The sequence below is a fragment of the Pantoea hericii genome (assembly GCF_014155795.1).
Lineage (GTDB): Bacteria > Pseudomonadota > Gammaproteobacteria > Enterobacterales > Enterobacteriaceae > Pantoea > Pantoea eucalypti.
Window position 1 is genome coordinate 227,759 of sequence record NZ_SCKV01000002.1, and the last position, 57,671, is coordinate 285,429.

Sequence of the window (57,671 nt, forward strand, 5' to 3'; positions counted from 1 at the left end):
AGTTTCATGACCATGTACTCCTTGTTGCAGTGGGATCACAGCATAGTAAAGACTCAGGATGGAATTACCAGTGATAAGGATCAGGGATCTGTTAAGGGGGAGTGTGAGGCATAAAAAAGCCGGGCAGAGCCCGGCTGATTTGTCACGTGGCAGCGATTACGCTTTCACATCGTTTGATCTGGCGTCGCTATCCTGCGCCTGTGTCATGCGGTTCAGCAACGGCGCCGTAATCAGCATCAGCAGAGCAATCACCGCCGTCACGATACCAATCTGCTGGAATACGCGACTGTAGGTTGCCAGCGAAATCAGCGGATCGGTTACGTTTTCAGGCACGGCCATCAGGTTTGCTACTTTACCTGCAATCACAGCTGCACCTGCCGTGGTCAGGAACCAGGAACCCATAATGAAGCCCATCAGGCGCTGTGGCACGAGCTGCGCGACCATCGCCAGGCCGAGGCCGGAGATCATCAGCTCACCAATACTCTGCAGCGCATAGCTCAGGATCAGCCAGTTTACAGAAACGATGCCTGCATCACTGGCGAACTTTGCACCCACCGGCAGCACCAGGAACGCAGCGGAGCAGAGCACCATACCAAAGGCAAACTTGTGCGGCATGGGCAGTTTATCGCCCAGCTTGTTATAGAGCGCCGCCAGCAGCGGACTGGCCAGCATGATCCAGAACGGGTTCAGTGCCTGGAACTGCTCTGGCGCAAACGTAATACCAAGAATGGTGTGTTCAACGTTACGGATAGCGAAGAAGTTGAGCGATGTTGGCATCTGCATATAGAGGACGAAGAACAGAATCGCTTCGACCATCAGCAGGAAGGCCACAATCATCTTACGACGCGCCGCGCCGTGCAGCGCAAAGGCTTCTTTGGCAAACACCAGCAAAATACCCAGCGCAATCACCGCCAGCACCAGTCGTGCAATAACCTGATGATGCAGCATCCAGTTGGCCAGCGCGATCAGCACAACGACGCCCATAAGAGTCATCAGCAGTTTACCGACCTGCAACGGCGCAAAGTCTGGCTTAGAGCCGTAATCCTTGACCATATGTTTACAGAACAGGAAGTTAAACAGGGTAATAACCAGGCCAATGACGCACAGTGAGAAGGCGACGCTGTAGCCATATTTCGCGGCTAACCACGGTGTCAGCATCATCGAAAACAGGGAACCGATGTTGATCGACATATAGAACATGGTGAACGCACCGTCGAGACGCGGATCATCTTTGTCGTAACAGGTCGAGAGCAGCGAAGAGGGGTTTGCCTTGAACAGGCCGCTACCGACCGCGATGGTCGCCATGCCAATATAGACAATGCTGACGTTATGACCGGAGAACGCGACCAGCGCATAACCCAATGCCAGCACCAGCACGCCCAACACGATGACGCGTTTGGTGCCCAGCACTTTATCACCGAGCCAGCCGCCAATCGCGACCAGCCCATAAACCAGCGCACTGAATGAAGAGAACAGGGTAATGGAGTCTGATTCAGACAATCCCAGTTGCTTCACCAGGTAAACCGCCATAATGGCCTGCAGGCCATAGAATCCAAAACGTTCCCATAATTCGATCGAGAAAATTAAATAGAACGCCTTCGGCTGTTTAAACGCATTGAGACTGACAGCCTCATCAGTGTGTTTGTTTGCAGTTGACACATGTACCTCAGTTTTTTCATACCCTGTTTCGGGACAGGAATTAAGTCCGCGTCATGTGAGTTTTCCATGCGCAAGATTGTTATTAGAAGGGAAAAGCGGCGACTAATTTGGCTGATTACGGGCGTCAGGGCAAGAATTTTCTGGCAACCCGTTGAATCCAGGGATGTTGGGTTAAAAAACTTATAACAAATCGTTAATTGGTTTTAAATGTTGAAGCAGCAAAAAATATTAGTACAGATACTCTGAATGAGCACCTTGCACTAGCGAGTAATGATATTAACTGCTAAATCGAAGCTAACCAGATAAATCGGTTGTTGAATAATAATCAGACAGTGCTAATGACAGGTTACTGGCTGAATCACAGTCAATCTGACGAATTATCAGACATTACCTGCCCGGCACTGGCGAAAAAAGAGTCAAAAGGCGATCCGGCGCACAATCAGATGATTTATTTCAGAAAGCAAAAAAAGAAACCGATTGCGTCGTGAGATCGGGAGGGGAAGTGGAGGTCATGGGGCGGCCAGCAGGAAGTTAAAATGACCTCAGACCGCCGGTGAAAAACCGCGCAGTCATATTAAAATCTTATCAATACGCGGATGCACAATGTCACCCTCGACAGAAAATTAACATTACTGTAACCTCTCAATTTCTCCAGGAAGGATCAGTTCATGTCGTCTCCACTGCATTTATCTCTCGTCGGTGACTACCGCGCCGATGCGGTTGCCCATCAGGCTATCCCCCTTGCTATTGAACGTGCTTCACGTCGGCTAAATCTTATCGTTGAAACGAACTGGATCGCTACTGACCACCTCGAACAGACAGACCTGACGCGCAGTGATGCGGTCTGGGTTGTTCCTGGCAGTCCTTACCGCAACGATAATGGCGTATTTGAAACCCTACGCTGGGCGCGGGAGAGCGGTAAACCTTTCCTGGGTTCCTGTGGGGGATTCCAGTATGCGGTGATCGAGTATGCGCGCAACGTCCTGGGCTGGCACGATGCCCGTCATGCTGAAACGGATACCGGCGGACGGATGGTCATTGCCCCGCTGAGTTGCTCTTTGGTGGAGCAGCGTGGCAAGGTGAGGTTTGAAGCGGGTTCCCGTATTGCTCTGGCTTACGGGACGCTGGAGAGCGACGAGGGCTACCACTGTAACTTTGGCGTTAACCCGGAATTCAGTGACGCGCTGGGCGATAATACGCTGCGCATTACCGCCTGGGATGATGCCGGTGACGTTCGCGGCGTGGAGTTACCGGATCATCCTTTCTATGTGGCTACGCTGTTCCAGTCTGAGCGCGCGGCACTGCAGGAAAAAGACTCTCCGCTGGTGATTGCATGGATGCAGGCGGCACTGGCGCAACGCTAAACAAAGCCATCCTGTGACACTGTCACAGGATGGCGGTCATCAGCGCAACAGGGCCGGTCGTTTCGCGTTGAACGTCCAGTTATCAATCAGAAACTGCATGCCCAACGCGTCGTTTCGGTTTTTATCAGGTAGCGAGTGGTAGAGTTCATGGGCAGCTTCGACCCGCGCCATGTCCAGGGTAATACCCAATCCTGGCCCCTCAGGCAGTTCCAGAAAGCCATCCCGAATCTGCGGCGCATGCTGCGTCAGCTGCTGACCATCCTGCCAGATCCAGTGGGTATCAAACGCAGTCAGTCTGTCGCCCGGTGCCGCGGCTCCCAGATGCGCCACCATTGCCAGTGATACATCAAAATGGTTGTTTGAGTGGCAGCCGGTTGTCAGGCCCCATTCATGGCACAACTGCGCCACGGTATGTGCATTACGCATCGTCCAGAAATGCGGGTCGGCCAGGGGGATGTCGATGGCATTAAGCTGTAAGGCATGCTGCAACTGTCGCCAGTCATTGGCGATCATATTGGTGGCGACCGGAATACCCGTGGCTCGCTTAAACTCCGCCAGCGTTTCCCTGCCGGAATAGCCCTGCTCCGCGCCGCAGGGATCTTCCAGATAGGGAATCCGGCCCGCCAGCTGTTTACCATAATAAATGGCCTCATCCAGCGACCAGCTGGCATTGGGATCAACCGTTACCCGTGCCTGAGGAAAACGTGTCAGCAGGGCGTTAACCGTCTCCACTTCCACTTCGGCATGATGAACGCCGCCCTTCAGTTTAAAATCCCGGAAGCCATAGCGATCGGCTGCCGCCTCCGCCAGCCGCACCACGCTATCCGCATCCATCGCTTTCTCATGACGCAGTTGCAGCCAGGCATCACCACCAGCGTGGCCCGCCTGATAGTCCATGCTGGTCAGGTTACGGTCGGCGATATAGAACAGATAGCCAAGTACCGGCACGCGATCGCGCTGCTTGCCGCTGGCAAGTAACTCGGCAACCGGCAGATTCAGGTGCTGGCCCAGCAGGTCAAGTAGCGCAGCTTCAATGGCTGCGGTGGCGTTGTAAAACTTCTCGGGATTCATCTGCGGAATATGAATGTCGTCGGTGTGCGCGGTCTGCTGGTGTCGTGCGTCGCTGGCAAACAGCGTCGCGACGGTGGCATTCAGCCGCAGCAGATCGCTGCCCTCAATCTGCGGACGAAAGCGCGCCAGCAGCGCCAGTGTTGAGGCGTGGCAGGGACTTTCGCCGACGCCGGTACGGCCAGCGGAATCGGTCAGGATCACCAGAATGCGGGTAAAATAGCAGTTGTGCGCGCCGCCAATGTTCAGCAGCATGCTGTCATATCCGGCGACAGGCACCACCCGCATTGTTTTAATGACTGGACTGTCTGACATTGTGATTCTCCATAGGATCAAGGGAAGGCGGGGAGGGCTTGCGGCGCAGCAGCAGCCACAGCCCGGTCAGCAGCGAGACGCTGGTCAGGGCATAGAGACCGCCGGTGGTGGAGCCTGTCTTCATCTCCAGATAGCCAAACACCGTCGGTGCGAAGAAGCCGCCAAGGTTGCCAACAGAGTTCACCAGCGCAATCCCAGGCGCAACAATTGAGGCAGGCAGTTCTCCCTGCGGCATCGGCCAGAAAAAGGTGGCGCTGACTTTCGAGCCGATACAGGCCACGATCATCGCCAGGAAGCCAAACCATGGAGAACCCAGCGTAGCCATAAAGGTGCCGCAGGCCGCGACCAGCATGGCGACGCCCAGCGCTTTATCGAGTTTGTCGCGGTGGCGGTCTGAAAAGCGACTCAGCAGGTTGATGGCAATAATGGCGCAAAGCCAGGGTACGGCGGTGAGAATGCCGATGCCAAAACTGCTGAAGCCCTGAATACGCTGAATAATCTGCGGTAGCCAGAACACCAGGGTATAGCCTGTCATGGTCATGGTGAAGAAGATCGCGCAGAAGAACAGCAGGCTGCGATTACGTAACAGCGACATTTTACCGGGCGCGCGGTTAAGCTCGTCACGCTGTGCCTCTTCACTATTCAGCTGCTGTATCAGGGCCTGTTTCTCCGCATCGCTCAGCCAGCGTGCGTCGCCGGGGCGTGACACCAGTACCCATGCGGCGAGAATACCGACCAGCACGGAAGCACCGCCTTCAAGAAACATCACCCATTTCCAGCCGGCAATGCCTGAAAAATCGTGCATCATCAGAATGGCGCCAGTGATTGGCCCGGAGAAGAGGAAGGCGCCCGCAGTTGCACTCAGCACCATCGCAGTGGCCCGGCCGCGCCAGGCATTCGGGACCCACTGACGGAAATAGAACAGTACGCCGGGAAAGAAACCTGCTTCAGCCACGCCGAGTAAAAAACGCAGCAGGTAAAACTGGATGGGTGAGGTGACGAAACCCGTCATGACCACCACCAGTCCCCAGGTAATCATAATGCGTGTCAGCCAGACGCGGGCGCCAAAGCGCTTCATCATCAGATTACTGGGAACTTCAAACAGCGCATAGCCGATAAAAAACAGGCCCGCACCCAGACCAAAAGCCGCCGCGCTGATCCCGGCATCGGTACGCAGTTCCGCCTTGATAAAGCCAATATTGGCGCGATCGATCTGGTTAATGATCAGCATCACCACCAGCATGGGGATGATATGGGTGAAGAATTTTTTGATGGCGGAGGCGATCAGCTCATCTTGCTGGGGGGACAAGGCGCTATCCATCGGTCTTCCTCGTAAGAAACGTAAAGAAGAGCAAAGTGTAGGGCGCGCAAAAGGGCAGCTCTATGGGCATTCGCCCAGGACCCGATGGGCGTCCGGCCTGGGTGGCTGTGTTATCAATATGTTATTGGATATGGCTGGCGCAGCGGCTAAGCAAAAGTGTGGCAGCGATCAATGTCGGCATCCCCGCCTCCGCAAGGAGAAAAGCGGAGGACCGACAGCCACAACAGGCAGGTTTCAGCCGTTAACCTGACGGCGTCCGGCAATCTCTTCGGCTCGCAGCAGCAATTCCTGCAGATCGTCTTCATCAATATCCAGCAGTTCACCGCCCTGTAAAGCCTGATGCAGATCGGCGCGCGTCAGCGAGACCGGCATCGCGATCGGCTCCGGTTTAACTTCCTGTGGCGCCAGCGGGTGGGGATAGCGGCGACCGGCCAGATTATTAAACAGCAATGCAAGCAGCGCCAGTGTCAGTGAGTTAAGCATGATCGGCGTCAGGACAAACTGATAACCCAGTTGCTCCACGGAAGGTCCGCCCAGAATAGCTGTTAGCGCGACTGCGCCGCCGGGTGGATGCAGACAGCGCAGTTGAAACATCAACAGGATCGCCACGCAGGCCGCGACGCCGCAGGCAATCGCCGGATCGGGGATGAGCTGGCTGACGGTGACGCCCGCCAGCGCGGACAGGGTGTTGCCGCCGACGATGGCCCACGGCTGCGCCAGCGGACTGGCGGGCAGACCAAAGAGTAAAACGGCCGAAGCACCCACCGGGGCAACAAACCACAGATTCAGCTCCCCCAGCATCCAGTGACTCAGCAGACTGGTGAGTACCAGGCCAATGCCCGCACCCAGTCCGGCAATCACCACATGCTTTTTACTTACTGTCAGCGGATGTGGCCAGAATCGTGCCAGAAACAGGCGCAGCGGATGTCTCTCCGCAGAAGAACCTTTGATCATTACTTTACTCACCGTGTCATAACATTTTCTTATCGTCAGGGGCGGCGATTTTCCATCATCAACCTCAATGTAACAACCCGACAAACAGTGGGGGTATTCAGACGAGCCAGAGCGTGCGGCGAAAAGGGGAACCGGACTGGAAAGAAGGTTACAGAGGGTTCAACCAGACAATAAAAAACCCGCCGCAGCGGGTTAGTCAGGCGAATCACTCGACTTTGTCGGGATACTCGCAGAGGTCTTCAATCAGGCATGAGCCGCAACGGGGCTTGCGCGCCACGCAGGTGTAACGGCCATGCAGAATCAGCCAGTGGTGGCAGTCAACTTTATAGGCAGCCGGAACCACCTTCAGCAGCTTCTGCTCCACCTCTTCCACATTCTTACCCGGCGCAAATTTTGTCCGGTTGCTGACGCGGAAGATGTGAGTATCAACGGCAATTGTCGGCCAGCCAAAGGCGGTATTCAGCACCACATTGGCCGTTTTACGGCCAACACCAGGCAGGGCTTCCAGCGCCGCACGATCTTCCGGCACTTCTCCGTTGTGCTGCTCAAGCAGAATGCGGCAGGTCTTAATCACATTTTCCGCTTTGCTGTTAAACAGGCCGATAGTCTTGATGTATTCCTTTACGCCATCCACACCCAGCGCCAGCATCGCGGCAGGCGTATTCGCCACCGGATAGAGCTTTGCGGTGGCTTTGTTGACGCTGACATCGGTCGCCTGCGCCGACAGCAGTACCGCAATCAGCAGCTCAAACGGCGAGCTGAAGTTCAGCTCGGTGGTGGGATGCGGATTGTTCTGCTGCAGGCGATGAAGAATCTCGGTGCGTTTAGTCTGGTTCACACCGGCTTCCCGACGGCGTTCTGAGGTGCCGCGTTTTCAGCTGCCTGAGCACGCAGAGCTGCCCGCTGTTTCATCTTCTGATCAATCAGGTATTTACCCGCCAGCATCATGCCGAGGCCGATAAAGGCGCCTGGCGGCAGCATTGCCAGCAGCATCGGTGAATCGAAATGGACCACTTCGATACGCAGCGATTTCGCCCATGGGCCGAGCAGCTGATCGGCGCCGTTAAACAGTGTGCCACTGCCGATAATTTCACGCAGCGAACCCAGCACTACCATGGCGCAGGTCGCGCCCATGCCGATGGCAAAACCATCCAGCGCGGCAAGCGGGATGCTGCTTTTAGAGGCGACCGCTTCAGCGCGACCAACCACAATGCAGTTGGTGACAATGAGCGGGATAAAAATCCCCAGCGACTGATAGAGACCATAGGCGTAGGCGTTGATCAGCATCTGCACGCAGCTCACCACGGAGGCGATGATCATCACATAAATCGGGATACGAATTTCAGACGGCACCCAACGGCGCGAGGCCGAAATAAAACTGTTGGTCAGGGTCAGCACCAGCGTGGTGGCCAGCCCTAAACCCAGCGCATTCGTTGCCGTCGCCGTAACCGCCAGCAGTGGGCACAGGCCCAGTAACTGCACCAGTGCCGAGTTGTTTTTCCACAGTCCACCCACCAGCAGACTTTTAGCTTCACTCATTTGCGTCTCCACATGCCGGTAACGAAGAGAGTTTCTCCGGAAGCGTTTTCATCAACAGCGCGGTGCGTTTGGTCGCATTGACCACCGCGCGTGGGGTAATGGTGGCGCCGGTGAACTGATCGAAGTCGCCGCCATCTTTCTTAACCGCAAACGCTTTATCCGCCGGACCATGAACCACTTTGCCATTAAAGCTGTTGATCCAGTCAGAAATGCGTAATTCAATCTTATCGCCCAGACCAGGCGTCTCATGGTGTTCGATCACCCGCACGCCCAGTACTTTACCCTGGAAATCAGCACCGACCAGCATCTGTATCGCACCAGAGTAGCCGTCAGGCGCAGTTGTCTCCAGTGCGGCAGCGACCGGCTGGCCGCCTTTACGCGCCAGGAAGAGGTGGTGCGGGGCGCTATTCCCCAGTGCAGCATCTGTGACAACGTAACAATCCTGCTGAATATTGTTGTCATAAAGGTCTTCAGGCACCACCTGATCCAGCAAATTTTTCTGCTGCAGCAGGGTCTGATGCTCCACTGTCGGTTTAGTGACCGTATTGACTACTGCAGTAGCAGCCGTGGTAATTGCGGCGAAAATCGCCAGCGTCACACCATTTTTGCGAATCGTCTCCAGCATCGCTTAATCCTTCTGATGGCCGTAAACGCGCGGCTGGGTGTAGTAATCGATGAGCGGCACGCAGATGTTTGCCAGCAGCACAGCAAATGCCACGCCATCAGGATAGCCGCCAAAGCTGCGAATCAGCCAGACCAGCAATCCAATCAGCGCACCATAGATCAGGCGACCCCGATTGGTGGTGGAGGCGGTCACCGGATCGGTGGCAATAAAGAACGCCCCCAGCATGGTGGCACCGGAGAACAGGTGAATCAGCGGACTGTTGAGTGATTCCGGTGAGAAGAACCAGCCCAGCGTGGCGCAGAACGCCAGTGACAGCAGCATGGCTGCAGGGATATGCCAGCGAATCGCACTTTTCCACAGCAGGAACAGGCCGCCCACCAGATATCCGACATTGACCCACTGCCAGCCCAGGCCCGCCAGCACGCCGCTGTAAATCGGCTGGGCCAGCAAATGCTCTGCGCTGTGACCGGCGCGTAAACCGGTTTTAAAGGTATCAAGCGGCGTCGCCTGGCTGATGCCATCCACACCCATCTGCAACTGCTGCATGGTTTCGCCCGCCAGCGTATGGCCACTGAACACCATGCTAAGACTGTCCATCAGCCCCGGTTTGATCGCCTGAAGGGTGTCAGGCGGCAGCCAGCTGGTCATTTGCACCGGGAAGGAGATCAGCAGCACTACATAGCCGACCATCGCTGGATTAAACGGGTTCTGTCCCAGACCGCCATAAAGCTGTTTAGCAATGACCACAGCAAACAGCGTACCGATCACCACCAGCCACCAGGGCGCCAGCGGCGGCAGGCTGATACCAATCAGCACAGCGGTCAGTAACGCGGAGTTATCCGCCAGGGTGCTGCCAACGGGCGCTTTACGCAGCCGCAGAATGGCCGCCTCGGTCAGCCATGCGGTGAGCGTCGCAAGCAGGACCTGCAAAAAGGTGCCGTAACCAAAGAAATAACACTGTGCAGCAAAACCCGGCACTGCAGCCAGCACCACCAGCAGCATGATGTTGCCTGTGCTGCGGCGGTTATGGGTGTAAGGAGAACTTGCGATACGAAAAGCCATTTAATCCTCAAGCGTCTTAGACGACTGCGCTTTACGCGCTTTGGCACGGGCGATGGCGGCAGCAATAGCGGCTTTGCGCGCATCATCGGGTTGATTCAGTTCAGGTGCCTGTTCAGGTTCAGCATTCGCATTGTTTGCCTGCTCCTGCGCCTCCTCCGCTTTCTCCACCGCAAAATGCGCGGCAGTGGCGACTGCTGCGGCATCGCGTGAAGCTGTCTCCGCGTCATTTTCAGCCTGCGCGGCTTTCTTCGCTTTGGCACGGGCAATCGCCGCCTGAATGGCAGCTTTGCGCGGGTCAGTTTCGGCAGCGGCGTCTGGCGCGGCTTCCGAAACGCTCGGGGTGTCAGCCGGAGTCGCCGCATCCGTATCTTCAGCCTGCGCGGCTTTCTTCGCTTTGACACGGGCAATGGCGGCCTGCACCGCAGCTTTACGCGGATCGGTTTCAGCAGCGGCGTCTGGCGCGGCTTCAGTAACGCTCGCCGCGTCAGCCGGAGTCGTCGCATCCACGCCTTCAGCCTGTGCGGCTTTCTTCGCTTTGGCGCGGGCAATGGCGGCCTGCACCGCAGCTTTGCGCGGGTCAGTTTCGGCAGCGGCGTCTGGCGCGGCTTCAGACACGCTCACGGTGTCAGCCGGAGCCGCCGCATCCGCGCCTTCAGCCTGTGCGGCTTTCTTCGCTTTGGCGCGGGCAATCGCGGCCTGTACCGCAGCTTTACGCGGGTCGGTTTCGGCAGCGGCGTCTGGCGCGGCTTCAGAAACGCTCGCCGTGTCAGCCGGAGCCGAGGCTTCAGCCTGCGCGGCTTTCTTCGCTTTGGCGCGGGCAATCGCGGCCTGCACCGCAGCTTTGCGCGGGTCAGTTTCTGCAGGGGCGTCTGGCGCGGCTTCAGAAAAGCTCGCCGTGTCATCCGGAGCCGCGGCTTCAGCCTGCGCCGCTTTCTTCGCTTTGGCGCGGGCAATCGCGGCCTGCACCGCAGCTTTGCGCGGGTCGGTTTCAGCAGCGGCGTCTGGCGCGGCGTCAGAAACGTTCGCCGTGTCAGCCGGAGCCGCGGCTTCAGCCTGTGCAGCTTTCTTCGCCTTAGCGCGGGCTACCGCCGCTTCGACAGCGGCTTTGCGCGGATCGACGCTGGCTTCAGCCACGGTCTCCACCGCATCAACCGGTGACACTTTCTTCGCCTTAGCTCGGGCAATGGCCGCTTCAACCGCGGCTTTGCGCGGATCGACAGTCTGACGCGTTACCGGTTGGGTTTCCGCCTGAGCCTCGGCCTGACGCAGACGCGCCTGCGCATGACGGGCTTCACGTTGCGCTTCAAGCGTCGCTTCATCCGGTTCAGCGGCCTGGCGGGCTTTCACCCGCGCTTTCGCAGCCGCCAGCTCACTGGTATCGGTACGGGCTACACGCTGTTTTGCCTCCTCATGACGCGCTTCACGGGCCTGTTTCTCGCGCTCCAGCCTTGCCTGACGGGCTTCGAAGCGAGCTTTGGCTTCCAGCGTGCGTTTCGCTTCCAGATCGATGGCGCGCAGCTCCGCTTTTTCCTGGCGATAATATTGCACCAGCGGAATATTGCTCGGGCAGACATAGGCGCAGGCGCCACATTCAATACAGTCATCAATGTGGTGTGAGCGCGCTTTATCGTGATCGCCGCCCTGGCTGAACCAGTAAAGCTGCTGAGGCAGCAGCTTAGCCGGACAGGCATCGGCACAGGCGGAACAGCGAATGCAGGACTGCTCTTCATCGTTGTTACCCATCTCACTGGGAGAGGGGGCGAGAATACAGTTGGTGATCTTCACCACCGGCACATCCAGCGACGGCAGGGTAAAGCCCATCAGCGGGCCGCCCATGATCACCATCTGACGCGGTGCTGGTGTAAAACCGACATGGTGCAAGAGATGGCTGATTGGGGTGCCGAGACGACTCCAGACGTTACGCGGCTGGGCAATTGACTCGCCAGTCAGCGTCACGACACGTTCGGTAATCGGCTCACCATTAATTATGGCGCGTTTAACCGCCCAGGCGGTGCCAACGTTTTGCATCAGCACACCGATATCGGTGGAACGTCCGCCGTGTGGCACTTCCATGCCGGTCAGAATACGGGTCAGCTGCTTTGCGCCGCCAGAAGGGTATTTAGTCGGGATGACGCGAATGTGCAGATCGCGTTCGTTACCCAATGCCTGTTTCAGCGCGGCAATCGCCTTTGGTTTATTATCTTCAATACCAATCAAAACCCGCTCAGCCTGCAACACCCATGCGAGAATGCGACTGCCTTCCAGCACTTCAGCGGCGTAATCCTGCATCAGACGATCGTCCGCGGTGATGTAGGGCTCGCACTCGGCCGCATTAATAATCAGGGTTTTCACCCCGCGCAGGCCGCCTTTGAGTTTGGTGGCGGTAGGGAAGCCCGCGCCACCCAGGCCCGCAACGCCGGCGTCGTGAATACGTTGCACAATGTCGGCGCGCGGATGCTGACGGTAGTCAGGCAGAGGATCAAGCGGTATCCAGCGGTCGTCGCCGTCGGGCGTCAGAAAAATACACAGTTCTGACAAACCCGAAGGATGCGCGGTCATATGCTGACCAATATCATCAATGACACCAGAAGTGGGTGCATGGACCGGCAGCATACGGCCCGTGCCAAACGTCAGGGGCTGACCGCGCAACACCTTGTCGCCAGGCGCAACGCAGATCTCACCTTCATGTCCGATATGCTGTTTCAGCGGGATAATAAAACGGTGTGGCAACGGCAGTTCGCTGAGCGGCGTACCGTTAGACTGGGTTTTCATTTCCGGCGGATGAATACCGCCCTGAAAATCCCAGACCTTCTCTTTTTTCAGGAAGTTAAACAGATTAAGCATGAGTATCTACCGGAATCACCCGTACAGGAATGGTATTCAAATCCCACTTCCAGTTAGCTGGTGTGGTGGCAACCGGACGCATTTCAATACAGTCTGTCGGGCAGGGTGCGACGCAGAGATCGCAGCCGGTACAGACATCGCTCAGCACGGTGTGCATGGCGCGGGTTGCCCCGACAATCGCATCCACCGGACAGGCCTGAATACATTTGGTGCAGCCAATACAGTTGGCTTCGTCAATGAACGCCACCGTGCGCACCGGCTCTTTCGCCGATTCATCGCCATCAATCGGCTGCGGATCAACGTTAAGCAGCGCAGCCAGTTTGAGCATGGTCTGCTCGCCGCCTGGCGCGCATTTATTGATCGCTTCGCCGTTGTTGCCGACCGCATCCGCATAGGGACGGCAGCCTGGATAGCCACACTGACCACACTGGCTCTGCGGCAGAATGGCATCAATCTGCTCAACGATAGGATCTTCTTCGACTTCAAAGCGGCGCGAGGCGTAACCCAGCAGCGCGCCGAACACCAGGCTCAGCGCACTTAATACGGCAACAGCAATCCAGATCGCGGTCATCAGAATTTCACCAGACCGCTGAAGCCCATAAATGCCAGCGCCATCAGGCCCGCAGTGATCAGGGCGATGGAGTTGCCTTTGAACGGGGCCGGAACATTCGCCAGCACCAGGCGCTCACGCATACCGGCGAACAGGACCATTACCAGCGAAAAACCGATGGAAGCACTGAAACCATACAGCGCAGCCTGCATAAAGGTGTGGTTGAGGTTAACACTCAGCAGCGGCACGCCCAGCACCGCACAGTTGGTGGTAATTAGCGGCAGAAAAATACCCAGCAGGCGATAGAGCGACGGGCTGGTCTTACGTACTACCATCTCGGTGAACTGCACGACAACCGCGATCACCAGGATATACGCCATGGTGCGCAGATAGACCAGATCCAGCGGCAGCAGGATCAGATGATTGACCAGCCAGGCGCAGATCGACGCCAGCGTGATGACGAATGTCGTGGCGAGGCCCATGCCAATTGCCGTTTCCAGTTTTTTGGAAACGCCCATAAAAGGACAAAGGCCGAGAAACTTCACTAATACGAAGTTATTCACCAGCACAGTGCCAACAAAGAGAAGCAGATAATCGGTCATTTTTTCGCCTGGGAGCCAGAAAGCGGCTTATTATCATTCATAGCGCGACGTATCTCAACACCCGCGCCACCCGCAAGGCGGCAGACCGCACTCAGAATTAAATTCCTGACACAACTCACCGCGTTACGGCGCGATAAAGGTCTTTTTTACCCGTTCTGAGCGTTTGAAATAGGGCACAAACACCGCCGCGGCCAGCAGCGACAGCAGTAATGTCTGAAGGGCTCGGCTATCAGCGACGGGTGTGAAAGCAAAGGTTTTCAGCGCCAGTAGCACGGTAATCAGCAGCCAGAGCAGATAATGGCGCGGCAGGCGTCGGGAGCGCTTCAGGAACAGCCAGCTGATCCAAAGACTATAGGCCCAGACCGCCACGGCGGTAAGCAGGGAAATGGCCCAGTATGAGAAGAGGGTGCTGCCGTGAGAAAACAGCGCCACACGCCACGCCGGATTAAACAGGGGAGTCAGATACATCGCCAGCACCAGAACGGTGGTTAACAGGGTCATTATCAGCCAGGCCAGAGGCAGCAAAAGCCAGCCACCAATGCGCGGCGCAGCAACCTGTTCATTCATCGTAGTTATTCCTGTCTCGGAGAGTCAAAGCGCAGCAGAATAACATGTCCAGAGAGGCACGCCCATCCGGACAACGTCAGCAGTAAACGAAGCGATAAATCAGTGAGAAATCAGACCACGTAGCGCCACACCGTTTTTGGTACGCAGCCCAGATCATATAACCGTCCGCCAGAGACCAGTTCAGCGCGTCGATGGTCGGCAGCCCGGTACATATTGATAATTTCCAGATCATTGGTCAGGGAGTAATTAAGATGATCGAAAAGCTTTTCCAGACTGTCTGAATTATTTACTTTGCGGAATTTAAGCAGGTAATCGTGCGCAGTCATCATTGCCATAATAGATAGAAGTAACAAAGGAGTGCTCAGTATAGGGGGCGGGCTTGGTCTGTCCAGATCATGCAGGTGAAAAAAGCCGAAAATCAGACAAAATCACCTTATTAGTCACTAAAAGTCCATATTCCTCGTTCTGATTATGCACGATGTTGGTAACTCAGCGCCTTAGTTTACTACGTCAGCCTGACTGGTTTGGGTTACTGCGGCAATTAAACGTTAAAAATAAGCAGCACAATATTATTTTTTATTCCATTTGACCCTGACAGCACATGAATACCTTATTTATTACACTTTAACCGCAGGAAATTTAACCGTTAAATAACGAATGCCATAGAAACGTTTCGCGCCTGATTCGTCTTCACCATCGATTGTGCGGACAATCACAAATCCCATTTTTTGTTCACCGCAAACCGGATAACCCATTTTGTACGCCTGCCTGTAATCGTTTCCAGTGGCATTAAACATAAGCGATTCTGTTTATTACATTTATTTAACCGGCATTGTAATTTTACTCAGCGATTTTATCCATAACACCCCTGTTGGAAAACTGCTCGCTCTGCACGTAACTCCTTTAAATTGCTCTGTTTTGTGAAGTGTGTCGCCATTATGCACGCTTTTTTAGTCCAGTCTAAGCAGGCTCTCTACCCTAAACAGCAAACGCCTTTCAGAGGATTAAAAACTATGTGGAAACGTTTACTTCTGACCACGCTGGTCAGCGCCGCGTTAACCGGCCCGGTACTCGCTGCTGATATGACGGTCGGCTTCTCGCAGGTCGGTTCAGAATCTGGCTGGCGCTCAGCGGAAACTAACGTAGCGAAAAGCGAAGCCAAAAAACGCGGAATCACCCTGAAAATCGCCGACGGACAGCAGAAACAAGAGAATCAGATCAAAGCCGTGCGTTCGTTCATTGCTCAGGGCGTTGATGCCATCTTTATCGCGCCTGTGGTACAGACCGGCTGGGAGCCGGTACTGGAAGAAGCCAAAGATGCCAAAATACCGGTTTACCTGCTGGATCGCGCCATCGTGGTCAAAGACAAATCGCTCTATCAGGCGGTGGTGACAGCTGACAACGTGCTGGAAGGCAAGCTGATTGGCGACTGGCTGGTAAAAACCGTAGGCGACAAAAAATGTAACGTGGTCGAACTGCAGGGCACGGTCGGTGCCAGCGTGGCAATCGACCGCAAGAAAGGCTTTGCCGAGGCAATCAGCAACCACCCTAACATTAAAGTGATCCGTTCTCAGTCGGGTGACTTTACCCGCAGTAAAGGTAAAGAGGTGATGGAGAGCTTTATCAAGGCGGAAAACAACGGCAAAAACATCTGCATGGTTTACGCGCATAACGATGACATGGCGATCGGTGCCATTCAGGCCATTAAGGAAGCCGGTCTGAAACCGGGCAAAGATATTCTGACTGGCTCAATTGATGGCGTACCGGATATCTACAAAGCGATGCTGGCGGGTGAGGCTAACGCCAACGTGGAACTGACGCCAAATATGGCGGGTCCGGCGTTTGATGCGCTGGAAAAATTCAAAAAAGATGGCACGCTGCCGCCAAAAGTGATCAAGACCGAATCGAAGCTGTTCCTGCCTGCTGATGCACAGGCGGAGCTGGATAAGAAAAACGGTATGGGTTACTGATTCACCGACCCGTCAAAGACCAGCCGCAGACCGCCCTCCGGGGCGGTTTTTCATGACGTAAGGCGGAGTGAGCAGAATGACCACGCAAAATGAAACACCGCTGCTATCCATCAGCGGCATTAGCAAAGGTTTTCCCGGCGTCAAAGCGCTGAATAATGTTTCCTTTGATATACGCAAAGGGGAGATCATGGCGCTGCTGGGCGAGAACGGTGCCGGTAAATCCACGCTGATTAAAGTGCTGACCGGTGTTTACAGCCGCGACGCCGGCACCATTACCCTGAACGGCGAGCCGATTACACCGCACAATACGGCGCAGGCGCAGGAGATGGGTATCGGCACCGTTTATCAGGAAGTGAATATGCTGCCGAACATGTCGGTGGCAGATAACCTCTATATAGGGCGTGAGCCGCGTCGTTTTGGCATGATTGACCGTCGGAAGATGGTGCGTGATGCCGATGCGCTGATGCGAAATTACGGTTTTTCCCTTGATGTCACGCGTCCGCTGGGCCACTACTCGGTGGCAATGCAGCAGATTATTGCTATCTGTCGCGCGGTCGACCTTTCTGCTCAGGTGCTGATCCTCGACGAGCCAACAGCCAGTCTGGATGCCAGTGAAGTCGAGATGCTGTTTACCCTGATGGCGCAGTTAAAAGCCAAAGGGATGAGCCTGATTTTTGTGACCCATTTTCTTGACCAGGTGTACCGAATTACTGACCGGATTACCGTGCTGCGTAACGGGCAATTTATCGCGACTCGTGAGACCGCCACGCTGCCACAGATTGAACTGATTAAGCTGATGTTAGGACGTGAACTGCTTCAGACGGCGTTACAGCGTCAGGGCAGCACGCTGCGCAGCAATCAGCCGGTGGTGTCATTTGAAGATTACGGCAGAAAGGGCACCATTGAGCCTTTTAACCTGGCCGTGCGTCCCGGTGAGGTGGTGGGACTGGCGGGTCTGCTGGGCTCTGGCCGCACCGAAACCGCAGAAGTGTTGTTTGGTATTCGTCGCGCCGATCGTGGAACCGCGACGATCAAAGGTAAAGTGCAGCGTATTACCAACCCGGCGAAAGCCTCACAGCTTGGCATGGGGTTTTGCCCGGAAGATCGTAAGACAGACGGGATTATTGGCGCGGCCTCCGTGCGCGAAAATATTATTCTGGCATTGCAGGCGCAGCGCGGCTGGTTACGGCCCATTAAAAAACGCGAGCAGCAGGCGATTGCCGATCGTTTCATCAAAAGTCTGGGCATTCGCACGCCGCACGCTGAGCAGCCGGTAGAGCTGTTATCGGGTGGCAATCAGCAGAAGGTGTTGCTGTCGCGCTGGCTGGTGACCAAACCGCAGTTTTTGATCCTCGACGAGCCGACGCGCGGTATTGATGTGGGTGCGCACGCCGAGATTATCCGTTTAATCGAATCCCTTTGCGCCGATGGTCTGGCGCTGCTGGTGATCTCCTCTGAACTCGAAGAGCTGGTCGGTTATGCCGATCGGGTGCTGATCATGCGCGATCTGAAGCAGGTGGCAGAAATTCCGCTGGAGCAGCTTTCGGTGGCGTCGATCGTGAATGCTATCGCGGACGGAGGGGCAAAACATGCTTGAGTCACCTATGACATCTGAAAAAACGCCACGTCGTAAGCTGAAACTCCCGCCGGGGATGCCGCAAATCGCCGCGCTGCTGTTGGTGCTGTTAATCGACAGTCTGGTGGCCAATAACTTTTTTGCAGTGCATCTGCAGGATGGCCGTCTGTTCGGCAGTCCGATCGATATTCTTAACCGTGCGGCACCGGTTGCCCTGCTGGCGATAGGGATGACGCTGGTGATCGCGACTGGCGGCATCGATCTTTCCGTAGGGGCGGTGATGGCGATAGCGGGCGCAACGGCCGCCACACTGACCGTCGCCGGGCACGGTGTGCCGTTTATTATTCTCTGCACGCTGGCAACCGGTTTAGCCTGTGGTTTGTGGAACGGGGTGCTGGTGGCGCTGCTGCGTATTCAGCCATTTGTTGCGACGCTGATTCTGATGGTTGCCGGGCGCGGTATTGCTCAGCTGATTACCCAGGGTCAGATTGTGACGTTCGACAGTGACAGTCTTGGCTGGTTTGGTAACGGCTCGCTGTGGATGTTGCCGGTGCCGGTCTGGATCACGCTGGTGGTCGCGCTGGCCGTCTGGCTGCTGACGCGCAAAACCGCGCTGGGTCTGTTTATCGAAGCGGTGGGGATTAACCTGCGCGCTGCCCGCAATGCGGGTGTGACGGGCTGGCTGGTGGTGATGTCCACCTACGCGATCAGTGGCGTCTGTGCGGCAGTGGCCGGGCTCATCGTCGCGGCGGATATTCGCGGTGCAGATGCCAATAACGCCGGTTTGTGGCTGGAGCTGGACGCGATTCTCGCCGTGGTGATAGGCGGTGCATCCCTGATGGGTGGCCGTTTTAATCTGGTGCTGTCGCTGATTGGTGCGCTGATTATTCAGTCGATGAATACCGGGATTCTGCTCTCCGGCTTCCCGCCTGAGCTGAATCAGGTGGTGAAAGCGGTGGTGGTGATGTGCGTGTTGTTACTGCAGTCACCGCGATTTATTGCGATGTTAAAACGGAGGCGTCCGACATGATTAAACGTCATCTTCCGCTGATGATTACCTTGCTGGTGTTTGTGGCGGGTTATCTGTTTTGTCTGAGTCAGTTTCCGGGTTTTGCTTCTACCCGGGTAATTTGCAATATCCTGACCGATAACGCGTTCCTTGGCATTATCGCCGTCGGCATGACTTTTGTGATTTTATCTGGCGGTATCGATCTGTCGGTCGGCGCAGTGATTGCTTTTACCGGTGTGTTTCTGGCGCGGGCAATTGGTGATTTCCATGTCGATCCGCTGCTGGCCTTTGCGTTGATTCTGTCAATGGGCGCGCTGTTTGGTGCCATGATGGGCTGGCTGATCGATGCGCTTAAGATCCCGGCGTTTATTATTACGCTGGCAGGAATGTTTTTCCTGCGTGGCTGTTCTTATCTGGTGTCTGAGAACTCGATTCCTATTGATCATCCGCTTTATACCATGCTTTCCAGTCTGGCGTGGAAAGTGCCGGGTGGTGGGCGTCTGAGCCTGCTGGCCGTGATTATGCTGGTGGTGGTGATTGGCGGGATTATTCTGGCGCACCGCACGCGCTTTGGTAATCGGGTTTATGCTATTGGCGGGAATCTGACCTCCGCTCAGCTGATGGGTGTTTCAACCCGTGCGACCACCATTAAGATTTATATGCTTTCCACCACGCTGGCGACGCTGGCTGGCATCGTGTTCTCGATCTATACCTCGGCAGGTTATGCGCTGGCCGGGTTGGGTGTGGAGCTGGATGCGATTGCATCGGTGGTGATTGGCGGCACGTTGTTGTCGGGTGGTGTCGGTACGGTGCTGGGTACGCTGTTTGGTGTGTTGATTCAGGGGCTGATTCAGACGTGGATTAATTTTGACGGCACGCTGAGTTCGTGGTGGACCAAGATCGCCATCGGGATTCTGCTGTTTGCGTTTATCGCGCTGCAGCGGTTACTGACGGTGATCTGGGATCGTCAGCAGAACGCACCGGTTAAACGCATCCCAACCTGAGTATTGCGTATCCCGGTTAATGGCGGCTCTCAGGAGCCGCCTTTTACTGCGCCAGATGCAGGACCATCACCGTGACTTCTTCTCCCGCTATGTGCCGCTGTTCCACCGCCTGCCATCCTGAACGCTGATAGTACGCCTGCTGATCGGGAGTATAGAGCCAGAGTTCACTAATTCGCTTTTGTCTGGCCCGCGCAATTACCTGCTGGATCAACGCTTTTGCTACGCCCTGACCGCGAAATTTTTTGTCCGTCACCACTTCACCCATCCAGTATTCTCTTGCCGGGATGTCGTCCAGTTCATAGCGGATGACGCTACAGGTCGCGATGACCGTTTCGCCATCCGGCGTGGCAACAAGGGTAAATTCCGCCGAGCCTGTCTGGTTCCTTTGGTGTAAATGCGCAAGGATGGTGGGTTGATGTGACCAGGCTGGATGATGTGACCATTCAGTGTGCAGCAGTTTTGCTGTTTGTCTGGCGTAGTCGGGATGTTGGTTCAGATCGACAACTTGCATGGCGCTGGCTACCTTCGTTTTGTCAGGCTACAAGCAATACAGGCTGGTGGGGAAAAGTGCAAGATGATGGCAGGATTGCGTTATAGCAAAGAATTAAGCTCTCTTTTGTATGACAGGAAAAACAATCGCTATTGAATGTTGATGCAAGGTCAGGAAATGACTGCCTGATCGCAAAGGATTCCCGCATCCATGCGGATCGGCCGCGCCATCCCTGGTGCGGACGCTTTGCTCTTCAGGCATACCATTCCTTCCCGGTTGGGCTTGATCATTGCTGTAATGGACAGTGCGAGATTGAAAGAATGGAGTGCACAGTTGCAGCGAAATGGGACTTTCGCAGTAAGGGCTTTTATTACATGCTGAGCTTTTGAATATTCGCAAAAATGCAAAATTAAGGAGGGGATGGCGGGCAGTGGAGTAAAGCGTCCGCCGCAGGGACGCGGCGGCCGAGCCTACAGGGATGTATTTACGGCGACTTTACGGAACGCCCGCCATTCCCGACTGAATAGCACGAACCTGCAAACAAACGGCGCTTTATCGATCCTGAACCGATTTCTTTTCAGAACCCCTAAAGCGCCGTTTAATCACTTATTAACGTTTAAGACGGTAATAAGCTTCGTTCCAGCGCAGCGCATCTTTAAACGCAGGCAAGGTGGTGTGCTCATCAATCACCAGCACTTCAATATCGTTCATCTCGCCGTACAGATACATATCCTCCAGCGTCAGCGCCTGGCTGAACACCGTATGGTGTGCACCGCCGCCCAGAATCCATGCTTCAGAGGCGGTCGCCAGTGATGGCTGCGCTTTCCACAGCGCGCGCGCAACCGGCAACTTCGGCAGCGGTTTCGGCTGTTCGATAGCATCCACCACGTTAACCAGCAGACGGAAACGGTCGCCCATATCAATCACGCTGGCGTTAACCGCACGGCCCGCTGGGGTGGAGAAAATCATACGCGCTGGATCGGCTTTATCACCAATGCCCAGGAACTGCACATCGATCAATGGTTTCTCTTCAATGGCAATTGACGGGCAGACTTCCAGCATGTGCGAGCCAAGCACTAAATCGTTGCCTGGTGAGAAGTGATAGGTGTAATCCTCCATAAAGGAGGTGCCACCTTTGCGGTCACCGGACAGCACTTTGAAAATGCGCAGCAGGGCAGCGGTTTTCCAGTCGCCTTCGCCGGCGAAGCCATAACCCTGACCCATCAGACGCTGAACCGCCAGACCGGGCAACTGCGTCATGCCGTGCAGCGTCTGGAAGTTAGTAGTAAAGGCGTGGCAGCCTTCTGCTTCCAGAAAACGCTTCAGACCGAGTTCGATGCGTGCAGCATCCAGCACGTTCTGACGTTTCTCACCGCCAGATGCGGCGACATCGGTAAAGCGATAAAGACTTTCATATTCGTCGATCAGCGCATTCACGTCGCCATCGCTGACGCCATTGATCACCTCAACCAGATCGCCAACGCCCCAGCCATTCACTGAATAGCCGAACTGAATCTGCGCGGCGACTTTATCGCCTTCGGTTACGGCCACTTCACGCATGTTGTCGCCAAAGCGAGCGACTTTCAGCTGCTGGCTGGCCTGTTTAGCCAGTGCTGCACGCATCCAGTTGCCCAGGCGCTGCTGGCTGGCGCTGTCTTTCCAGTGACCGGTCACCACGCTGTGTTGCAGACCCATGCGCGCGCCGATGAAACCGAACTCACGGCCGCCATGTGCGGTCTGGTTCAGGTTCATAAAGTCCATGTCCATGCTGTCCCACGGGATCTCGGCATTGAACTGGGTATGGAATTGCAGCAGCGGCTTATTCAGTACGCTCAGGCCGCCGATCCACATTTTGGCCGGGGAGAAAGTGTGCAGCCAGGTAATGATCCCAACGCACTGCTTGTCATAATTAGCATCGCGACACAGGGCCAGCGCTTCATCCGGTGACTTCACTAGCGGTTTCAGCTCCAGACGCAGTGGTAAACCGGCCTGATTTAAACCCTCGACGACCTGACGTGCATTCTGTTCAACCTGGCGTAACGTTTCCGCCCCATAGAGATGCTGCGTGCCGATAACAAACCACACGCTGTAATTGTTTGACTGTTCCATAAAACCACTCCTTCACTTAGCGCCTACCTGATAGGCTATTTTATTTGTCATTCCGAACCTGGGCAGCGCTCACACAGGCTGCTTTAGCAACCTGAACGCCCGTCAGGGCGGCCCTGAAGGGGCGAGCGCAGCGAGTAATCCTCACGTACGCCCTCTACGCTCCGGTTGCTCCGCACTGTCCGTGTCCAGACTGCCTGCAACAATTACGCCTGTTGGGAGAGGCTCGTCGCGGAAGCGGGGCGGGCGGCGTATTGCGGTTCAGCCGTCACGCACCATTGTTGATAGCGTTGATACAGTTGTTGATAGCGGGCAACGCGCGCCGGATCGGGCTGCAGCGTCACGGCAATCGGACTGGCCATGACCTGCTGAGCATCCGGGACGCTGGCGTGAACACCGGCGGCAACGGCGGCGAAAATGGCCGCACCCAATGCACAGCACTCGTCAGAGGCGACGATATCCAGTGGCCGGTTCATCACATCGCAGCAGGCCTGCATAATCGCCGGAGATTTTCGCGCGATGCCGCCGAGAGTCAGAATGCTCTCGACCGGGATCTGCTGCTGCTCAAAGCACTCCATAATGGCGCGCGCGCCAAACGCGGTTGCTGCGACCAGACCACCAAACAATGCAGGGGCATCAGTGCCCAGATTCAGGTCGGTAATCACCCCTTTCAGACGCTGATTTGCATTCGGTGTGCGGCGCCCGTTAAACCAGTCCAGTACCACCGGCAGGTGATCGAGCTGCGGATTGGCAGCCCAGGCCTCGGTTAAATCCTTAATCAGCGTTTTTTGCATCTCAGCCAGCTGAGGCTTCAGTTCCGGATGCTGCTGCGCCGCCAGCTTTAATGGCCAGCCCAGCAAACGGCTGAACCAGGCGTAGATATCACCAAAGGCAGACTGACCCGCCTCCAGTCCGATAGCGCCGGGCATGACGCTGCCATCGACCTGACCGCAGATGCCTTTGATATCGCGATCGCCGACCTTTTCTGCGTCAGCAATCAGAATGTCGCAGGTTGAGGTGCCGATCACTTTCACCAGGGTATAAGGTTTAGCCCCGCCGCCGACCGCGCCCATGTGACAGTCAAACGCGCCACCGGAAAGCGTCACGGTCTGCGTCAGACCAAGACGCTGCGCCCATTCCGGGCTGAGGGTGCCCACCGGCATATCAGCGGTCCAGGTGTCAGTGAACAGCGGGGAGTCGAGCTGCTGCGTTAACAGCGGGTCGAGCGCATTCAGGAAATCGACATCGGGCAGGCCGTTCCAGTCGCCGTGCCACAACGCTTTATGTCCGGCGGCACAACGGCCGCGACGCAGCTTATCTGGTGCGGTGGTGCCGCTTAACAGGGCGGGCACCCAGTCGCACAGCTCCACCCAGGAGACGGCGGCTTCGCGCACAGCCGAATCTTCACGCGACACGTGCAGAATCTTCGCCCAGAACCACTCCGAAGAATAAATGCCGCCGATATAGCGGCTGTAATCCTGGAAGCGGCCACTGTGGCAAAGCTGATTAATCTCTTCCGCTTCTTCTATAGCCGTGTGATCTTTCCACAACACGAACATCGCGTTGGGGTTCTCAGCGAACTCCGGACGCAGCGCCAGCACGTTGCCGTCGCGGTCAATAGGCGCCGGGGTAGAACCGGTGCTGTCAACGCCAATGCCGACCACGGCGTTGCGCTGATCTTCACTCAGTGCATTCAGAACGCCGAGCAGCGCCTGCTCCATAGCGTCAATATAATCCTGTGGATGGTGGCGAAAACGGTTGGTGTGCGGATCGCTGTATAAGCCCTGTTGCCAGCGCGGATAGCTGAACACCGCACTCTGCAGCTCTTTGCCGCTATGACAATCCACGGCCAGCGCACGCACCGAATCACTACCAAAGTCCAGCCCAAGGGTGATGGCTCCAGCACGCATCGGAATCTCCTGTAGTTAGTTAACGCCTTTATCCTGGGTTCGGTGCGCCAAATCAGTTAGTCATGGCTGGCTGACAATATGCACTTTTCTGTCATCGGCAGTGATTTTGTGATCCATTGCATAAGTTAAGGGCCGGTTAAATTTGCTGAATATATGGATGATTTTGCCGTGATTTTAAGATGTGATACCGCTCTACATTTTTCTTCGCTAATACCGCTAAAACTAGCCCAGCGTCTGGACACTCTGTCAGCACATGCCAGCCTAACGCACTGATTTATGGCTGTACCCACAAAACAAAACTTACTGGTAGCGTTTACACCGATTCGTTATTAGCAGCGAAAAATAACCTGGTACCGGAGAGCATCATGCATAAATTCACTAAAGCATTCGCGGCCATCGGCCTGGCAGCGGTTATGTCACAATCCGCTATCGCCGAGACCATGAAGCTGGGTTTTTTAGTCAAGCAACCAGAAGAACCCTGGTTCCAGACTGAATGGAAATTCGCCGATAAAGCGGGCAAAGATCTTGGCTTTGATGTCATCAAAATTGCCGTGCCGGATGGTGAAAAAACCCTGAATGCCATCGACAGTCTGGCGGCGAACGGCGCAAAAGGTTTTGTCATCTGTACGCCCGATCCAAAACTCGGTTCCGCCATCATGGCAAAAGCGCGCGGCTACGGCCTGAAAGTCATCGCAGTGGATGATCAGTTCGTCACCGCCAAAGGCAAGCCAATGGATACCGTGCCACTGGTGATGATGGCGGCCACTAAAATTGGTGAGCGTCAGGGTCAGGAGCTTTATAAAGAGATGCAGAAACGCGGCTGGGATGTGAAAACCACCGGCGTGATGGCCATTACCGCCAACGAACTCGACACCGCTCGTCGTCGTACTGGCGGCTCAATGGACGCGATCAAAGCCGCTGGCTTCCCGGCAGCCCAGATCTACCAGGTCCCAACCAAATCTAACGACATCCCTGGCGCGTTTGATGCCGGTAACTCCCTGCTGGTGCAGCATCCTGAAGTCAAACACTGGCTGATTGTCGGCATGAACGACAACACCGTGCTGGGCGGCGTACGTGCGACTGAAGGTCAGGGCTTTAAAGCGGCTGACGTCATCGGTATCGGCATCAACGGCGTCGATGCCATCAGCGAACTGTCGAAAGACAAGGCGACCGGCTTCTACGGTTCGCTGCTGCCAAGCCCGGATATCCACGGCTACAAAAGCAGCCAGATGCTCTACAACTGGGTCAGCAAAGGTGAAGAGCCACCTAAATTCACCGAAGTTACTGATGTGGTGCTGATCACCCGTGACAACTTCAAAACTGAACTGGCGAAAAAAGGACTGATGTAACTGTGAGCCTGCCGGGCTGTTCGTTGCCCGGCATCCTTAATAGCCCATTTCGCGTCGCCCGCCATAACCGGCCGGTGGCGCGAAAGAGTGAGGATTAACATGAACACTGATTCAGCATTTCTGTCGTTTCATGGCATCAGTAAAACTTTCCCTGGCGTGAAAGCGTTGCAGGATATCTCCTTCGACTGCCGTGGCGGTGAAGTTCACGCTCTGATGGGCGAGAACGGCGCAGGCAAATCGACGCTGTTAAAAATACTCAGCGGCAGTTATCAGCCGAGCGGCGGTGAGATTCGTATTAAAGGCAAGCCGATGAGTTTTCAGCGCACGACGGATGCACTGGACGCGGGCGTCGCCATTATTTACCAGGAACTGCATCTGGTGCCGGAAATGAGCGTGGCGGAGAACATCTATCTCGGTCAGATTCCGCACAAACATGGACTGGTCAACCGTAAGCTGATGCGTTTTGAGGCGGGCGTACAGCTGAAAAATCTCGGCATGGATATCGATCCCGATATGCCGCTGAAATACCTGTCGCTGGGCCAGTGGCAGATGGTGGAGATTGCCAAAGCGCTGGCGCGCAATGCACGTATTATCGCCTTTGATGAGCCAACCAGCTCCCTGTCGGCGCGTGAAATCGACAACCTGTTCCGCGTCATTCGCCAGCTCCGCGAGGAGGGCCGGGTAGTGCTCTACGTGTCTCACCGTATGGAAGAGATTTTCGCCCTTAGCGATGCCATCACCGTGTTTAAAGATGGCCGCTACGTGCGGACGTTTACTGACATGGCGAACACCCATCACGACGATCTGGTGCAGGCGATGGTAGGGCGCAACCTGGGCGATATCTATGGCTACTCACCGCGTCCCAAAGGGGAAGTGCGGCTGGAGCTGGACAAGGTTGAAGCGAAGGGCGTGCGTACGCCAATTTCACTGAAAGTCCATGCCGGTGAAATCGTTGGACTGTTTGGACTGGTCGGTGCCGGACGCAGTGAACTGCTGAAGGGCCTGTTCGGCGGCACGCGTTTGCGTGGTGGTCAGGTCATCCTGGACGGCAAGCCACTGCCGCTGCGTGAGCCGATTGACGCCATTCGTGCCGGCATCATGCTCTGCCCGGAAGATCGTAAAGCTGAGGGCATTATTCCGGTGCACTCGGTGCGCGACAACATCAACATCAGCGCCCGCCGTCACAACCTGACTGCCGGTTGCCTGATAAAAAACGGCTGGGAAAACAAGAACGCCGACAGCCATATCCGCTCGCTGAATATTAAAACGCCCAGCGCCGATCAGCTGATCATGAACCTTTCCGGCGGTAATCAGCAGAAGGCGATCCTGGGACGCTGGCTCTCTGAGGATATGAAAGTGATCCTGCTGGATGAGCCAACGCGCGGCATCGATGTCGGTGCCAAACATGAAATTTATAACCTGATTTATCAGCTGGCGAACCGGGGCATTGCGGTGCTGTTCGCCTCGAGCGATTTACCGGAAGTGATGGGCCTGGCCGATCGCATCGTTGTGATGCGTGAAGGTGCCATTGCCGGTGAACTGCTGCACGACGACGCCACGGAGCAGCAGACGCTGAGCCTGGCGATGCCCAAAACCACTCAAGCGGCCGCCGTGGCCTGACAGGAGATCATCATGGCTTCATCTACGACCTCAAATACACCGCAGCCCGCTTCACGCGGCGGCCTGCAGTTAGGTCGCATCTGGGACAACTTCGGCATGCTGGTGGTATTTGCACTGCTGTTTATTGTCTGTGCGATTTTTGTGCCGAACTTCGGCTCGTTTATCAATATGAAAGGCTTAGGGCTGGCGATGTCGATGTCCGGCATGGTCGCCTGCGGCATGCTGTTCTGTCTGGCTTCCGGTGACTTTGACCTGTCGGTCGCTTCCGTCATCGCCTGTGCGGGTGTCGTCACCGCCGTGGTCATCAATATGACGGAAAGCCTGTGGATTGGTGTGGGTGCCGGACTGGTGCTCGGCATGATCACCGGCTTTATCAACGGCTTTGTGATTGCGCGACTGAAGATCAATGCCCTGATCACCACGCTGGCGACGATGCAGATCGTACGCGGCCTGGCTTATATCTTCTCTGACGGTAAAGCCGTTGGTATTGAAGATGAGCGCTTCTTTGAACTGGGCTTTGCCAACTGGCTGGGTGTGCCCGCGCCGATCTGGCTGACTCTGGCCACCATGGTGATCTTCGGCTTCCTGCTCAACAAAACCACCTTTGGTCGTAATACGCTCGCGATTGGTGGCAATGAAGAGGCGGCGCGCCTGGCGGGTGTACCGGTAGTGCGCACCCGTATCATCATCTTTATCCTCTCCGGCCTGGTCTCTGCGGCGGCGGGCATTATTCTGGCGTCACGTATGACCAGCGGCCAGCCGATGACCTCCATCGGCTATGAACTGGTGGTGATTTCTGCCTGCGTACTGGGTGGTGTTTCACTGAAGGGCGGCATCGGTAAGATCTCTTACGTGGTGGCGGGGGTATTGATCCTCGGCACGGTAGAGAATGCGATGAATTTATTGAATATCTCGCCATTCTCACAGTATGTGGTGCGCGGTCTGATACTGTTAGCTGCGGTGATTTTTGACCGTTACAAACAGAAAAAAGCCTGATTGAGCGAGCCGTTGGCCTGCGGACGCAGAGGTGTCTGCAGGCTATCCGAACAATAACAGACTGAGTGAGGACGCTATGTATCACCGCGAATTACCGGCTGAGCAGCAAAACCCCTTGTTGCCGGGCTATTCATTCAATGCCTGGCTGGTGGCAGGGCTGACGCCCATCACTGCCGATGGTCCGCTCGATTTTTTTATCGACCGCCCGCACGGCATGAAAGGTTACATTCTGAATCTCACCATTAAAGGCAAAGGGCGGGTATTCGACGGCGAGCGGGCATTTGACTGCGAGCCCGGCGAAATGCTGCTGTTTCAGCCAAAAACTGCCCACTACTATGGTCGCGCGCCGGACAGTCCGCAGTGGTTCCACCGCTGGGTCTATTTCCGTCCGCGCGCCTACTGGCACGACTGGCTGCGCTGGCAGGATGAGCAGGAGGGTGTGGGACGACTGCTGCTGCCTGAGTCACTGCGTGGCGAGTTTGACCGACTGTTTGCCAGTATCGAACAGACCCATAATTCGGGTCGGCGCTTTGCGGAAGAGCTGGCGATGAACCTGCTGGAGCGACTACTGCTACGTGCCGTTGAAGAAGATCCGCGTAGTCATCAGCTCATCCGCGATCCACGCGTAATTGAAGCCTGCCAGTATGTGACCAACCATCTTGCAAGCGAAGTGAAGATTGAAGAGGTGGCGCGTCACGTCTGCCTGTCACCGTCGCGGCTGGCACACCTGTTCCGCGAGCAGATGGGTGTAAATCTGCTGCGCTGGCGTGAAGATCAGCGCGTTATTCGCGCCAAACTGTTGCTGCAGACCACCCAGGAACCGATCGCCTCGGTAGGGCGTGAAGTGGGTTACGACGACCAGCTCTACTTCTCGCGCGTGTTTCGCAAGCGTGTTGGTGTCAGTCCCAGCGATTTCCGCCGCCGCAATCAGGACGCACATGACAACCTGGCGGCGCAGACGGCCTGGCCCCTGGCGCGGAGTGCTATCTCTTAGTTTTTTCGGGAGATTCCGCCTTGTCCTCACCTGGTTAATAGTCTTAAATCAATCAGGTTAGCGACAAAGAGGAATCAAAATGAGCGATAAATTACGTGTTGGTCTGATCGGCTACGGTTTTGCCAGTAAAACGTTTCACGCCCCGCTGATTGCAGGGACACCGGACGTCGAGCTGGCAGCCATTTCCAGTAGCAACGCCAGCAAAGTCCACGCCGACTGGCCTGCTGTTAAAGTGGTGGCCGATCCTCAGGCGCTGCTGGACGACCCTACGCTGCAACTGATTGTTATTCCTACCCCCAACGACACCCACTTCCCGCTGGCAAAAGCGGCGCTGAACGCCGGTAAACATGTGGTGGTCGACAAGCCGTTTACCGTGACGTTGTCACAGGCGCGCGAACTGGATGCGCTGGCGAAAGCCAAAGGTTTGCTGCTATCGGTGTTCCATAACCGCCGCTGGGACAGTGACTTTCTGACGCTGAAATCCCTCCTTGAGACAGGCTCACTGGGTGAAGTGCGCTATTTCGAATCGCACTTTGACCGCTTCCGTCTGGAAGTGCGTAATCGCTGGCGCGAAATGAAGGGCGCAGGCAGCGGAATCTGGTATGACCTGGGGCCACATCTGCTGGACCAGGCGCTGCAGCTGTTTGGCCCGCCGGTCGCTATTAATGTCGACCTGGCCGAGATGCGTCCGGGCGCGCAGACCACCGACTACTTCCACGCCACGCTGACCTACCCGCAGCGCCGCGTGGTGCTGCACGCCAGCATGCTGGTGGCAGCAGAATCTGCCCGTTATACCGTCCACGGCACGCGCGGCAGTTACGTCAAATATGGTCTGGACCCACAGGAAGATCGCCTGAAGTCGGGGGATTTCCCGCCGCAGGAGGACTGGGGTTATGACATGCGCGACGGCACGCTGACGTTAGTTGACGGTGATTCACTGACGGAAACTACTCAACTGACTCAGCCGGGCAACTATCCCGCTTACTATGCGGGCATCCGCGATGCGATTGCCGGACGCGGTAACAATCCGGTGACGGCGGAAGAGGCGATTCAGGTGATGGAGCTGATTGAACTGGGTCTGCAATCCGCTGAGAAACGCCAGACGATGTCGCTGAAGCGCGTCTGATCTGCAGGTGCTTAATGCAGAAAGCAGAACGGGCCGGTTATCCGGCCCGTTTTTTGTCGCTACGCTTCAGGATTACTGCACGCGTGCGCGGATAGCCGCTTTCTCAGCCTCGCTGAGGAAGGCAATCGTCAGACCATTCTCCTGCGCCTGACGCATCTGCGCTGCGCTCAGACCGGCAGCCGGTGCGGCGTGCTGATACTCATGCGCCAGTTCAATGCCCTGAACCGCCGGATCATCCGTGTTGATGGTCGCCAGAATGCCATGCTCCAGGAAGGTTTTCAGCGGATGCTGCGCCAGTGAGGGCACAGTGCTGGTCTGAATATTGGAGGTCAGGCAGGATTCAATACCAATCCGGTGCTCCGCCAGGAAATCCATCAGCGCGCGATCTTCGATCGCTTTCACACCGTGACCAATACGTTCAGCGCCCAGCTCCCGAATCGCCTGCCAGATGCTCTCTGGTCCAGCCGCTTCGCCCGCATGTACGGTAACGCGGAAGCCGGCATCGCGCGCCTGGGTAAAGTGGCTCAGGAACTCGCTGCCCGGGAAGCCCAGCTCATCTCCCGCCAGATCGACCCCAGTGATGTGATCGCGATGGGCAAGCAAACCTTCCAGCTCGCCGAGGCAGGCATCTTCGCCAAAGGTACGGCTCATAATACCAATCAGACGCACGTCGATATCGTGTTGCTGCCGACCTGCGCGTACGCCCTCGATCACCGCTTCGACCACACCGGCAATCGGCAGGTTGTGGGTCATCGCCATATAACCAGGGGAAAAACGCAGTTCAGTGTAGTGAATGCCGGCGCGCGCGGCATCTTCGACATTCTCCTGCGCGATCCGGCGGCAGGCATCCAGATCGCCCAACACTTTCACGCCCCAGTCGAGCTTCTGCAGGAAGCTCACCAGGTCAGGTTCATTCTCGCCGACCTGCACGTGCGGAAGCAGAGTCTCAAGCGTGGTGGCGGGCAGGGTAAGGTTAAACTGGCGACCTAAATCGAGAATGGTTTGTGCACGAATGTTGCCATCAAGGTGGCGGTGAATATCAGTCAGTGGGATTTTTGAATCGATCATGGCGCACTCGCTCAGTTGTCGGTGAAGTGCAGAGCATTATAAAAATATCTTGCGCAACAGCGCCAGCTATTTGCGCAACAGCCTCGCCGGATGCTGCTTAATTACCCATAACCAGCGAGTGAGAGCCACTTCGCCGATGGATGTCAGCCCTGCAACTGATGTATCGCCGCAATAAGGCGCGAAATGCCATCTTCAATCTTACTACGCGGACAGCCAACGTTAAGACGCAGAAACCCGCTGCCTGCGTCGCCGTAGGTTGAGCCGGGCATAATCGCCACCAGTTGCTGGATCAGCGCCTGTTGCAGTGCCTCTTCAGGAATACCCAGCGCATTCATATCGATCCAGGCGAGATAGGTCGCTTCAGGGATGTGCCAGTCAAGTCCGGGAAACTCAGTGTTGAGGCGATCGGCAACCCGCGTGAAATTGCCGTAAAGATAGCTGCGTAGCGCATCCAGCCACGGCTCGCCATGTCGGTAGGCGGCAACGTGTGCCGTGACGGCCAGCACCGCCGGAGACGAAAGGCCGTCAGCATTTTTCAGCGCCTGAAACCAGGCTGCTCTGTCCGCCGCATCCGGGATGATGCCCCACGCACCCGTCAGGCCCGGCACGTTGAAGCTTTTAGACGCCGAGGTAAACAGCGCCCAGTCACTGCGTGCCACGCTGGCCCACGGAGTATGGGGTTGATTACCCATGATCATATCCATATGGATTTCATCGCTGATCACCCGCACGCCGTGACGATCGCAGAGCGCCGCCATCTGTTGCAGCTCCGTTGTCGTCCAGACTTTGCCGGTGGGATTGTGGGGGCTGCAGAGCAACAGGATTTTGCAGCGCGGGCGCGCCAGTCGCGTCTCCAGCGCGGCCATATCACATCGCCAGCGCCCGCGATCCCGCTGCAACGGCATCTCCAGCACCTGTCGCTGATTGCCGCGTACAGTTTTATAAAAGGCATCGTAGGCGGGAGTATGAAGTACCACTTCATCATCCAGGTGACTCCAGCGACGCAGCATCTGCGCCACCATATAGATCACTGACGGGCCATAAACCAGCGTGTCAGCATCGGGCTGGTAGCCGAAACGACTGGACATCCAGTGACAGCAGGCGGAAAGAAAATCGTCATGCTGCCAGCGACTATAACCCAACACGCCGTGTGCCACGCGCTGCGCCAGCGCCTGCTGAACCGCTGGTGCTGTTCTGAAGTCCATATCGGAAATGGTAAATGGCAACAGATCGGATACGCCAAAGCGGTCAGCCACAAAATCCCACTGCGTAGACCAGCTGCCACGGCGATCGATGACTTCGTCAAAGTTAAACATTATCGGCTCCAGCGCATCATGCAGTCACATTCATCAGGTGTGACAGTTCATCTTTCACCGACTGCACCTGCGGGCCAATGACCACCTGCAGGCTGGTCTGATTGAGATGCACAACCCCAATCGCGCCGTTGGCTTTCAGCGCCGCATCGTCCACCTTACTCATATCCGCCATGGTTAAACGCAGACGTGTCAGGCAGTTGTCCAGCGAGGTAATATTCTCAACGCCGCCCAGCGCCGCCAGGATAGCCGGTGAGTTATAGCCCGATTTACCTTTACCGGCATTGCTGACCTGCTGCGCAACCGCACTGGTATTTTCTACTTCCCGGCCCGGCGTTTTGATGTTGAAGTGCAGAATGGCGAAACGGAAAATCAGGTAGTAACCGGCAAACCATATCGCTGCAACAACCGGTACCCAGTACCACTTTGTCGACAGGCCGTGTAGTACACCAAACACGACAAAGTCGATGATATTGCCATCTGTATTGCCGATAGTAACCCCGAGTATCGCCATGATGGTGAAGCCCACACCGGTCAGCAGAGCGTGGATAAGATAGAGGAAGGGGGCGACAAACAGAAACAGAAATTCGATCGGTTCAGTGGTGCCGCCGACCACGCAGGCCACTACGCCAGAGATTAACAGACCTTTAATCTTATGGCGATTCTCCGGCCGGGCGCAGTGATAGATGGCCAGGGCGGCACCAGGCAGACCACCGAGGAAGGCCGGCATTTTGCCCTGAGACAGGAAGCGGGTCGCGCTTTCAGCAAAACCGTGGGTTTCCGGGCAGGCGAGCTGCGCCTGGAAAATGGTTAACGCACCGCTGACGCTCCTGCCACACACATCCAGTGTGCCGCCTGCATCGGTAAAGCGCATGATCGCCACCAGAATATGCTGCAGGCCAAACGGCAGTAGCAGGCGTTCGCCGGTACCAAAAATCATCGGGCCAAAGTCACCCGCGCTATTAATCATCCAGCCTAATCCGGTAATGCCCTGTGCGAAAAATGGCCAGATCAGCGGCACGACCAGCCCCATTAACCCAATCACCAGCGTGGTGATAATCGGGACAAACCGGGTGCCGCCAAAAAAGGCCAGCGCATCGGGTAGTCGGATGTTATGGAAGCGCTCGTGTAGCCAGAACACGACGATACCCACAATCACCGCACCCAGTATGCCTGTATCGATCGACGGAATCCCCATGATCGGCTGAACGTTATTCGCTTTCAGCAGGGCGGCATCAGTGGTTGGCAGAATGCCATTGATATTTAGCCAGAAGTTGATGCTGAGGTTTAATACAGCATAACCCACGAAACCGGCAAACGCTGCAACACCTTTATTCTCGCGCGCCATACCCAGCGGAATCGCAATAGCGAACATCAGCGGCAGATAGCTGAAGGCAAACGATCCCAGCTTGGCCATCCACAGAAAGAGATATTGGAGCCAGGAGTGATCAAGCACAGGTAACAGAGTCAGAACGTCATGGCTGCTCAGTGAACTGCCAATCCCGAGCATGATGCCGCAGAATGAGAGCAGGGCAACCGGCAGCATAAAGGTTTTCCCCAGACTCTGGAAAAATTCCCAGACGGACATTTTTTGGTGAGAGGGTGACATGAACGCTCCTGGATAAAAGGACCATTGAGTAAAGTGGCGGGATGATAAAACGTTTTACCTGGATCTTATGCGCGCTGAATCACAATCCTCAGGTCATGGGTGATATTATTCTGACGTCATAAGGTGTAACGTTTTACCTTGTTTTCTAATGCTGTAGTTCAGTTGAGTAATCTGATGAGTAAAATCACCATCAATGATGTTGCGGCGGCGGCGGGCGTCTCGGTGACCACGGTATCGCTGGTGTTATCCGGTAAAGGACGGATCTCTGTGGCCACCATGGCACGCGTGAATGAGGCCATTGAGCAACTCGGCTTCGTCCGTAACCGTTCAGCGACCATGCTGCGTGGCGGTGAGAGTGGTGTGATTGGATTGATTGTCCGCGATCTCAGTCAGCCGTTTTATGCCGAGATGACGGCAGGTCTGAGCGAAGCGCTGGAGAAGCAGGGCAAATTGCTGTTCCTGACGCAAAGCGGTGCTCAGGGGCAGCATCTGCATCGCTGCTTTGAGTCACTGATCGCTCATGGGGTGGATGGTATAGTGCTGGGAGGCGGTGCCGACAAGGCCAGCCAGATTGTGACGAGAGCCAGCGAACTGAATATGGCGTTAGTCTGCGCCGCGCGCGCCAGTAGCCTGGAAGAGGTGGACGCTATCCGTCCCGATAATGCTCAGGCTGCGCGTCTTGCCACTGAATACCTGATTCGTCAGGGACATCAGCGGATTGCCTGGCTGGGCGGCCATAGCGCTTCACTGACGCGGGCGGAACGGCTTGGCGGCTATTGCGCCACACTGCTGCAATATGGTCTGCCGTTCAGGCCTGAATGGATTATTGAATGCGGCAGTACCCAGAAAGAGGCTGCCGAAGCGGCGGTCCAGTTGTTTCAGCACCATCCCCGATTGACCGCCGTGCTGGCTTACAATGCCACTACCGCGCTGGGGTGTTATTTTGGGCTGATGCGCACCGGGCGCACATTTTCCCGTGGTGCAGTCGACAGCTATTACGATCAACAACTGGCTTTAATGGGGTTTGGCGATGAACCGCAGGCGGAACTCACCGATCCCCCTCTGACGTTTGTCACCAGTTCCGCACGGGAGATTGGCCGCGTGGCCGCAGATCGTATCCTGCAGCGGATGGCGCATCCTGACGCCGCCCGGCAAAACGTGATTATGCCGCCACAGCTGGTTATTCGCGGGTCGGCATAAAAAAGGCGACCCGGAGGTCGCCTTTGATGGAAGACAGCGCAATTACTGTGGCATGCCTTCGCTGGTGGGCATGCCCAGCATATAGCGGGACATGAACTGCTCCAGCGTCATCTTGTCGCCGTTCATGTTCACCTGACCGTTGGCATACTGCAGGCTGGTCACGATGTTGTTATCCTGCTGCTGAGTCAGGCGGAACATCTGACCCATCGCCGCCAGACCCTTCACCTGCTGATCCGCCAGCTTTTGCGCGTCGTCGGCCTGATAACCTTCAGCCAGACCTACCTTACGCATGGTTTCGGTGGCCATCGGCATGTTGATGACCAGTTTGCTATCCAGGCTTTTCAGCACCCGATCAACCATGGCGCTGAGGGTCTGCGCTTCGCCGGTGACGGTGGACGGATCGTTGAAGCTGGCGGTCAGATTGAAGGTACTTTCACCTTTATCGTTTTTCCAGCTCAGCGGAGCGATGCTGATGGATGGCGAGCCTTTCAGCAGCATCGACAGGTTGTTCATCAGAATCTGATGAACGCCCGCCTGATAGCGAATAGGGTCTTCCGCAACGCCAGGCTGGCTCAGCAGTTCCTGCATCTGCGCGTTGTAACGATCGGAGAAGGCTTTGACTGCCTGGGCATCAAACTGGGACAGCTTCATTTTCAGGGCTGCCTGACCAAAATCCTGTTTCTGCAGCTGAACGCCTTCAACCTTGTAATCGATATTGCCGCCAATCTTACCGGCACTATTATCGAACGAGGAGGTGCCTTTCATTTTATTCAGCGTCAGGGCATCCTGACCATTGATGCTGGCATTCACCTTCTCAATGTCTACCGACTGGTCGCCGATACGCACGCCTTCCGGGCTGAGATGTGTGTTACCGCTTAGCTTCAGACCATTAATGGTGAAGAGGACAGGCTGGCCCATCTCATTTTTGCTGGTCAGCGCGAGGCTATCAACGTCACCGTCCAGCGACACTTTATCGCCTTTGTTATCTGCACTGACGTTGAAGGTGCCGCCATTGGTGGCCAGGCGTTCGCCGGTTTGGGCATTCTGATAGTCAACCGGCAAGACGCGCAGCGCGGTATCCGTGGCGCCGCTGTAACCAATGCGGGTGTCTGCGTTAATCAGAGACTTGTTCCCGGTCAGTTCAAACAGTTTTTTCACCGCATCGGTGTTAGCCAGTTCGGTATGAACGGACGCCATGCTTGGGATCAGATTGAAATGCTTCAGCTGCGCGAACGGGAAAGGACCATGATCGATAGTCTCATTCAGGATGATGCTCTGACCCGGTTTCAGCAGCGGATTATCTTCCGTCTGTGAGCTGGCCTGAACCACCAGATTTACTTTGCTGCTGAACACGCCGCGCTGATAGTCCTGATAGCTGATCTTCAGTCGGCTGTTCGGGGCATAAGCATTCAGCTGAGCGTTGGCGTTTTGCACCAGCTGGTCCCTGTGGCTTTCAATCTGCTTGCCGGTGAACCATGCCGCGCCAGTCCAGACTACGCCCAGTGCGATGATCACACCTACGGCAACATTGGTCTTTTTCATTGCTGATTCGTCCTTATCCTTGAGTCCGCTTATGCCGCAGGTTTAGCCTGGCGACCGAAGAAAAACGCCCGCAGGCGTTTAAAAGCTAATAGGTTGAAATAATAGCAGTTAACAGGCATGCCGTCAGCCGCTTCACCCTAAGTCGTTAAACACCCGCGCCAGTCGGCCCGTGCCAGCCGCCGTAACCGGTGATTCGCTGGCGGCAATGAAGCAGGACTCGCCAGGCTTCAGCGTCACCTGCTGCTCGCCTTTGGCGATCACGGCCTGGCCTTCGATGCAGAACATTATCGCGGCGCTCTGCTGCGCCAGCGACTGGGGTTGTGCATTGAGACTGTGAATAGCAAAGGCAAAATCGTCGACCGGAATCGGGAAGCGCAGTGTGTTGCCCTGGTGCTCCGGCGCTGTCAGCAACGCATTAGCGGGCTTCTCATCGAATTTCAGATTAGCCATCAACTCGGCAATATCGATATATTTCGGGGTTAAACCGGCCCGCAGGACGTTATCGGAGTTTGCCATCACCTCCAGTGCCACGCCTTTCAGATAGGCGTGCGGGGTTTCCGCGTAGAGGAACATCGCCTCGCCAGGTTGCAGGGTAATGACATTCAGCAGCAGCGGTGAAAACAGGCCACTGTCGTCAGGATACTCTGCCGCAATCATACGGATGGTTTCCCATGGCTCGCCCTGTTGCACGTCAAGCGCAGATTTCAGCACGCCCAGCGCCAGCGATTTCGCCTCGCCCTCCAGTGACAGCAGGGTAGAGAACAGCGCGGCCAGCGTATCCTTTTCAGGGTGCTGCAAAAAATGCGCAATCTGTTGATGTGCGCCCGCCACCGGTTCCAGCAGTGAAACCATCTGCGTCAGTGTGCGAAAGCCATTCATCGCCTGAAACGCAGTCAGCGCGTAGACCAGCTCTGGCTTGTGGTTGGCATCTTTATAATTGCGCTCAGCCGCAGCCAGTGGAATACCCGCTGCATTCTCACGCGCAAAACCCACTTCGGCGGCATGCTTGCTGGGATGAACCTGAATCGACAGCGGTTGATCGGCACATAACACTTTGAACAGGAAAGGCAATTCACCAAAACGCTGCGCCACTGCATCGCCCAGCATCGCCGCAGGCGAAGCATCAATCACGTCACGCAAAGAACGCTCGCTGCCCTGATCAATAACGGTTGAAGGGCTTTTCGGATGTGCGCCCATCCAGAGTTCCGCCATCGGCAGCCCTTTTGGGTTCTCAACCCCATAAAGTTCAGTCAACGCAGTTTTGCTGCCCCACGCGTAGTTTTGCAGCGAATTGTTCATTTTTTGCATCGCATAATCCTTTATCACGGGAAATTATTGCGGCTATTAAAGCAGAAACTACCGGTAAAAATACATATCCAGCGCAAAAGGACGCTAAGCTCTGATAATGTTAAATTATTGTATATTACTATTCTGACTGCCTGGCAGCCGATCGTGATCACGGACCAGGCGGTCATTCTTTAAAACAAGGTGAAGGAGACGTATTCATGGCAGCCAACCGCATTGAGAAAGATTCAATGGGCCCCATCGACGTACCGGTAGACAAACTGTGGGGCGCGCAGACGCAGCGCTCACTGGAACACTTCCGCATCTCAACTGAAAAAATGCCGACCGCGCTGGTGCATGCACTGGCACTGACCAAGCGCGCCGCCGCCAGCGTGAACCGCGATCTGGGCCTGCTGCCCGCAGATCGCGCCGATGCGATTATCAGCGCGGCGGATGAAGTGCTGGCGGACAAGCATGCGGATGAATTCCCGCTGGCAATCTGGCAAACCGGTTCCGGCACGCAGACCAATATGAACATGAACGAAGTGCTGGCGAATCGCGCAAGTGAAATCCTCGGCGGCGAGCGCGGTATGTCGCGCCTGGTCCATCCCAACGACGATGTGAACAAGAGCCAGAGCTCCAACGATGTCTTCCCGACGGCGATGCATGTCGCCGCCGTGATTGCCCTGCGCGAACAGCTGATCCCACAAATTCAGGTACTGAAAAAGACGTTGAGCCAGAAGTCTGACGCCTTTAAAGATATCGTCAAAATTGGCCGTACTCACCTGCAGGATGCGACGCCGCTGACGCTGGGCCAGGAGATTTCCGGCTGGGTGGCGATGCTGGAGCATAATCTGAAGCATATCGAACAGAGCATTCCGCACGTGGCGGAACTGGCGCTGGGCGGAACCGCAGTTGGCACCGGCCTGAATACCCACCCGGAATATGCAGTGCGCGTGGCGAAGGCGCTGGCCGACCTCACGCAGCAACCGTTTGTCACTGCGCCTAACAAGTTTGAAGCGCTGGCCACCTGTGATGCGCTGGTGCATGCGCATGGCGCGTTGAAAGGGCTGGCTGCTTCACTGATGAAGATCGCCAACGATGTGCGCTGGCTCTCATCCGGTCCGCGCTGCGGCATCGGCGAAATTGCTATTCCTGAAAATGAACCGGGTAGCTCCATCATGCCAGGCAAAGTGAATCCAACGCAGTGTGAAGCGATGACCATGCTCTGCTGCCAGGTGATGGGCAACGATGTCGCCATTAATATGGGCGGCGCGTCCGGTAACTTTGAGCTCAATGTGTTCCGTCCGATGGTGATCCATAACTTCCTGCAATCGATTCGTCTGCTGGCAGATGGCATGGACAGCTTTAATCATCATTGCGCTGTCGGCATTGAGCCGGTGCGCGAGCGTATCGACCAGCTGCTGAACGAGTCACTGATGCTGGTGACGGCGCTCAATACTCATATTGGCTATGACAAAGCGGCAGAAATTGCCAAGAAGGCGCACAAAGAGGGGCTGACGTTAAAAGGCTCCGCGCTGAAGCTGGGTTATCTTACCGAAGAAGAGTTTGATGCCTGGGTCCGGCCGGAAGAGATGGTCGGCAGCATGAAGTCCTGATATTCAGGATGAGTCAGAGGCCAGCAGATGCTGGCCTTTTTTATTCAGAGGGGGCAATCAACCCACAGATGCAGGCGGGGTATCAGCAAATTCAGTGGCTCAGCGGCCGGTTTATGACGATGCGTTATGTTATCGGCGTCGTAATTGAGTAACTCGCCCAGCGCCGGAACCTGAGTGCGATCGCGACAGATCACCAGTATTGGCGACGGGCAGGCGAGTTGCGTTTGCTTCTGTTCATCCGCGCGCCAGACACGAGCCACCGGCTGAACTTTTACGGGACGCTTGATTTTCAGCCGTGCCGAAGCGGGCAGGGCGCGTACGCTTGCCAGCTCTTCCTGCACTTTTTCCGCCCACTGTTCCCGTGACCACGGTGCCTTCGCCCGTCCCGACTTCAGGCTTTTTTCCAGCTGGGCGATCACCTCTTCGCGCCTGAGATTCTTGATAATGTGCTTGTTGGCCCAGCCGAAACGCAGGCTGTCTGGCGCGCTCAGCAGGGTAATGGTGCGATAGGCATTCAGGGTAATCAGCCCGCGCAGGTGCTGGTGGACAAACTCAAAACGCGCTTCACTCGGCAGCCCTGAATCCACGGTAATCAGCTGCTCCAGCCTTGCTTTCAGCTGGTTGATAAGTTCGACCAGCGAGACGATTTCCGCTTCCTGTTGCGCATCACATTCAATACAGAGTGCGCCGGGTAAGCGTACGGCTGCTTTCGTGCTCAGCTGTTCAGACTGGTGCTGCATAAAAAGGCGGCAGTAGTGGTCAAGCGCCATCTTTAACGCGCGCTCACCGAGATGCTGCTCAACGGCAATCCGGGTAATCGCCTCATGTTCGCGGCCTTTAACCACGGGCGGCAGGCTGAAGACACGGGCGATCAGCAAGGGTGTAGCTTCAATCTGCTGACGCAATTCACCCAGTGCCAGTTCCAGATCGTTAACACACTGATGCATATCAGCCACTAAGTCATAGCGCGTCATGTTGTGCCTCCATAGTTACAACGTCCACAATGTGGCAGAAGCGTCGGAAGGATGCAAGCGCCATATAGTTACAACATACTATAAGGTTTAATCAAAAAACCGTGCGGTCTGTCTGGCCTGCCAGCGAAAAGGAGATCACGCATTTTGGCTTATCGCAGAACATGTTATAAAACGGTTCGCCTGCTAATGGAGAGACCCCTTGTGAATCAGAACATCAAACCCGGCATCGCCGCCATTTTTACCCTTGGCTGGGTACAGATACTTTCCTGGGGCGGGTCGTTCTACCTGATGGCGGTAATGGCGAATCCGATTGCCGCAGAGACCGGCTGGTCACAGCAGTGGATTTACGGCGCGCTATCAACCGGCATTCTGGTGTCGGGCCTGCTGTCACCGCTGGCGGGCAGAATTATCGCCCGAACCGGTGGCCGCCTGCTGCTGGCACTGAGTGGCGTCGTGATGGCGGTGGGGCTGGTGATAATGGCTTACAGCGTCACGCTGCCGCTGTTTCTGTTCGCATGGGTAATTATTGGCATCGGAATGGCGATGGGCCTCTATGATGCGCTGTTTGCCACCCTCGGCACCTGCTATGGCGGTAAGGCGCGTTCCGCGATTACCAGCATTACACTGATTTCGGGCTTCTGCACCACGCTGGTCTGGCCAGGCACGGCGTTGTTAATTCACGGCTTTGGCTGGCGGGATGCCACGTTGATTATTGCAGCCATGATGGTGGTCTGCGTTTTGCCTGCTTATCTGTTTGCCATACCGGCAAACCACGCGAAGCAGCCTGTGAAAAGACGGAGCAGGGAGCCTGCCTCAGCGGAGATCGAACCTGCGCTGTTCTGGCTACTGTGCGCCATTTTTACGCTGGCGTCCGTGATCATGACAGCGATTTCGGTCCAGCTCATCGCTTTGTTGCAGGCGACGGGCCATACGCTGACCTCGGCGCTGGCGATCAGTGCTGTGATGGGTCCGTGTCAGGTGGGATCCCGACTCGTCGACATCGCCTTTAAGCGCAGTCATCCCATTCGAACCACCTTTTTCTCCGTCGGACTGGTCGCCGCAGGCTTGCTGTTGCTGGCGATCTTTCCACAGATGGCGATACTGAGCATGGTGTTGTATGGCGCAGGAAATGGCTTACGTGCCATCGTGCGCGGAACTTTGCCGCTGGTGATGGTCAAACCAGAGTCTTACGCAATCGTGGTGGGCAAAATGGCCCGCCCGGCATTAATGGGACAGGCGCTGACACCGCTGATTGGTGGATATGTGTTTGAAAGAATGGGCGCGCCGGCGACGCTGTGGTTGCTTTGCACCTTAGCAATCTTTAACGTGGTACTGGTTATGGCGCTGAAGCAGCGATTACCGGCGGTATCGGTCACCACCGCCCGATAGCAGGGGCCATTAAGTTTTGAGAGAAGCGGGCCGTTAGCAGGCTAAGCACCTTGTGCTATCGGGCCTCCGCCTTTGGTGAATACGTGCCTTGTCACCGCTGGCTTGCTTCAAAAAAGCAACAGTGTTTGTTATATTTATTGCTCATTGATTGTTCACTTATGCGGCAATAAAACAATAAGATCCACCGCAACTCAGGATAAAGAAATGCTTGATTATCGCTTCCCGACAGCTTTGCAAATGGTTCTGAGCGTAGCGATGGCGGAGCAAATGGGTAAACGCTCTACCAGCGCGATTCTGGCCTACGGGCTTGAAGCGAATCCCAGTTTCATACGAAAATTAATGGTTCCGCTGACCCGTGACGGCATTATCGTCTCGACGCTGGGCCGTACAGGCTCCATTCACCTGGGCCGTCCTGCTGCGGAAATTACCCTGCGGGATATCTATGTCTCCGTCATCGAAGACAAAAAAATCTGGGCCGCGCGTCCTGATGTCGCACCGCGTTGTCTGGTCAGTGCCAACCTCTGCTGGTACTTTAAGTCGATAGCTGATGAAGCCGAGCAGGCGTCGCTGGATGTGCTGGCAAAACGCACCGTGGCAGACGCGCTGAATGAGCTGAAGGTACGCGATACCAGCAACTGCACTGCCGTGCCAGAGCCTGAACCCGAAGAGATTGATGACCTCTGCAAAAAGAGCCGCTGATAGCGGCTTTTTTTTATGCCTGCTGAGCCGTAACAGCCTGCCTCAAAACCACCATAAGCCAATAACTCACTTCCTGGGGCGGTTATCACGCTGAACCTGAGGGAACATTTGAAAGTTCAGCATCCATCAAAATATAAATGTTGTTTTCGTTTTCTGAAATGACAAGAGAACACGTTCACGAAAATCTGTTTTCTGGCTTTTGATGGAAGTAAAATTTGAGGGGAAGAGAAAATTAACGGAAAACCCTATTATTTTCTGACTTCATATCCTTCTTTCTGAGGCTATCAATGAATAAAAGCTATAAAAATACTGGAACGCTTATTCGGGTTTTTTTTGGTCAGGATTATGATCTTTTTGGGGAAACGGTAGAAGAAATACTGGACAGTTATTTAGAAACTGAGAATCCAAAAACAGCAGCAAAAGTCTGTCAGGAAGCAGAGTATTTACTATCGTCGAATGATCAGGTACTTACAGAGACGTTTGAATCCATCAGCCAGGGAGAGTTCTATCCTGAACCCTGGGGGGAAACGGTGCGAACTTTTCTGGAAAAGATAAAAAGTCATTTAAGTGCCAGACTTTAACTCTCATGATTAACGGGTCATGTGGTTAATGACTGTGAGTAGAGTTTTTGCCCTAGTGAATAGCGAATGAAATGAGGGAGCGTAAGATGAGTCAGATCACGTTCGCTTCCACTGAAGTGTACCGATATATGTATGGTAAGTTTTATATTATTAATCAATTTATTATTTAGAAAATCCATTGCTGATATTCAGGTAATTAGAATGCAGGAGGCCAAAGATGGATAATCATTCAGATCTGGCTAACGTCGCCGGGCAACCCGCGGTGATCACCTATGTCCCCGAACTCAATATGTTCCGTGGACGCTTTACTGGCCTGTCAGGTTACTGTGATTTTGTCTCTGACAGCGTACAGGGCCTCTACAAAGAGGGCGACATTTCGCTGCGCGAATACCTGGAAGATTGTGCAGCCTCCGGCATCAATCCTTACGCTGAGCAGGAAAAAATCAAAACCTTCACGCTGCGATACCCTGAATCGCTGGGAGAGCGCCTGACTCAGGCGGCAGCTGAAAATGAAACCTCACTCAATGCGTTTATCATTGAAACGCTGAATGAAAAATTAGGTCAGCGTTAACCCGCGAAGCCGGATTGACAGGCAATCAATGAATCACAAATAAAAAAAGGGCGATCAGTTGATCGCCCTGATTAACTTCTGTGGTTTACACCGTCACTGACTCTACATTGCCAGACCGGCGCGTCACCAGTTTGCGCAGGGCGACATAGAACACCGGCGTCAGGAACAGGCCGAACAACGTCACGCCGAGCATACCGGAGAAAACGGTGATGCCGGTCACGCCGCGCACTTCTGCACCTGCGCCTTCACCCAGAATCAGCGGTATGGTGCCAGCGATAAAGGCGATGGAGGTCATCACAATCGGACGCAGACGCAGGCGACACGCTTCCAGCGCCGCTTCCACAATGCCTTTGCCCTGAATCTCCAGCTCCCGTGCGAACTCCACGATAAGAATCGCGTTCTTACAGGCCAGCCCCATCAGCACCACCAGTCCGACCTGCACGAAGACGTTGTTGTCACCGCCGGTCAGCCAGACGCCAAACAGCGCAGAGAGCATCGTCATAGGGACAATCAGGATCACTGCCAGCGGCAGCGTCCAGCTCTCATAAAGCGCCGCCAGCACCAGGAACGCCAGCAGGACAGCCATCGGGAAGACAATCAGCGCGGTATTGCCCTGAGTTGACTGCTGATAACTCAGGTCAGTCCACTCGATGTTCATGCCGTTCGGCAACAGCTGACCGGACATCGCCTCAAGCTGGCTCATTGCCTGCGCTGAAGAGAGCACGCGCGGGTCGGCATCACCAATCAAATCCGCCGCCGGATAGCCGTTATAGCGGATCACCGGGTCGGGGCCATAGGTGGTGGTGATGTTAACCATGCTGCCAATCGGCACCATCTCACCGCGGTCGTTTCGGGTGCGCAGGTTAGCAATATCTTCCACGCTGTCGCGGAAATCGCCATCCGCCTGCGCCATTACACGCCAGGTGCGGCCAAAGCGGTTGAAGTCATTCACATAAGATGAGCCAAGATAGGTCTGCAACGTGCTGAACAGGGCAGTCAGCGACACGCCCTGTGCCTTGGCTTTATCCCGATCAACCTTCACATCAAGCTGCGGAACGTTGGCCTGATAGGAGGAGATAGGGAAGTGCATCCCTGGAGTCTGCATGATGCTGCCCGACAGCGTATTGATTGCCGTCTGCAATGCGCCATAGCCCAGACCGGCACGGTCCTGCACATAGAGCGAATAACCGGAACCCTGACCTAGCCCCAGAATCGGCGGTGGCATAATTGAGAAGCCAAACCCCTGCTGGATTTGCGAGATCTTCGCATTGATCTCCGCGTTGATCTCCGCTGCCGTATGTTTGCGCTCATTAAACGGTTTCAGGCCGAAGAAGACCGTTCCGCTGTTTGGCGTATTAGTGAACTGCAACGCATTCAGGCCGGGGAACGCCACCGCATAGGCGACGCCTTCGGTCTGCATACCGATTTCACTCATCTTACGAATCACTTCATCGGTGCGCGCCAGTGACGAGCCTTCCGGCATCTTCACGCCGCCAATCAGGTAGAGCTTATCCTGTGTTGGGATAAATCCACCTGGCACGGTGTGGAACATAAAACCAGCACCGGCCAGCAGCAGCACATACACACCAAACACCGCACCACGGCGACGCAGCGTGCGACCAACCAGTGATTCATAGCCATGCGCACTGCGCTGGAAGAAGCGGTTAAACGGACGGAACAGCCAGCCAAACAGCGCGTCAATGATCCGCGTTAACCGATCTTTCGGCGCATCATGACCTTTCAGCAGCATCGCTGCCAGCGCAGGCGAGAGCGTCAGTGAGTTTATAGCCGAGATGACCGTGGAGATCGCAATGGTGGTGGCAAACTGCTTGTAGAACTGCCCGGTAACGCCCGACAGAAACGCCATCGGCACAAACACCGCGCAAAGCACCAGCGCAATCGCAATGATCGGCCCGGAGACCTCTCGCATTGCCTGATGCGCCGCTGCGCGTGGCGAAAGTCCCATCTCAATATTACGTTCGACGTTCTCCACCACCACAATGGCGTCATCCACCACGATACCAATCGCCAGCACCAGTCCGAACAGGCTCAGGGTGTTCAGCGAGAAGCCGAGCAGATAGAGCACGCTAAACGTACCGACGATAGAAACCGGCACCGCCAGCAACGGAATGATCGAGGCGCGCCAGGTCTGCAGGAACAGAATCACCACCAGCACGACCAGGATCACCGCTTCAAGCAGAGTCTGAACCACCGCTTTAATAGAGTCCCGGACAAACACCGTCGGGTCATAAGGCGCGGCCCATTTCACATCGTTGGGGAAGCGGGTCGCCAGCTCATCCATTTTGGCGCGAACCGCATTGGAGAGGTCAATGGCGTTAGCACCAGGCGCCTGGAAGATACCAATACCAACGGCGTCTTTGTTATTCAGCTGCGAGCGCAGGGCATAACTGCCTGAACCCATCTCAATCCGCGCCACATCACGCAGGCGCACCAGCGAGCCATCTTCTGAGGTTTTCAGGATGATGTCGCCGAATTCCTGCTCGCTCTCCAGTCGTCCCTGCGTGTTGATCGACAGCAGGAAATCGCTCTGCTTTTTCAGTGGCTCGGCACCCAGCTGACCGGCAGAAACCTGCACGTTCTGCTCCTGCATCGCCGTCACCACATCAGAGGCGGTCAGACCACGCGCCGCGACTTTATTGGGATCAAGCCAGACGCGCATCGCATATTCGCCTGCGCCGAAAATCTGGATCTGACCGACGCCCGGCAGACGCGCAAGCTCATCTTTCACCTTCAGCGTGGCGTAGTTACGCAGGTAGAGCGAATCATAGGTATTGTTGGGTGAGAACATGTGAACGACCAGCGTCAGGGTCGGCGACATCTTCTGGGTTGTTACCCCCAGACGACGCACATCTTCCGGCAGACGGGCTTCCGCCTGTGCCACGCGGTTCTGCACCTGCACCTGTGCCTGATCGGGATCGGTGCCTGGACGGAAGGTGACGGTAGTCACCAGCACGCCGTCCGAACCGGCCACAGACTTCATGTACATCATGTTCTCGACGCCGTTAATCGCCTCTTCCAGTGGCGTCGCCACGGAGTCTGCAATCACCTTCGGGTTAGCGCCAGGATACTCAGCACGCACCTGCACACTGGGTGGCACGACGTCGGGATATTCACTGATCGGCAGTAACGGGATGGAAATGACGCCGGTGACAAAAATCAGGATCGACAGCACCGCAGCAAAAATTGGCCGGTCGATAAAAAAGCGGGAAAAGTCCATAGCGGCCTCGAATTATTGAGCGGCTGCCGCACGCATGGCGACCTGCTGAGCAGTGACCGGCATGCCGGGCATAAACACTTTTTGCAGACCGGCGATGATTACCTTGTCACCGGCGTGCAGACCCGACTTAACAATACGCAGGCCATCTATCATCGCGCCGGGCTGGATATCGCGCCGCTGCGCTTTGCCTTCTCCATCCACCACGTAGACATATTTCCGATCCTGGTCGGTTAACACCGCTTTATCATCGATCAGCACCGCCTCGAACTGCGCGCTGCCTGGCAGACGCACGCGGGCAAACAGACCCGGCGTAAACTGACGCTGTTGATTGTCGAGCAGGGCGCGCATCCGAATAGTGCCCGTGCTGGCGGTCAGCTGGTTATCCGTGAAATCGATTTTGCCCTGATGCGGAAAACCCTGTTCGCCAACCAGCGCAATCTCGACCGGCAGCGCATGACGCTGCTGGCCCTGACGCGCCATCGCCTGATAGTTGAGGAACGTGTTCTCATCGACATCGAAGTAGACATACATCTGCTGCTGCGACACCAGCGTGGTCAGCACGCTGGCGCTGTCGCCAGCGGTGACCAGGTTACCAGCGGTGATCTGCGCGCGGCTGGCGCGACCATCAATCGGTGCGGTGACGCGGGTAAAGTCCAGGTTAAGCTGCGCCATATCGACCGCGGCTTCTGCGGCCAGCACATCGGCCTGCGCCTGACTGGCAGCAGAACGACGCTGTTCCCACGCCTCGCGGGAAATCGCCTGTGTGCCGATCAGCTTCTCGCTGCGGCCGGACTCACTGCGGGCCAGACTCGCCTGGCTGCGTGCACGAGCCAGTTCCGCTTTGGCCTGCTCCAGCGCCGCGCGGTAACTCCGGTCATCAATGGTAAACAACACCTGACCTTTTTTGACTTCATCGCCTTCCCGATAGTTAACCGAGTCGATGTAGCCCGAGACGCGCGGACGCAACTGCACGCTTTGCACTGCTTCCACCCGTCCATTGAAGTTGTCCCACTGACTGACTGGCTTGATCAGCACGGGTGCGGCGCTCACTTCAGGCGGTGGCGGCGGGGCGTTTTGCGCCACACCCTTGTCGCAGCCGCTCAGTTGAGTGATGAGCAGTACCATCCCTAAGAGGGTTAAACCCTGACGAACCCGGTTCGTAATCATTGTTGTTATTCCGCGATAGATATAAACAGGCGGCCTGCAGGCCAATATTTGCAACTTTTAAGATTGCAATTAATCGCGGTGAGTGTAGGCTTGCGGGGCTGGCAACTGCAAGAATAACAGATACACTTTATGTGCGGTTTTGGGCAGGGCGATGAAGACCTGAACAGATCAGCATAAACCCTACAAAGAGTGCGGCATTTAATGTACTAATAAAACTTGCATTAAATGGCATAGTCAGCCACCCTTAAGTGTAACTGCAACTGATACTAATACTTTTCGCCACGGCGACAGGAGAGACTGGAATGATGAGTGATGCCTTTATTCACGATTTAATCGACTGGATTGATAACAACATCGAAGCACGTCTGGATCTGGATACCGTTTCAGAGCGTGCGGGTTACTCCAAATGGCACCTGCAGCGTATGTTCAAAGAGCACACCGGTTATCCATTGGGTGAATATATCCGCGTTAAGAAGCTGAAAAAATCAGCTGATCGCCTGACCACCACCGATGAGCCGATTCTCAATGTGGCGATCTCGTTAGGTTTCGACTCGCAGCAATCCTTTAACCGCAGTTTCAAACGTCAGTATGGTGTCGCGCCGGGTGCATGGCGTCGTCACAGCGGGGAATCGCACGCAGCTTAACCTCGCCAGGGCCAGCTTGTCTGGCCCGCGCTTTTCTCTGTGCATAAAACTGGTATCATCTGCGTCCTGTTGTCTCGGATGCCATCATGTCAAAAAAACTCTGGATTGGACTTTTCCTTGTCCTCGCGGCCTGTTTCTACGGCCTGAAACCTTATCTGAACACGGGTTCTACACCTGCCCAGGCGGATATCGCCACCCTGACCGATGCCCATACCGTGGCCCGCTGGGTGCTGCAGCATCAGCAATTGCCGGACTACTACCTCACTAAAAGCGATGCGCGTAAGCGTGGCTGGAATCCAGCCAAAGGCAATCTTTGCGAAGTTCTGCCAGGAAAAGCTATCGGCGGCGATCGATTTACCAACCGTGAAAAACGTCTGCCATCGCGTGCAGGTCGTCAGTGGTATGAAGCGGATGTGAATTATCGCTGTGGTCATCGCGACGCCGATCGTCTGGTCTACTCCTCTGACGGGCTGGTGTTTCTCTCCACCGATCACTACCGCAGCTTCAGACAGGTACCCTGATCATGCTTAATCTGACCTTTGACCTGCATCAGCTCACCACGCGCGCGGCCTTTTATCAGGCGCTTGCTGATCAGAGCGGCTGTCCGCAGACGTTCGGACATAATCTGGATGCGTTATGGGACTGGCTGACGGGTGGGATGGCGCTGCCTGCTACGGTATGGCTGCAACACTATGCTGCGCATCAGGCCGATTTAGCGCCAGTGCTGGCGCTGCTGGAAGAGGCGGCGCAGTCGCTGGAGGGCGAACTGCGCCTGATCATTGATTAAGCGCGCAGTGGCCTGAGCAGGGCAACCAGCGCTTCACGGGCTGCCAGTGGCAGATCGCCGCCGCCGGTATAACCATTGTTCTCAATGATGACCTGATTCAGCCCCACCAGCCAGTCGTAGATATAATAGGCCGTATGGTTAGCCGGGGCCGCTGAGAGTTTAGTCAGACGCTGACCGGCACTGAAGCTGACGCTGGGCGCCGGAGGACGTGAGAATATCACCTGACCCCGGTTAACGCGGCTGTCGGGGCGTTCGCTTTCAGGGCGCTGTAAAAAGCCGAGCCAGGCAACAAAATCCCCCAGCACCGTCATCGCCCGCGTCACCTGACGATCGGCGCGTGATTCATGGCTGACGCTCTGCGAATCGGGCTCATGCAGCGCCTGCTGCAGTTTCTGCGCGATATCGGTACGGAAACCGGCCGTGATTAACTCTTCAACCAGCCACTCCATCGTCGCCTTGTCCACGTTGAGCAACGCCAGCAGGCTGCGGTTTTCCGGCAGCTGACGCAGATGATCCAGCCACAGCAGCAGCACCTGACGCGGGAACTGCTGAGCGCTTTGCAGGCTCTGACGCGGCTGAACCGGTGCTTCGGCCGGGCTTTCACTGAACAGGTCAAATTCGAACCCGATGCCGAACTGATTTTCCGGTGCCTGGCTGTTCGTGGGTTTGCTGCCCTGCAGCGCCGACTGATTGAGCCAGAGCTGGCGCAGCGCCTCACGCGGCGGCTGCAGGCGTTCCAGAAGTTCGCCATGCAGGCCAGTACGATGCTGCAAACACTTCAGCAGCGTGTCGGCGATGTTCTGTTTGCGTGCCGCCTGTTCCGGACTGGCACCCGCTTCGGTCCAGGGCAGTAAACGCCGCTCAACCACGGTGTGCTGAATCTGCGCCAGCTGAGCCAGCAGCAGGTCGCGGCGGGCTTCCGGCTGCATCTCATCCTGTAACCAGCTTGCCATGCGGTCGACGCCCGCACGATCCAGTGCCAGCATCGATCCCCAGTGCTGACCCGGTTGTCCCATCTGACGCTGCACCGCTTCATCCACATTGACCAGCTGATGACGGGCATCGAACGGGGTAATCGCCCAGATCAGGCGCGGTTTCTCTGCCGATTCCTGAGCGGGCTGCTGACGCTGCCATTCGCGCAGCGTTTCGCTGGCGAGATCCACATCCTGACGGTGACTGGCTGCGGTACAAACCAGCAGCAGGTCAATCGCCTGACGCGCGGCATAAAGACCAGGCAGCAGGGCGCGTTTCTGCGCCAGCAGCTGCGCACGCAGGGGATCCTGCTGTTGCAGACGCTGACGATCTTCCTGGGTGGCCGCATCACCGGACTGACCCGGCGCGGGCAGCTCCAGCATGTCGGCATCATCATAGAGGGCGGTACGCGGCGTCGAACTAAGTGGCGCCAGCACTTCCAGCGTCAGCAGCGCCAGTAATCCCAGCGGAACGTTCTGCGCCTTGCCGATGCGGTTACCGTTCAGCGGGCAGACTTCGACCAGCTGCTGCTGATCCTGCTCGCTGGCTGGCACAATCAGCTGCTCAGCCGGCAGCAGCGAGGTGTCGGTCAGCAGGCTCAGTGGCGCGATTACGCGGGTGCTGTTACGCAGCTGATGACGAAGATGCAGCAGGCTGCGCAGCATCTCGTTCAGTTCCGGCTGAGCAGGCCACAGCAGAGAAAAGAGCTGCACCCGGTCGTCAACGCTGAGCCACGGCGCCAGCTCAACCGCCTGCGGCCAGAAATGACGGTCCAGCCGCACATCGTGGTGTGAACGACGACGGCACCAGGACCAGAGCGTGACCAGTGCATCACCGTCAAGACCGGCCAGCGGCGTAGCGAGGCGATGACGCTGCAGGCGCTGCAGTGCGCTGTCAATCTGCGCGGTGTCAGGCGACGTCTCTCCGGCACACGCGACCATCAGCCGCACAATCTCCGCTTCGCTCAGCAGCGTCAGTTCAACCGGCCACTCATTTGAGAGCGGCTCGCGCTGATGGCTGAAGCGGGTCGCGGTAGCAAAGTCGAGATTGCCGGGATTGATGTGCTGAAACCAGCTCAGCTGTTTATCGCCCATGCGGGTCACGAGCTGGCCCTGCGCATCAGCCACCATTTCGTTCAGCAGCCAGGCTTTGCCCGCCTGTGACTGTCCAAACAGTGCCAGCGTCACCGGACGTGCGACCTGCTGCGCCAGTGCCTGCGCCTGCACGCGCGCCTGACGCAGCTGCAGCGTCAGGGTTTCGGCTTCCAGCGCCAGTCGTGGCGACTGCTCGCGGGTAGTTTCAATCCACGTCAGGCTGTTATTCAGGGCGTCCTGCAGCAGGCTAAGGCGTTTTGCCAGCGTTTGCGGCTGACGAGGTTTCAAAGCTTTCATCGTTTACACACGCTCCCGCTGTCAATCCAGTATTGCGCATTGGCATTGCCGGTCGCCGACAGGGTATTCAACTTCAGACTTAACTGCTCCAGCGGCACGCGGGTGCCATCATCCAGGCGCGCATCGCTCAGCACCAGGGTTTCCGGGCCGGAGGCATCGGGGCCGGCTTTTACGGCCAGTTTGATGCGCAGCACGCTCTCACCGGCCACCTTACGCGCCAGCGTGGTGTCGTTCAGCGTCAGGCTATAGAGCGGCGAGGCGGGCCAGCGCTCGTTATCAAGCTGACGGAAGCCGAGACAGACGTTACCACGAATACGGAAACTGCTTTTTTTATCCAGCGCATAGCCAGGATTGTCGAGGTCAATTTCGCTGTAGCACAGGTTCTCATCCGTTAGCGCCTGGTTTTCGTCAAGCATGCCAAGATAGCGAATGGTCGAATAGGGTTCAAAATCGCCCGCGCGGAACCAGAAGCTGCTGAGGCGGAGATCCAGCGCCAGCAGACAGAGCATCGCGCCGACTGCCGCTGTGGATTTCGGGTTGTCGATGCGCCCATGTTTGTTAAACGGATACCAGTCGCTGGTGTGATAGCCTTCCAGCGACAGAATACGGCTGCCCGGCAGCGGCTGCAGATGACGGACCAGCGCCTGAATACCCGGGAAGCGCGACGGGCGACCGGTCAGCAGCAGCACGTCGCACTGATAGAGCGACACCACTTCACACATTGAGCGCAGCGCCGGAATAATCGCCATCCGGTGCTGCATAAACTCGCCATGCAACTGGGCCAGACTGACCACCAGCGGCACCTGCAGCAGGTCAAAGCGGCTATTGCCACCCAGTTCGCGTTGGATCTCACCGTTAACAAACGCCAGCACCGCGTCGCCCGGAGGCTGATCGACCAGCTCGCCAAACAGCGCGTTGATCTCGGCGTGACTTTCCAGCGGATCCCAGTTTTCGTAACGCTCCAGCACTGCCTGCGCCAGCGGAATAAACAGCTGTAAGGTGACCTGCTGACGCAGTGTCGCCTGACCGTCCATGCGGCTGTCATGACCAAACAGCTTGTTCATCAGCGGTTCTGCCAGCGTCAGACCTGCTTTCTGAAGATGCTGCTGCAGCGCCGGTAAAATCCACAGCTGAATCACATCCAGCAGGATATCGTCGCCTGCCACTTTAAAGCCTTCGCGGAACAGCAGGCGCGGGGTGATTTTGACATTGTTGCCCTGACCATCGTCCAGACGATACTGGGTGATGGCGAGGTCAGTGGTGCCGCCGCCGATATCAATCGAGGCGATACGCAGGCTTTTTCCTGGCAGTTCGTCGGCCTCACGCGGACGGTCCGGACGCGCCATGCTGCTGAAGAAGTCTTCGGCACGACCGGCAAAGTTGACCTGGGTTTCATTGAACAGCCAGACCATCTGACCACAGGTCGCTTCATCCCACTCCATCTGCACATCCGGCAGCGGTTTCGGGGTCTGACGCGACAGCGAGGGGGTAAATTCATCTTCGTCCGCCAGCCAGCCTTCCGCTTTCCAGACCAGCGCCAGCGCTTCCTGCATCCGGCGGCGGAAAATTTCACGCTCCGGCTTTGGCATCGCCGATGGCAGCGTCAGGATCACATGGCGCAGCTGACGCGGCGCGTGACTCTGTGGCATGCGCTGACGCTGTGCCGCACTGTTCATCTGCATCAGCGCCTGAGCCAGCAGCTCACACAGCATAAAGGTCATTAGTGAACTGCGGCTGTAGTGCGGCGAAAAGACCGGCAGACGATCGTCCGGAGCCAGCGTAGAGAGCGGCTGGCCTTCGTCGTTCAGCAATGTGGTAAAGGGTGCGGCGTAGGCCAGCGGTTCAGCCTGATCGCCAGGGGTGTTAAAGCGCCAGCCTGGCTGATAGCGCGCTTCATCCCACAGATAGCGGCGCGGGCTGGAGAGGCCGGTGCTGCCTTCCAGTCCCACTCGCTGCAGGGCCAGACGGCTTGCTTCGCGTCCGACGCGCGTCAGAGACGGCCACATAAAGGCCTGTTCACGACCGCTTTCCAGCGAGAAATTCGCTTTACCAAAACGGGTCTCAGCAAACTCCAGACGGCTGTCAAACAGCTCGTTATAAACCTGATGCGGCTCAGAGAGATCGCGCAGCTGCAGCTCATAGGTCTGCTTCAGGCCGTTACTCTCTTCCGGATGATCTTCCACCAGAACGCCGCAGGTATGGGAGTTGCCGACATCCAGAATGATATCGACATTGACCGCGGGGGTCTGCAATGTAGCAGCCTGAATGTGAATTTCGCTGAGGTCGAGCTGTTCGCCCAGCAGCTCGAGCAGATTGAGGTAGTGCGCCTGATACTCAAACTCGCGCAGCGCCTGATTAATTGCCTGTTCGCGGCGATCGGACACGCGGTCGGTAAAGGATTCGCGCAGCCAGCCGTCAACCCAGGTCAGATCAAGAAATTCGCCCAGCTCGTAGTTGTGCCAGGCGAGCGCAAAGGTCACGCCATTTTGTGCATCAGCAGGGCTCAGGCCGAGCTGCTCGCCACCGTCCGGTTCCGCCACGCAGCGGGTGTCGAAAGCCAGGCTGACGCGATGGGTATTGCCCGCCGCATCAGGAGTGGGCAGGGCAACCAGGCGCATCCGCGCCCAGTTTTCAGGGCCACCAATAAAGCGACGTCCGCTGGCACAGCGCAGCATCGGCAAGGGCAGCCAGCAGGCTGACAGCAGGGTCAGGGAGTCTGCCAGGGCGATATCGGACTCCGGGCGCACCACTTCAGCGGCACCCCCATCTTCCGGATAGAGCAGAAACTTACCGCTGTTGCCATCGACCTTCAGGCGCAGCAGCGGGCCATTGGCGGTCTGGCGCACAAACTGGCGGCGCGCCGGGGTATCGGAGAGTTGCAGGCCAAAATCCAGAAACTGCACACCGCTGTTTTCAATCAGCGTAATTTTTTGTTTGTCATCGATCAGGGGAGCCAGCATCGTTATTTACTCTCACGCTTAATCGTCATCGGGAAAACCCGGTCTTCAGCATACTGCGCTTCACACACGGCGGCGCCTATACTCGCATGGCAGACCAGCAGCGGCATACGATAGCGCGAATTGTTCTGGCACTTCGCCGTATAGCGGCTCTCAATAACCAGGTTACCCGCGCTGGTCATGGCGGCGCTGACATCGGCTTTACAGGTGGTATTACCCTGAGCGACCTGCACGCTGCCTTTGCCATTTTTAAACTGGAAGCGCATCACAGGCGGCTTACCGGTTGGCGTTTGCATCTGGTCGATAGTGACCCGCCAGCGGCCATCAATCACCTGTACCTGGCCTTCACGCACGGCGTCCGGCGTTACAATCAGATCATCAGCTTTAGCTGGCACCGGCGGCGTTACCACACTGGCAAGGGTAGCAGATGAGGCAGCAGGCGCGGCATCGGTGGTGCCCGCGTTTGCCGGGACCTGAGGCAGCGACTCGGGTGGTTTCTCGGCCGTTACTGTCTCCGCAGGAGGCGTCGCAGCTGACGGTGTTGCCGCAACTGGTGCCTGACTCGCAACCGGTGTTGGAGTAGATACCGGTGCTGGCGTTGTAATCGTCGCTGTGGCGGGCTTCGTTGTCGCAACCGGTGTAACCACAGGCTCAGGCTTATGCAGCAGCACGGCCACCGTCACGGCAGCGGCAATCGCCACGGGCGGTAACAGATACCAGATGCGGAAAGGGCGGCGAGCCGCTACAGGCGCGGCTGGCTGAGGTTCTGCAGGCACCACAACCGGCAGCGGTTCAGCCGCCGCTTCGGGTTCAGGTTCGGGCTCAGCGATAATGATCGGCTCAGCGACCACGGGCGTGGCAGGCAGCTCAGGCAGCGGTTCAACCAGTGTAGCCGGCAGGTTTTCATCCAGCGTCTCACGCAGGCAGGCCAGTGCATCATCACGACTGCGTGCCTGGGCATCGACAAAGCCCCAGAAGGTGATAACCGGTTTACCATCAACCAGATAGACATACTGCTGGTCGGGGAATTGCAGGGTTTTGCTCAGCAGGGCACCAAACAGGCGCATCGACGGGTTCTCTGCCGCGCGCGCGCGCGTACTGAGTGCCTGCATATCCTGCTGACAGGCGGTAAGCTGCTGCAGTGCGGCGCGACGTTCATGATCGCTGGCGCCCAGCCAGGATTTCACCCGGCCGTTAATAGGGGAATACCAGTCGAGGCGATCGCCCCGATCATTAGCCTGGGGTATCGCCAGGCAATCTGCCAGTGCGCCCTGACGGCGCAGACGCAGGGTTTCACGAATTTGCAGTGCGGAGGCGAAGACCGGCTGGCCATTTTCACCTAACGCCAGAACCGCATCCAGATTACCGCTGCGCAGAATAGTTTTTGCCACCTGTTGGGCCCTTATCGGTCGTTGTCTGAGGCAGAAAATCGCGTGTTATCGACGATTAGGTTGATTTTACGCGGGGCAATGACAAATCAAACGGCAGAAAAGGAGGTAAATCCAGTGTTTTTTTCATCGGCGGGTGGAAAAATAACCGATATTTCAGCGGGTATCACGTCATCAGACGGTTCTGCGCACCAGCACCAGGTGAGCGATGATGCCGCCTGCCAGTCCCCAAAATGCCGGACCAATACCCAGCAGCGAAACACCCGACGCCGTGATCAAAAAAGTCACTAACGCGCTGTCTCGTTCGGCAGGCACATCGAGTGCGCGATGCAGGCTGCCGCCCAGCGTTGCCAGGAGTGCCAGACCCGCCAGCGCCTCGATCAGCACCGCAGGCAGCGCACTGAACAGCACGGCAATGAGCGCACCGGACACGCCCGCCAGCAAATAAAATATGCCGGCCAGCACCGCCGCCCGCCAGCGCTGCTGAGGATTTTCGTCGACCTCATCGCTCATGCAGATCGCCGCCGTAATCGCCGCCACGCAGACCGAAAAGCCTCCAAACGGCGACAGCAGCAGGCCAGCCAATCCGGTCCAGCTCATCAGTGACGAGACCGGCGGTCGGTAGCCGTGCGCCTGTAATGTGGCGATGCCGGGGGCA

At 56.3% G+C, this 57,671-nt stretch carries 49 protein-coding genes (2 of these 49 running past the window's edge); 19 read left to right on the forward strand and 30 right to left on the reverse strand.

Features of this window, described 5'->3' with window-relative positions:
• Both gstA and dtpA read right to left on the reverse strand, forming a co-directional pair.
• A protein-coding gene (gstA, locus tag H7K52_RS04720) for a glutathione transferase GstA (RefSeq protein WP_003848994.1) crosses the window boundary here: on the reverse strand, positions 1-8 show its start. Its footprint begins 598 nt before the window's first position; only the first 8 of its 606 coding nucleotides appear in the window; its start codon is at positions 6-8; its stop codon lies beyond the left edge, outside the window.
• Positions 9-156: 148 nt separating this feature from the next.
• Positions 157-1,659: a dipeptide/tripeptide permease DtpA gene (dtpA, locus tag H7K52_RS04725; RefSeq protein ID WP_003848995.1), complete on the reverse strand. Its 1,503-nt coding sequence runs from the start codon at positions 1,657-1,659 to the stop codon at positions 157-159.
• A gap of 668 nt (positions 1,660-2,327) precedes the next feature.
• On the opposite strand from dtpA, the gene H7K52_RS04730 reads away from it, so the two are divergent.
• Positions 2,328-3,023: a CTP synthase C-terminal region-related (seleno)protein gene (locus H7K52_RS04730; RefSeq protein ID WP_003848997.1), complete on the forward strand. Its 696-nt coding sequence runs from the start codon at positions 2,328-2,330 to the stop codon at positions 3,021-3,023.
• A 39-nt stretch (positions 3,024-3,062) separates the two neighbouring features.
• Here the strand turns inward: H7K52_RS04730 and H7K52_RS04735 are convergent, their stop codons facing one another.
• The 13 genes from H7K52_RS04735 to H7K52_RS04795 form a co-directional block, all read right to left on the reverse strand.
• Positions 3,063-4,406: an enolase C-terminal domain-like protein gene (locus tag H7K52_RS04735; protein ID WP_008926222.1), complete on the reverse strand. Its 1,344-nt coding sequence runs from the start codon at positions 4,404-4,406 to the stop codon at positions 3,063-3,065.
• A complete protein-coding gene (locus H7K52_RS04740) occupies positions 4,384-5,727 on the reverse strand; it encodes an MFS transporter (protein ID WP_003848999.1) in 1,344 nt (447 codons plus the stop codon). The genes H7K52_RS04735 and H7K52_RS04740 overlap by 23 nt, the downstream gene beginning before the upstream one ends.
• A 234-nt stretch (positions 5,728-5,961) precedes the next feature.
• The gene (locus H7K52_RS04745; RefSeq protein WP_033761549.1) at positions 5,962-6,681 is read right to left on the reverse strand and encodes an HPP family protein; all 720 of its coding nucleotides are present in this window, start codon (positions 6,679-6,681) and stop codon (positions 5,962-5,964) included.
• Between the two features lie 205 nt (positions 6,682-6,886).
• Entirely contained in the window at positions 6,887-7,519 is a 633-nt protein-coding gene (nth, locus tag H7K52_RS04750; protein ID WP_003849001.1) for an endonuclease III, read from the reverse strand.
• Entirely contained in the window at positions 7,516-8,220 is a 705-nt protein-coding gene (locus H7K52_RS04755) for an electron transport complex subunit E (protein WP_003849003.1), read from the reverse strand. The genes nth and H7K52_RS04755 overlap by 4 nt, the downstream gene beginning before the upstream one ends.
• Positions 8,213-8,845: an electron transport complex subunit RsxG gene (rsxG, locus tag H7K52_RS04760; protein WP_003849005.1), complete on the reverse strand. Its 633-nt coding sequence runs from the start codon at positions 8,843-8,845 to the stop codon at positions 8,213-8,215. Before rsxG ends, H7K52_RS04755 begins: the two co-directional genes overlap by 8 nt.
• A 3-nt stretch (positions 8,846-8,848) precedes the next feature.
• Positions 8,849-9,907, reverse strand: a complete 1,059-nt coding sequence (rsxD, locus tag H7K52_RS04765; RefSeq protein ID WP_039660307.1) for an electron transport complex subunit RsxD — start codon at positions 9,905-9,907, stop codon at positions 8,849-8,851.
• Positions 9,908-12,751 carry an electron transport complex subunit RsxC gene (gene rsxC, locus H7K52_RS04770; protein ID WP_182629764.1) on the reverse strand — a complete coding sequence of 948 codons (2,844 nt, stop codon included), beginning with the start codon at positions 12,749-12,751 and terminating at the stop codon, positions 9,908-9,910.
• Positions 12,744-13,322 carry an electron transport complex subunit RsxB gene (gene rsxB / locus H7K52_RS04775; protein ID WP_008926226.1) on the reverse strand — a complete coding sequence of 193 codons (579 nt, stop codon included), beginning with the start codon at positions 13,320-13,322 and terminating at the stop codon, positions 12,744-12,746. Before rsxB ends, rsxC begins: the two co-directional genes overlap by 8 nt.
• Entirely contained in the window at positions 13,322-13,903 is a 582-nt protein-coding gene (gene rsxA, locus H7K52_RS04780; RefSeq protein ID WP_003853423.1) for an electron transport complex subunit RsxA, read from the reverse strand. Before rsxA ends, rsxB begins: the two co-directional genes overlap by 1 nt.
• Before the next feature lie 123 nt (positions 13,904-14,026).
• A complete protein-coding gene (locus H7K52_RS04785; protein ID WP_003853425.1) occupies positions 14,027-14,470 on the reverse strand; it encodes a DUF2569 domain-containing protein in 444 nt (147 codons plus the stop codon).
• A gap of 110 nt (positions 14,471-14,580) precedes the next feature.
• On the reverse strand, positions 14,581-14,796 hold the full coding sequence (gene ydgT / locus H7K52_RS04790; protein WP_003853427.1) for a transcription modulator YdgT: 216 nt from the start codon (positions 14,794-14,796) through the stop codon (positions 14,581-14,583).
• A gap of 291 nt (positions 14,797-15,087) precedes the next feature.
• Complete coding sequence (locus H7K52_RS04795) at positions 15,088-15,267, reverse strand: hypothetical protein (protein WP_140033476.1); 180 nt, start codon at positions 15,265-15,267, stop codon at positions 15,088-15,090.
• Positions 15,268-15,483: 216 nt separating this feature from the next.
• On the opposite strand from H7K52_RS04795, the gene ytfQ reads away from it, so the two are divergent.
• The 4 genes from ytfQ (at position 15,484) to yjfF (ending at position 20,029) form a co-directional block, all read left to right on the forward strand.
• Positions 15,484-16,440, forward strand: coding sequence for a galactofuranose ABC transporter, galactofuranose-binding protein YtfQ (gene ytfQ / locus H7K52_RS04800; RefSeq protein WP_008926228.1), 957 nt, complete (start codon positions 15,484-15,486; stop codon positions 16,438-16,440).
• A 76-nt stretch (positions 16,441-16,516) separates the two neighbouring features.
• Positions 16,517-18,037 (forward strand): sugar ABC transporter ATP-binding protein, encoded by a 1,521-nt coding sequence (locus H7K52_RS04805; RefSeq protein WP_182629765.1) that lies wholly within the window; start codon positions 16,517-16,519, stop codon positions 18,035-18,037.
• Positions 18,030-19,046 (forward strand): galactofuranose ABC transporter, ATP-binding protein YtfT, encoded by a 1,017-nt coding sequence (ytfT, locus tag H7K52_RS04810; RefSeq protein WP_008926230.1) that lies wholly within the window; start codon positions 18,030-18,032, stop codon positions 19,044-19,046. Before H7K52_RS04805 ends, ytfT begins: the two co-directional genes overlap by 8 nt.
• Positions 19,043-20,029: a galactofuranose ABC transporter, permease protein YjfF gene (yjfF, locus tag H7K52_RS04815; protein WP_003853433.1), complete on the forward strand. Its 987-nt coding sequence runs from the start codon at positions 19,043-19,045 to the stop codon at positions 20,027-20,029. Before ytfT ends, yjfF begins: the two co-directional genes overlap by 4 nt.
• 43 nt (positions 20,030-20,072) lie before the next feature.
• Here the strand turns inward: yjfF and H7K52_RS04820 are convergent, their stop codons facing one another.
• The 3 genes from H7K52_RS04820 to H7K52_RS04830 all read right to left on the reverse strand — a co-directional run bounded on the left by H7K52_RS04820 (position 20,073) and on the right by H7K52_RS04830 (position 24,535).
• Positions 20,073-20,540, reverse strand: coding sequence for a GNAT family N-acetyltransferase (locus H7K52_RS04820; RefSeq protein ID WP_182629766.1), 468 nt, complete (start codon positions 20,538-20,540; stop codon positions 20,073-20,075).
• 588 nt (positions 20,541-21,128) lie between these two features.
• Complete coding sequence (gene araA, locus H7K52_RS04825) at positions 21,129-22,628, reverse strand: L-arabinose isomerase (protein WP_182629767.1); 1,500 nt, start codon at positions 22,626-22,628, stop codon at positions 21,129-21,131.
• 203 nt (positions 22,629-22,831) lie between these two features.
• Positions 22,832-24,535, reverse strand: a complete 1,704-nt coding sequence (locus H7K52_RS04830; protein ID WP_182629768.1) for a ribulokinase — start codon at positions 24,533-24,535, stop codon at positions 22,832-22,834.
• A 365-nt stretch (positions 24,536-24,900) separates the two neighbouring features.
• On the opposite strand from H7K52_RS04830, the gene H7K52_RS04835 reads away from it, so the two are divergent.
• From H7K52_RS04835 to H7K52_RS04855, 5 genes are all read left to right on the forward strand, one after another.
• Complete coding sequence (locus H7K52_RS04835) at positions 24,901-25,884, forward strand: arabinose ABC transporter substrate-binding protein (protein WP_003853437.1); 984 nt, start codon at positions 24,901-24,903, stop codon at positions 25,882-25,884.
• Between the two features lie 99 nt (positions 25,885-25,983).
• Complete coding sequence (gene araG / locus H7K52_RS04840; protein WP_003853438.1) at positions 25,984-27,504, forward strand: L-arabinose ABC transporter ATP-binding protein AraG; 1,521 nt, start codon at positions 25,984-25,986, stop codon at positions 27,502-27,504.
• Positions 27,505-27,516: 12 nt separating this feature from the next.
• Positions 27,517-28,500: an L-arabinose ABC transporter permease AraH gene (gene araH / locus H7K52_RS04845; protein ID WP_003853439.1), complete on the forward strand. Its 984-nt coding sequence runs from the start codon at positions 27,517-27,519 to the stop codon at positions 28,498-28,500.
• A 76-nt stretch (positions 28,501-28,576) separates the two neighbouring features.
• Positions 28,577-29,494 carry an arabinose operon transcriptional regulator AraC gene (gene araC, locus H7K52_RS04850; RefSeq protein ID WP_182629769.1) on the forward strand — a complete coding sequence of 306 codons (918 nt, stop codon included), beginning with the start codon at positions 28,577-28,579 and terminating at the stop codon, positions 29,492-29,494.
• 79 nt (positions 29,495-29,573) lie between these two features.
• Positions 29,574-30,620, forward strand: coding sequence for an oxidoreductase (locus H7K52_RS04855; protein ID WP_182629770.1), 1,047 nt, complete (start codon positions 29,574-29,576; stop codon positions 30,618-30,620).
• A 72-nt stretch (positions 30,621-30,692) separates the two neighbouring features.
• On the opposite strand, the gene add is transcribed toward H7K52_RS04855, so the two are convergent.
• The 3 genes from add to malX all read right to left on the reverse strand — a co-directional run bounded on the left by add (position 30,693) and on the right by malX (position 34,610).
• Positions 30,693-31,688, reverse strand: coding sequence for an adenosine deaminase (gene add / locus H7K52_RS04860; RefSeq protein ID WP_003853442.1), 996 nt, complete (start codon positions 31,686-31,688; stop codon positions 30,693-30,695).
• Between the two features lie 143 nt (positions 31,689-31,831).
• The gene (locus H7K52_RS04865) at positions 31,832-33,004 is read right to left on the reverse strand and encodes a MalY/PatB family protein (protein WP_039660296.1); all 1,173 of its coding nucleotides are present in this window, start codon (positions 33,002-33,004) and stop codon (positions 31,832-31,834) included.
• A 16-nt stretch (positions 33,005-33,020) separates the two neighbouring features.
• Entirely contained in the window at positions 33,021-34,610 is a 1,590-nt protein-coding gene (gene malX / locus H7K52_RS04870; RefSeq protein ID WP_182629771.1) for a maltose/glucose-specific PTS transporter subunit IIBC, read from the reverse strand.
• A gap of 174 nt (positions 34,611-34,784) precedes the next feature.
• On the opposite strand from malX, the gene malI reads away from it, so the two are divergent.
• Entirely contained in the window at positions 34,785-35,810 is a 1,026-nt protein-coding gene (malI, locus tag H7K52_RS04875; protein ID WP_039660295.1) for a Mal regulon transcriptional regulator MalI, read from the forward strand.
• Positions 35,811-35,852: 42 nt separating this feature from the next.
• Here the strand turns inward: malI and H7K52_RS04880 are convergent, their stop codons facing one another.
• Together H7K52_RS04880 and manA are read right to left on the reverse strand one after the other, a co-directional pair.
• Complete coding sequence (locus H7K52_RS04880) at positions 35,853-37,352, reverse strand: YdgA family protein (protein WP_039660294.1); 1,500 nt, start codon at positions 37,350-37,352, stop codon at positions 35,853-35,855.
• Between the two features lie 132 nt (positions 37,353-37,484).
• Positions 37,485-38,660 carry a mannose-6-phosphate isomerase gene (gene manA, locus H7K52_RS04885; protein ID WP_182629772.1) on the reverse strand — a complete coding sequence of 392 codons (1,176 nt, stop codon included), beginning with the start codon at positions 38,658-38,660 and terminating at the stop codon, positions 37,485-37,487.
• A 197-nt stretch (positions 38,661-38,857) separates the two neighbouring features.
• Here manA and fumC point away from each other — a divergent pair, with 197 nt between their 5' ends.
• Positions 38,858-40,255 carry a class II fumarate hydratase gene (gene fumC, locus H7K52_RS04890; RefSeq protein WP_003853448.1) on the forward strand — a complete coding sequence of 466 codons (1,398 nt, stop codon included), beginning with the start codon at positions 38,858-38,860 and terminating at the stop codon, positions 40,253-40,255.
• Between the two features lie 44 nt (positions 40,256-40,299).
• On the opposite strand, the gene tus is transcribed toward fumC, so the two are convergent.
• Positions 40,300-41,229, reverse strand: coding sequence for a DNA replication terminus site-binding protein (tus, locus tag H7K52_RS04895; RefSeq protein WP_003853450.1), 930 nt, complete (start codon positions 41,227-41,229; stop codon positions 40,300-40,302).
• Between the two features lie 186 nt (positions 41,230-41,415).
• Here tus and H7K52_RS04900 point away from each other — a divergent pair, with 186 nt between their 5' ends.
• From H7K52_RS04900 to H7K52_RS04915, 4 genes are all read left to right on the forward strand, one after another.
• Positions 41,416-42,618, forward strand: a complete 1,203-nt coding sequence (locus H7K52_RS04900) for an MFS transporter (protein ID WP_220486731.1) — start codon at positions 41,416-41,418, stop codon at positions 42,616-42,618.
• 204 nt (positions 42,619-42,822) lie between these two features.
• Positions 42,823-43,317 (forward strand): RrF2 family transcriptional regulator, encoded by a 495-nt coding sequence (locus tag H7K52_RS04905; protein WP_003853455.1) that lies wholly within the window; start codon positions 42,823-42,825, stop codon positions 43,315-43,317.
• A gap of 287 nt (positions 43,318-43,604) precedes the next feature.
• Positions 43,605-43,898: a contact-dependent growth inhibition system immunity protein gene (locus H7K52_RS04910; RefSeq protein ID WP_182629773.1), complete on the forward strand. Its 294-nt coding sequence runs from the start codon at positions 43,605-43,607 to the stop codon at positions 43,896-43,898.
• A gap of 217 nt (positions 43,899-44,115) precedes the next feature.
• The gene (locus H7K52_RS04915) at positions 44,116-44,469 is read left to right on the forward strand and encodes a type II toxin-antitoxin system HicB family antitoxin (protein ID WP_039660293.1); all 354 of its coding nucleotides are present in this window, start codon (positions 44,116-44,118) and stop codon (positions 44,467-44,469) included.
• Between the two features lie 85 nt (positions 44,470-44,554).
• Here the strand turns inward: H7K52_RS04915 and oqxB are convergent, their stop codons facing one another.
• Positions 44,555-47,707 (reverse strand): multidrug efflux RND transporter permease subunit OqxB, encoded by a 3,153-nt coding sequence (gene oqxB / locus H7K52_RS04920; RefSeq protein WP_182629774.1) that lies wholly within the window; start codon positions 47,705-47,707, stop codon positions 44,555-44,557.
• A 12-nt stretch (positions 47,708-47,719) separates the two neighbouring features.
• Positions 47,720-48,874, reverse strand: a complete 1,155-nt coding sequence (locus H7K52_RS04925) for an efflux RND transporter periplasmic adaptor subunit (RefSeq protein WP_003853461.1) — start codon at positions 48,872-48,874, stop codon at positions 47,720-47,722.
• Positions 48,875-49,176: 302 nt separating this feature from the next.
• Between H7K52_RS04925 and H7K52_RS04930 the strand changes: the two genes are divergently transcribed.
• The 3 genes from H7K52_RS04930 to H7K52_RS04940 all read left to right on the forward strand — a co-directional run bounded on the left by H7K52_RS04930 (position 49,177) and on the right by H7K52_RS04940 (position 50,305).
• Positions 49,177-49,518, forward strand: coding sequence for a helix-turn-helix domain-containing protein (locus H7K52_RS04930; RefSeq protein WP_003853463.1), 342 nt, complete (start codon positions 49,177-49,179; stop codon positions 49,516-49,518).
• Positions 49,519-49,604: 86 nt separating this feature from the next.
• Positions 49,605-50,039, forward strand: coding sequence for a ribonuclease domain-containing protein (locus H7K52_RS04935; RefSeq protein ID WP_003853465.1), 435 nt, complete (start codon positions 49,605-49,607; stop codon positions 50,037-50,039).
• A gap of 2 nt (positions 50,040-50,041) precedes the next feature.
• Positions 50,042-50,305 (forward strand): barstar family protein, encoded by a 264-nt coding sequence (locus tag H7K52_RS04940; RefSeq protein WP_003853468.1) that lies wholly within the window; start codon positions 50,042-50,044, stop codon positions 50,303-50,305.
• Here H7K52_RS04940 and H7K52_RS04945 read toward each other — a convergent pair.
• The 4 genes from H7K52_RS04945 to H7K52_RS04960 form a co-directional block, all read right to left on the reverse strand.
• Entirely contained in the window at positions 50,302-52,668 is a 2,367-nt protein-coding gene (locus H7K52_RS04945) for a virulence factor SrfC family protein (protein WP_003853470.1), read from the reverse strand. The genes H7K52_RS04940 and H7K52_RS04945 overlap by 4 nt on opposite strands.
• On the reverse strand, positions 52,665-55,628 hold the full coding sequence (locus H7K52_RS04950; RefSeq protein ID WP_008926244.1) for a virulence factor SrfB: 2,964 nt from the start codon (positions 55,626-55,628) through the stop codon (positions 52,665-52,667). The genes H7K52_RS04945 and H7K52_RS04950 overlap by 4 nt, the downstream gene beginning before the upstream one ends.
• A gap of 2 nt (positions 55,629-55,630) precedes the next feature.
• Complete coding sequence (locus H7K52_RS04955) at positions 55,631-57,016, reverse strand: SrfA family protein (protein ID WP_110411447.1); 1,386 nt, start codon at positions 57,014-57,016, stop codon at positions 55,631-55,633.
• Between the two features lie 171 nt (positions 57,017-57,187).
• Positions 57,188-57,671, reverse strand: the 3' end of a protein-coding gene (locus H7K52_RS04960) for a benzoate/H(+) symporter BenE family transporter (RefSeq protein ID WP_039660287.1). It continues 689 nt past the right edge of the window; the window shows 484 of its 1,173 coding nt (coding positions 690-1,173); the start codon falls outside the window, past its right edge; its stop codon occupies positions 57,188-57,190.

Coding starts and splice junctions, on each gene's coding strand:
- rsxB (WP_008926226.1), bottom strand. CDS start 13,322: ATGACCGCGATCTGGATTGCTGTTGCCGTATTAAGTGCGCTGAGCCTG.
- H7K52_RS04855 (WP_182629770.1), top strand. CDS start 29,574: ATGAGCGATAAATTACGTGTTGGTCTGATCGGCTACGGTTTTGCCAGT.
- araH (WP_003853439.1), top strand. CDS start 27,517: ATGGCTTCATCTACGACCTCAAATACACCGCAGCCCGCTTCACGCGGC.
- H7K52_RS04925 (WP_003853461.1), bottom strand. CDS start 48,874: ATGATTACGAACCGGGTTCGTCAGGGTTTAACCCTCTTAGGGATGGTA.
- H7K52_RS04740 (WP_003848999.1), bottom strand. CDS start 5,727: ATGGATAGCGCCTTGTCCCCCCAGCAAGATGAGCTGATCGCCTCCGCC.
- araG (WP_003853438.1), top strand. CDS start 25,984: ATGAACACTGATTCAGCATTTCTGTCGTTTCATGGCATCAGTAAAACT.
- manA (WP_182629772.1), bottom strand. CDS start 38,660: ATGCAAAAAATGAACAATTCGCTGCAAAACTACGCGTGGGGCAGCAAA.
- H7K52_RS04950 (WP_008926244.1), bottom strand. CDS start 55,628: ATGCTGGCTCCCCTGATCGATGACAAACAAAAAATTACGCTGATTGAA.
- ytfT (WP_008926230.1), top strand. CDS start 18,030: ATGCTTGAGTCACCTATGACATCTGAAAAAACGCCACGTCGTAAGCTG.
- araA (WP_182629767.1), bottom strand. CDS start 22,628: ATGGAACAGTCAAACAATTACAGCGTGTGGTTTGTTATCGGCACGCAG.
- add (WP_003853442.1), bottom strand. CDS start 31,688: ATGATCGATTCAAAAATCCCACTGACTGATATTCACCGCCACCTTGAT.
- tus (WP_003853450.1), bottom strand. CDS start 41,229: ATGACGCGCTATGACTTAGTGGCTGATATGCATCAGTGTGTTAACGAT.
- H7K52_RS04940 (WP_003853468.1), top strand. CDS start 50,042: ATGCTTAATCTGACCTTTGACCTGCATCAGCTCACCACGCGCGCGGCC.
- ytfQ (WP_008926228.1), top strand. CDS start 15,484: ATGTGGAAACGTTTACTTCTGACCACGCTGGTCAGCGCCGCGTTAACC.
- H7K52_RS04730 (WP_003848997.1), top strand. CDS start 2,328: ATGTCGTCTCCACTGCATTTATCTCTCGTCGGTGACTACCGCGCCGAT.
- H7K52_RS04795 (WP_140033476.1), bottom strand. CDS start 15,267: ATGTTTAATGCCACTGGAAACGATTACAGGCAGGCGTACAAAATGGGT.
- H7K52_RS04735 (WP_008926222.1), bottom strand. CDS start 4,406: ATGTCAGACAGTCCAGTCATTAAAACAATGCGGGTGGTGCCTGTCGCC.
- H7K52_RS04935 (WP_003853465.1), top strand. CDS start 49,605: ATGTCAAAAAAACTCTGGATTGGACTTTTCCTTGTCCTCGCGGCCTGT.
- malX (WP_182629771.1), bottom strand. CDS start 34,610: ATGTCACCCTCTCACCAAAAAATGTCCGTCTGGGAATTTTTCCAGAGT.
- H7K52_RS04905 (WP_003853455.1), top strand. CDS start 42,823: ATGCTTGATTATCGCTTCCCGACAGCTTTGCAAATGGTTCTGAGCGTA.
- oqxB (WP_182629774.1), bottom strand. CDS start 47,707: ATGGACTTTTCCCGCTTTTTTATCGACCGGCCAATTTTTGCTGCGGTG.
- rsxC (WP_182629764.1), bottom strand. CDS start 12,751: ATGCTTAATCTGTTTAACTTCCTGAAAAAAGAGAAGGTCTGGGATTTT.
- H7K52_RS04865 (WP_039660296.1), bottom strand. CDS start 33,004: ATGTTTAACTTTGACGAAGTCATCGATCGCCGTGGCAGCTGGTCTACG.
- H7K52_RS04745 (WP_033761549.1), bottom strand. CDS start 6,681: ATGATCAAAGGTTCTTCTGCGGAGAGACATCCGCTGCGCCTGTTTCTG.
- H7K52_RS04900 (WP_220486731.1), top strand. CDS start 41,416: ATGGAGAGACCCCTTGTGAATCAGAACATCAAACCCGGCATCGCCGCC.
- H7K52_RS04755 (WP_003849003.1), bottom strand. CDS start 8,220: ATGAGTGAAGCTAAAAGTCTGCTGGTGGGTGGACTGTGGAAAAACAAC.
- yjfF (WP_003853433.1), top strand. CDS start 19,043: ATGATTAAACGTCATCTTCCGCTGATGATTACCTTGCTGGTGTTTGTG.
- ydgT (WP_003853427.1), bottom strand. CDS start 14,796: ATGACTGCGCACGATTACCTGCTTAAATTCCGCAAAGTAAATAATTCA.
- araC (WP_182629769.1), top strand. CDS start 28,577: ATGTATCACCGCGAATTACCGGCTGAGCAGCAAAACCCCTTGTTGCCG.
- malI (WP_039660295.1), top strand. CDS start 34,785: ATGAGTAAAATCACCATCAATGATGTTGCGGCGGCGGCGGGCGTCTCG.
- H7K52_RS04930 (WP_003853463.1), top strand. CDS start 49,177: ATGATGAGTGATGCCTTTATTCACGATTTAATCGACTGGATTGATAAC.
- H7K52_RS04945 (WP_003853470.1), bottom strand. CDS start 52,668: ATGAAAGCTTTGAAACCTCGTCAGCCGCAAACGCTGGCAAAACGCCTT.
- rsxA (WP_003853423.1), bottom strand. CDS start 13,903: ATGACCGATTATCTGCTTCTCTTTGTTGGCACTGTGCTGGTGAATAAC.
- H7K52_RS04880 (WP_039660294.1), bottom strand. CDS start 37,352: ATGAAAAAGACCAATGTTGCCGTAGGTGTGATCATCGCACTGGGCGTA.
- H7K52_RS04805 (WP_182629765.1), top strand. CDS start 16,517: ATGACCACGCAAAATGAAACACCGCTGCTATCCATCAGCGGCATTAGC.
- H7K52_RS04910 (WP_182629773.1), top strand. CDS start 43,605: ATGAATAAAAGCTATAAAAATACTGGAACGCTTATTCGGGTTTTTTTT.
- H7K52_RS04820 (WP_182629766.1), bottom strand. CDS start 20,540: ATGCAAGTTGTCGATCTGAACCAACATCCCGACTACGCCAGACAAACA.
- H7K52_RS04835 (WP_003853437.1), top strand. CDS start 24,901: ATGCATAAATTCACTAAAGCATTCGCGGCCATCGGCCTGGCAGCGGTT.
- rsxD (WP_039660307.1), bottom strand. CDS start 9,907: ATGGCTTTTCGTATCGCAAGTTCTCCTTACACCCATAACCGCCGCAGC.
- H7K52_RS04785 (WP_003853425.1), bottom strand. CDS start 14,470: ATGAATGAACAGGTTGCTGCGCCGCGCATTGGTGGCTGGCTTTTGCTG.
- H7K52_RS04830 (WP_182629768.1), bottom strand. CDS start 24,535: ATGCGTGCTGGAGCCATCACCCTTGGGCTGGACTTTGGTAGTGATTCG.
- rsxG (WP_003849005.1), bottom strand. CDS start 8,845: ATGCTGGAGACGATTCGCAAAAATGGTGTGACGCTGGCGATTTTCGCC.
- fumC (WP_003853448.1), top strand. CDS start 38,858: ATGGCAGCCAACCGCATTGAGAAAGATTCAATGGGCCCCATCGACGTA.
- H7K52_RS04915 (WP_039660293.1), top strand. CDS start 44,116: ATGGATAATCATTCAGATCTGGCTAACGTCGCCGGGCAACCCGCGGTG.